The sequence below is a fragment of the Kitasatospora sp. NPDC096140 genome, assembly GCF_040303045.1.
GTDB lineage: Bacteria > Actinomycetota > Actinomycetes > Streptomycetales > Streptomycetaceae > Kitasatospora.
In genome coordinates, this window is sequence record NZ_JBEOUW010000005.1 from 251,703 (window position 1) to 299,872 (window position 48,170).

Below are 48,170 nucleotides of genomic sequence, written 5' to 3' on the forward strand. Positions count from 1 at the left end.
CTGCTGGCCGACTACCCCGACGTGTTCGCCGGCGGGGCGGTCGACTCCGGTCTGCCCGCCCACTGCGCCACCACCCAGGGCGCCGCCTCGGGCTGCCAGAACAGCGACCAGGGGCTCACGCCGACGCAGTGGGGCGACAAGGTCCGGGCCGCGTACCCGGGTTACACCGGACCGTGGCCCCGGGTGGCGATCTGGCAGGGCAGCGCCGACACCGTCGTCCGGCCGGTGAACGCGACCGAGCTGCGGGACCAGTGGACCGACGTCCAGGGCGTCGACCCCCGGCCCGCCGGCACCCGGAGCCTCCCGGGCGGCACCAGCCAGGAGCTCTACGCCGACGCGGCCGGACGCCCCGTCGTGGCACTGTTCACGGTCAGCGGGATGGGCCACGGACTGGCCGTCCACCCGGGCTCCGGCGACGACCGGTGCGGGGCGACCGGCGCCTACTTCCTCGACACCATCTGCTCCAGCTACTACACCGCCCAGTTCTGGGGCCTGGACGGCGGCACCGGACCGACCTCCCCCGGCCTGCCCGCCCCGATCGGGCTGACCGCGAGCCCGGCCGGGGCGAACTCCATCACCCTCGGCTGGCAGGCCGTCAGCGGTGCGGCCTCGTACCGGGTCTACCGCGACGGCAGCCAGGTCGCCGGCACCGACGGACCGTCGTTCACCGACACCGGTCTCGCCGCCGGCACGACCTACGGCTACGCCGTGGCGGCGGTCGACGCGACCGGCACGGTGGGCGCCCGATCGACGGCGGTCACCGCGACCACCTCCGGGAACGCTCCCCGGTGTTTCACCGCGAGCAACTACGACCAGGTGCTGGCCGGCCGCGCCACCCAGAGCAGCGGCCTGACCTACGCGCTCGGCTCGGGCCAGAGCATGGGCCTCTGGAACACCTTCGTCACCCACACCCTCAAGCAGACCGGCCCCAGCTACTACGTCCTCGCCGACGGCCAGTGCTGAACTGACGGCCAGTGCTGAGCTGACGGCAAGCGACGCGGCACCCACGAACGCCGCGGCGCTCTCCGGCCCCGGCTCCGGCTCCGGCTCCGGGCTCAGCCCACCCCCTCTCCCGTCCGCAGCCCGGCGAACAGGTCGCTCTCGACCCCGCCCGCCCCGAGGGCCCCGCCTGCCTCGTCGGCTGCGGGCACCAGGCTGCGGGCCAGGTGGTAGTCCTCGGTCGGCCAGACCTCGCGCTCGATGTCCCGGGGGTGGGCCATGAACGCGACTCCCGGGGCGACCTGGGTGGCGTGCGCCAGCAGCGCCGCGTCCCGTACGGCGAACTGTTCGGCGCACGCGATCCGGGTGGTGGTCGCCAGGGCGGGCGGGGTGTCGGGCCACTCGGCGAGCAACTCGCCCATGGCCGACGGGACGCCGCGCTGCGTCATGCCGTCGTGCAGCGCCTGGAACCAGGCCCGGGACAGCGCCAGGTGGTAGTAGAGCTTGGAGGCCCGCCAGGGCTCGCCCGCCCCGGGGTAGCGCGCGGGATCGGCGGCGGCCTCGAACGCCGCCACGGTGACCCGGTGGGTCATCACGTGGTCCGGGTGCGGGTACCCGCCGGTCTCGTCGTAGGTGATCACCACGTGCGGGCGGAACTCGCGGATCAGCGCGACCAGCGGCGCGGCGGCGACGTCGAGCGGTTGGGCGGCGAAGCAGCCCTCGGGCAGCGGCTCGTCCGGCCCCGGCATCCCGGAGTCGATGAAACCGAGGAACTGCTGGCGCACCCCGAGGATCTCCCGGGCGGCCGCCATCTCCTCACGCCGGATCCGGGCGAGGTCGGCCCGGACCTCGGGGCGGTCCATCGCCGGGTTGAGCACCGAGCCGCGCTCACCGCCGGTGCAGGTGGCGACCAGGACCTCCACCCCCTCGGCGGCGTAACGGGCGAGGGTGGCCGCGCCCTTGCTCGACTCGTCGTCGGGGTGCGCGTGCACGGTGAGCAGGCGCAGATCGCCGGGGTGCTTGGTGAACACGGGGACCTCCATGGGATCGAGGGGTCGATCAGTCGACCGAAGGACTGTCGGTCCAGGGCGGCCACTCAAGGGCCGCGGACTGGGAAGGACTTGCTGGCGACTGGTCAGACATCGTTGTTCTTACGGGTGTTCGGGTAGAGCCAGGCCGGTGCGATCGCCAGCGCGGACAGGGCCAGCACCCACCAGAAGGTCTCCCCGAAGGCCGCGCCCGGCCGCTCCGGATGACCGTGCTGTGCCTGCTGGAGGACCAGCGTCAGCACGGCCGTGCCGAGCGCCCCGCCGACCCGGTTCAGCACGTTGACCGCGCCGGCCGCCGCCGGGACCTGGGCCTTCTCGACGCTCCCGTACACCGCCGCCAGGCCGGGGATCGCAATGATCCCCATGCCCGCGCCGCGCAGCGCCAGCGAGCCGGCGATCAGCCAGTGAGCGGGATCGGAGCCACTTCCCAGCCGGGTGAAGGCGAGCGTGCCGACCAGCGAGCAGGCGATACCGATCATGATCAGCGGACGGGGCGCGAAGCGGTCGGTTATTCGGGCGGCCAGCATCGCGGTGACCGCCGTGCCGAGGGCCTGCGGCGCGAGCAGCAGTCCGGCCTCCACCGCCCCGGCGTGCTGCACCTGCTGGTAGTAGAGCGGCACCAGGAACATCGAGCTGTAGAGCGCGGCGCCCTGCAGGAAGCTGTTCGCCGTGGCCACGGAGAAGCCGCGCCGGGCGAACAACCGCAGGTCGATCAGCGGCGTCCGGACACCGCCACGCCCCAGCCGCAGCGCGTACCCGCCGTAGACCGCCACCAGCACGGCCCCCGTGGCGAGGACGGCCCAGCCGACCGACCCGCCGTCACCGATCGTCGAGAACCCGTAGAGCAGTCCGGTCAGGCCGGGCGAGAGCAACAGCAGGCCGGTCACGTCCAGCCGGGGCTTCGGCGCCTCGGACGCCTCGTCGGCCGGCAGCCAGCGGGCGGCCAGCAGCAGCGTCAGCAACCCGACCGGGATGTTCAGCAGGAACATCCACCGCCAGTCGAGGTGCTCCAGCACCAGCCCGCCGAGGATCGGCCCCAGGACGGGCGCCAGGCTGATCGGGAGCATCAGGGTGCCCATCACGCGCCCGACCCTGGACGGCCCGGCCGCCTGTACGATGATCGCCTGGCCGAGCGGCTGGATCATCCCGCCGCCGATCCCCTGCAGCACCCGGAAGGCGATCAGACTGCCCGTCGACCAGGCCAGGCCGCACAGCGCCGATCCGAGGACGAACAGGACGACCGAGGCCAGCCACGCCCGCCGGGCCCCGAACCGGCCGGCGGCCCAGCCCGAGAGCGGCATGGTCAACGAGATCGCCAGCAGGTACCCGGTGGCCACCCACTGCACCGCCGCGATCGAGCTGTGCAGATCGCGGCCGACGGAGTCGATGCCGACGTTCACGATCGTGGCGTCCAGCAGCGCCAGGATCGGGCCCAGCGCGAGTACCGAGGCCATCTTCCACAGGCCCGGCGGAATCGCCTCCGGCTCCGGTGCGCGGACTCCCCCGCGGCCCTTCGCAGTGACGGATGTGGTCATGCGCCCTCCCCTTGGCAGCCCTTGAGCGAACCGCCCTCCGACCCTCCGGATGTCACTCCGGCGGGCGGTCGCCCCGGCGGTCACCCCGACCGCCCGAGAAGAACTTAGGATGGACACAGTGATTGGGTCAAGCCTAATTCCTGTACCCGACCCAGCGACCTGCGCTAGGCTCCCCGCCATGACCGAGACCGGGACCACGCCGAACCTCCGCGAGCTCAACAAGCGCCGCACCCGCGAGGCGATCTCGCACGCCGCGACCAGGCTCTTCATCGAGCAGGGCTTCGACCGGACGACCATCGCCGAGGTCGCGGCCGCCGCGGGCGTCGCCAAGATGACCGTCACCAACCACTTCCCGCGCAAGGAGGACCTCTTCTTCGACCTGCACGAGGAGCTCGTCGGCCGGCTCGCCCGGGCCGTCGCCGAGCGCGCGCCCGGCGAGTCCGCGCTCGCCGCGCTGCGCCGCGACTGCCTGGCCGGGATCGACCGCCACGACGCCCGGCTCGGCTTCTCCGGCCCGGCGTTCGTCCGCACGGTCTTCGACAGCCCCGCCCTGGCCGCCCGGCTGCGCGAGGTGCACGAGCAGAGCGAGACGGCCCTCGCCGAGGCGCTCGCCGAGGCCGCGCACGAGAGACCCGTCGGCTTCGAGAGCCGGGTCGCCGCCGCGCTGCTCGCCGCCGTCGACCGGGCGGTGTTCACCGAGGTGCTCCGTCGCGTCCTGGCCGACGAGGCGCCCGCCGCGATCGCCGCCGCGGTGCGCCCCTCGGCCGTGCAGGCCTACGACCGCCTGGAGGGCGCGCTGGGCGGCTTCGCCGTACGGGAACCCGGCGGTCCGGCCGGAACGGAGAACCCTTGACGAAAGGTTGACCTGCTCACGGCAGAAGATTGACGATCACCGCCTCTATCGTCGGCCCATGCCCTCACAGCCCATCAGGCCCACCACGCTGCCGGTCCTGCCGTACCGCAAGCCCACCCGGGGCCGCGACTACTGGGTCCTGAACGACGTCCTGCCCGATCCGGACGCCGTCCGTGAGCGCTGCCTGGCCCGCGGCGAGTGGACCGAGGGATACCCGCACCGTCCCGAGACCTGGCCCGGCCTGCGCACCATGCCGGGCCTGGAGCCCGACGAACTGGCCCGGGTCGAGGCCCTGGTCCGCAAGGCCACCGGCGCCTCCCGGCTCTGGGTGCAGAGCACCCCGGGCGGCGGCACGCTCAACCACAACTGCGTCCAGGTGGTCGGCGCCGGGGAGTCGGAGTCCCGCCCGCACACCGACTCCCGTGCGCTCTGCCGCTACGCCGCCGTGCTCTACCTCAGCCCGGGCGCCCCCAAGGACGCCGGCACCAGCTTCTACCGCCAGCAGTTCCCCGGCGGCCGCCTCGGCGGCAACGTGGTCGACGCCCCGCACAACAACCTCGTCGAGGCTCTCGGCACCCGCCGCGTGCCCGCCGACCACTTCGTCGAGGACGTCCGCGTCCCCAACCGCTACAACCAACTGCTGCTCTACAACGCCAACCTGATCCACAGCGCCACCGGCTACTACGGCAACGAGCTGGCGGAGCGCCGGATGACGGCGGTGTTCTTCTGGATGGCCTGACGGTGTGACGGCCCGACGGCGCAACGGCCCTGCGGGCTCGATGGCTCGCCGGCCCTACGCCGCGGCGCACGCCGCCGGGCGGCTCAGGAAGCCCCGACGTGCGCCAGGCTCGCCCGCGTCAGCGCCGCCGCCCACCGGGCCAGGTCCTTCGCCCCCACGAGCGCCGCCAACCCCGCGGGGCTCGTCGGCAGCCCCAGCGTCCGGGCCTCCGTCAGCACCCGCTCGTCGAAGTACGGCCGCAGTGACGGCCAGACCGCCTGCGCCTCGCGCCGGAAGATCCCGGCCCCGACCGGCCCGATGCGGGGAAACTCCTGCAGCAGCTCCCCGATCCGCCCCGACTCGCCGCCGGCCTCCTCCCGCAGCCGCCGCAGGTCACCGTGCCAGCGGTCGAGCAGCAGCTCGGCGCCCTCCCCGAGCGCGGTGGCGGTGCTCTCGTCGTACCGCACGTAGTGGGCCCGGCCGAGCGCGGCGATGAGCGTGCCGCGCCGGGCACCGACCATCGCGCGCGGCGTCCGCAGCCCGACCGCCGACAGCTCGCGCGCCGCTGACGTCGCGGTGCCGGCGCTGATCCGCACGGAGCACAGCACGGTCAGGACGAGCAGCCGGTAGAGCGGCGAGGGCTTGTCGCGCAGCGTGATCCCGGCCTCCTCCGCGTAGGTGCGGCCGAACCGGTCCAGCAGCTCGGAAACGGTCGTCTCCACGGCCATCACCTCCTCCCTCCCACGCTTGCCCGGATTCGGACCCTTCGCACCAGGGGACGCTCGCCGCATGGACAAGCACGCAACCGACCGGCCCTCGACCGGCCTCGGCCCGACCGACCACGATGACCAGGACCGGCCCGCCGTGCCGCCGACCGAGACGATCCGCCCCGAGTGGGCCTCGATCGACGAACTGCCCACCGCCGAACTGCTCCGCCTGATGAACGCCGAGGACCGCACGGTCGCCGCCGTCGTCGGGGGGCAGCTGGAGCGGATCGCCACCGTGGTCGACGCGGTGGCCGCCCGGATGGCGCACGGCGGACGGCTGGTCTACGCCGGGGCGGGAACGGCCGGCCGGCTCGGCGTGCTGGACGCCGCCGAGTGCCCGCCGACCTTCGGCACCGACCCGGCGCTCGTCGTCGGCCTGATCGCGGGCGGCCGTACGGCCGTGACCCAGGCCGCCGAGGGCGCCGAGGACCGCCCCGACCTCGCCGAGGCCGACGTGGCCGCGATCGCCCTCACCCCCGCCGACGCCCTGGTCGGGATCTCCGCCTCCGGGCGCACGCCGTACGCGGTGGCGGCCGTCCGGGCGGCGCGGGCCGTCGGCGCCCTGACCGTCGGACTGGCCTGCAACCGCGGCTCGGCACTGGCTGCCGCCGCCGAGCTGGCCGTCGAGGTGGAGGTGGGCCCCGAGGTGCTGGCCGGCTCGACCCGGCTCAAGGCGGGCACCGCACAGAAACTGGTGCTCAACATGGTGTCGACGGCCGTCATGGTCCGCCTCGGCCGGACGTACGGAAATCTGATGGTCGACCTCCGCGCCACCAACACCAAGCTGCGCGAGCGCGCCCGCCGGATCGTCGCCGAGGCCACCGGAGCCGACGACCGGAGCATCAGTCACGCCCTCAGCGCGACCGACGGGCGGGCCAAGGACGCCATCCTGCTCCTGCTCGCCGACGTGGACGCCCCCACCGCCGCCCGGCTCCTCACCACCACGAACGGCCACCTGCGCGAGGCCCTGAGGGCAGCCCGCGACAGCCGGCCCGTACCGACGCCGTTCCCTTCGGGTGGCCCGGCCTGAACGGAACGGCGAACCCGTACGGCCCTGCGGACCCGTCAGGCCTCCGTGGGCGGCTCACCGATCACCGCGGGATCCTCGGCCAGCGGCGCCTCGACCTCGGGGGGTCACACGCAGACCCGCGAACCGACCCACGGCTGAGCCGACCGGCCCCTCGGCGGGCCGGCCGCGACGGTGGCTGCTGGGGCGGCGACTGCGCGAACCGACCGGGTCAGTCCTGGTCCAGCGCGGCCAGCGCGTCGCCGACCAGCCGGGTGGCGAAGTCGTTGCCGTTGCCGGAGATCCGGTTGATGTACTCGGCGAGCAGGACCGCGGTGGCCTCCAGGGGGTTCATCTCGGCCTCCGTCCAGGGACCGTACTGGGCGCGCCACAGCGTCGGACTCAGGCCGCTCCCCGCCGCGATGAGCAGCGCGGCCATCGTGGGGACCACCTCCGGACGGAAGGTCCTCGGCATCATCCGCATCGTGGCCACCAGGCTGGGCACCACGTGGTCGACCGCGTCCTCGTCGTGCTCCTCGAACGCCGATCGCAGCCATTTCATGTACATGTAGATGAGCGTGCAGACGCCTTCCAGCAGCTCCTCGGCCTCCGTGGGGCCGAAGGACGCGACGATCTCGTCGACCATCCGCTGCCGTTCCGGGTCGGTCCCGCTCTTCCCGTCGTAGACGGCTCTGAGCCGGGAGTCGATCACCAGCAGTGCTGCACTCACATCGCCTACGGGAGCGTGTGCGGGGTCGCAGGGCGGCACGGGACTCCTTCTGAAGCATCCGGGTGGTGGTTCCGGCGCGTCCCAGCGTAGGCCGCCGGCCGGACCGCGTCCGGCGCATCGCGCCGGACCACCCCTGCGGGTGACGCGCCCGGAACGCCGCCCCGGTGTCCGCAGCAGTGGCGCGCGGTGGCGGGCAGAATCCGACGGGTCGTCACGAGGAGGTCCGATGAAGATCCCCGGTCCCGAACCCCGGCCGGACGGCGGGGTGGGCGCCATCGCGCGGGCTGGCGGGCTGCACGCCTACCAGCTGTGGCTGCACGCCGAGTTCGGACCGGTCGCGCGCTTCCAGCTGCCCGGTGCCGGGACGGCCGTGTCGATCGCCGACCCGGTACTGCTGGAGGCCACGGCACACCTCGACGAGCGGCCGGAGCGGCTCTTCTCCTTCCTGGACCCGTTGTTCGAGGCGGGAAACCTCCAGGTGCTCCCGGCCGAGGAGCACACCCCGTGGCGCCGGCTGCTGCTCACGGTCCTGGCCGGACGGCCCTCGCACGAACGGCACTTCGCCCGTTTCGCGGCCCTGGCGACCGGACTCGCCGACCGCTGGGCCGCCCTGCCCTCCGGCGGGCCCGTCGAACTCCAACGGGAACTCACCGGGCTCTCCCTCCGGATGATCTGCGGATACGCCCTGGGCGGTGAGGTCGAGGACCCGGACGCCGTGGTCGAGGCCTTCGAAGTGGTGCTCACCGACTACCTGGAGCGCCTCTACCTGCTCCCGCCGGAGCAGACCGCGGACCGCCGCGCCGACCGGACCGCACAGGCGCTCGCCCGACTGCGGGCGACGGTCGACCGGGTGATCGCGGCGCGCCGTCCGGGCCGCCCCGACGACCGCAGCGACCTGATCGGCGCCCTCGTCGAGGCCGGCGAACACCCCGCGCGGATCCGCGACACCGTCCTCGCGATGATGTTGGCGGCCCACCACACCACGGGCGTGGCCGTCTCCTGGACCCTGCACCTGCTCGGCGCGCACCCGGTGGAGACCGGGCGCGTCACCGAGGAGCTCGATCGCGTGCTCGGTGACCGCGCGGCGCCGGACCACGCCGACCTGCGGCACCTGCCGTACCTCGGCATGGTCCTCCGGGAATCGCTCCGCCGCTACCCGCCCGGCCCGTACGGCGCCCGGCGGACCGCCGAACCCCTGACCGTCGGCGGGTACCTGATCCCCGCCGGGGCGGTCGTCTTCTACCCGTTCTGGGCCGTCCACCTGAACCCCGCGTACTGGCCCGAGCCGGAACGGTTCCGGCCGGAGCGCTTCACCCCGGAGGAGTCGGCCGGCCGCCCCCGGCTGGCGTGGATCCCGTTCGGCCTGGGCCCGCGCGGCTGCGAGGGGGCCGGACTGGCCACCGTCGAGGCGCTGTTGCTGCTGGCCGTCCTGCTCAAGCGCTTCCGCTTCCGGCCCGTGCCCGGCCACCCGGTGGTCCCGATCGAGCGGTTCGTCCTGCGGGCCGCCGACGACATCCGCATGCTGGTGAGCCCGCGGGCGGCGTAGTCTCCGGCCCCTGTACCACGGCGCCTAGCCCACTCCGCGGCTGGCCCACTCCCCGGCCACCCCGCACCGCGACTACGGCGCACCGCGGCTACGGCGCGTCGTCGCGCAGGGTGAGCACGTAGGTGGCGGTGAGCGCCACGGCGCGGTCGTCGTCCCGGGCCAGCCCCGCGAGGGCGCGTGACGCCGTGCTGCCCGGAATGTCCGCGAGCGCCTGGGTCAGCCGTCGGCGGGCCGGCGTGCCGGTGGTGCCGAGGGCGAGGCGGTCGACGAGCCCGGTGGCGATCCGGTCCGCCGACACGGGGTCAGTCGCCAAGGTGCTCAGCGCGTCGGCCGCGTCGGCGTCGTTCCTCGCCCCGACGATCATGTCGATCAGCGTCGGGACCGCGTCGGCCACTCCGCGTTCGCCGAGCGCCAGGGCCGCGTACCCGCGGACCACGACGTCGGGGTGCGCGAGGGCGTCCCGCAGCACCGCGGTCGCCCCGTCGGTCGGGAGCTCGGCGACGGACCGGACGGCACGTTCGCGCACTGCCGCCTCGGGCGAGCCCAGCCCCTTCGCCAACGGCGCGACCGCATCCTCGCCCGACTGCGCCAGGGCCCAGCGGAGGGCTCCCGCGACGTTCGGGTCCGACTCGCCCAGCACCGCCTCGGCCAGGGCCTCCACCGGTACGGACGTCTCCTCGACGGCGGAGACCGCGGACAGCGCCGCGCGCTGCCGCGCCCCCGCGTTGTTCGACTCCAGCCCCTGGAGGAGCGAGACGATCCTGAGGACGCCCTCCCAACCGCCCGGCTCCGCGGCACCGATCCGCCGCAGCCGGGTGAGCAGCTCCGTCTCCGCCGCGATGCGGTCCAGCGTCCGGCGGATCAGGTCGTCGACGAGCTCGGCGGGCGCGAAGCCGGGATCGTCGAGGGCGCGTCCGACGTCGCTCAGCGACAGCCCCAGTGAGCGCAGGCTCTCGATGTGGAAGATCCGCCGGATGTTCTCCTCGGAGTACTCCCGGTAGCCGGAGTCGGTCCGACCCGACGGCCGCACCAGGCCGAGCGATTCGTAGTGCCTGAGCATGCGGGCACTGACCCCGGACCGCTGCGCGACGTCACCGATCAACACTGCCTACCGGCCCTCCTTGTCGGCCCCGCCGAGTGCGACGACGCGCTTCGCCTCCTCGATCGCGAACTCGAATCCCGCGTCCGGGTCCCGCCACAACCCTTCCGTGGCGATCGCGTGCGCGCGCACGAGGGGATCGGGATCCGTCCCGGCGACGCCGAGGACCGGCAGCATCACCTCCCCGAGCGCGATCAGCGCCCGACTGAGGCTCAGCTGCGTCGCGCGGTCGCCGCGCCCGAGCTGCGTGGCCAACCCTACGGCCAGCCCGTGCTCCGCACCTTCGGGCACCAGGACGACCGCGGCCCGCCAGGCGCTGCGGGCCACCTCCTCGTCGGCGTCGGACAGCAGCGCCGGCGTGATCGCCGGCCACGCCCGCCGGTCCCCGATCTTGGAGAGCGTGTGCAGGGCCTGGCTCCGTGCCTGCGCACGCTCCGAGCGGACCTCGTCGAGCAGCGCCGGGACGGTCGTTCCCGCCGCGTGGCGGGTGAGTGCCCAGGTGAGCATCTCGCGCACGGAGAAGTCGGGTTCGACCGCGCACCGCTCGATCAGCCTGCCCACGGACCCCGGGTCGGGCGTCGTGCCGATCGCCAGCGCCGCCTGCAACCGGACCGACGGAGCGTCGTGCTCCAGCGCCCGGAGGGCTGGGGTCATGGCCGTGGCCGTGGCGGTGCTCGTCGCCGTGGCCGTGCTCGTGGCCGTGGCCGTGGTCGTGTTCTCCGTCGACATGGTCATCCGGACCACCTCCTCGGCCACAGTGAAGGCCTTGTCACCGTGTCAAGGTCAAGCGGAGCCGGACCGCAGTCGCGGAGCAGCGGTCGCGGGGAAGCAGTCGCGGAGCAGCGGTCGCGGGGAAGCGGCCTTCCGCAACGAGCGGCGCCGCCGGGCTTCAGCCCAGCCGGAGGTCCCCCGTCGTCACGACTGCGCCGAGGCGCGGGAAGTCCAGTTCCACCGACGCCCGGTGCTCCTCCGCCGTGAGCGCGGCCATCGCGTCCTCGACGAACACCAGCTCGTAGCCGTGGTCGGCGGCCGCGCGGGCGCTCGACTCCACCCCGAGGTTGGTGGCGATCCCGGCGAACACCAGGGTCTCCACGCCCCGCTCCCGGAACAGCTCGTGCAGGCCGGTGCCCTGGAAGGCGCCGATGGTGCGCTTGACCACCACCTCGTCGGCCACCGCCTCGACCTCCGCGAGCAGTTCGCTCCCGGGCGGCTGTTCCGCGACGTTCGGCCGCTCGACCCGGACGGCGACGACCGGGGCACCGGCGGCGCGGAAGGACCGGGCGAGCTCCAACGAGGCCGCCACCACGTCCGAACCGGGGCGCGGTGCCAGCGGGTTGGCGACGATCCGGTCCATCAGGTCGATCAGGACCAGGGCCGTGCTGCGGGGATCAAGGGTGGTCATGACGCCAACCTAGCCCACTCCCCGGCGCACCCGAATCGGGCACCTCGGGTGCCTCGGGTGCCTCGGGTGCCTCGGGTGCCTCGGGCGCCGACGGCGACGCCGAAGCCGACGCCGACGCCGACGAGGCCGAGGCCGACTCCCGGGCGATCTCGGCCCGGAACCCCTCGATCATCACGCGCAACCCGTACTCGAAGTCGGCGTCGTGGTCGGTCATCCGCAGCACGTCGACCGCCTCGCGCAGCAGCGGCAGCTCACGCAGCGCGTCGTCCGGGAACGGCGGCCGCTCGCGGTCCGCGGCGTCCTGCCGCCACGCCTGCTCCTCGGTGACCCAGCCCATGATGTACCGGTCGACGGTCAGCAGCAGCCGCAGCGCCGTGCGCGGGCGCAGCCCGGCCCGACAGAGGGCGTTCAACTGGGCCTCGACGGCCGGGAGTTCCTCCTCGGTGGGCAGGGTGCCGGCGTGCACCCGGGCGCCGTCGCGGTAGGCGAGCAGGGCGTTGCGCTTGGCGCGGGCGTCGGCGGCGATCCACTCCGGCCAGTGCTCCGGATCCGGTTCGCGGTCGGGCGGGAGCGCCTCGGCGAGCATCGCCTCGGCCATCAGGTCGAGCAGTTCCCGCTTGCTCTTGAAGTGCCAGTACAGCGCCGGTGACTGGACGCCGAGTTCGCGGGCGAGCCGACGGGTGGTCAGCCCTTCGATGCCCTCCTCGTTGAGCAGGCGCAGCGCGGTGCGCACCACCTCGTCGCGTTGCAGCGCCATCCGTTCGCCCTCCCGGGTTAATCGCTTGCCAGGCCCACCTTATCGCCGATAAGTTCCCGAGCTGGAACTTATCAGTGATAAGGACGGCCGTCGCGGCGACGGCCACGAAGGGACCGACCCCCGTATGAGCTCCGCCCCCGACGCTCCCGACGCCCCCGATGCGCGCGGCGCCCCCGACACGCCCGGCACACCCGACGCCCACGGCTCGCCCGACCCGCCCGACCGCCTCCGGTCCCGGCTGCTCCCGAACACCGCCCCCTGGCGGTCCTCCCGGGACTTCCGCCTGGCCTGGACCTCCGGCACGATCACCCTGTTCGGCTCGATCTTCACCATGACGGCGATCCCCCTGCAGATCGCCGACCTCACCGGCTCACCGTGGGCCGTGGGTGCGGTCGGCGCGGTGGAACTCGTGCCCACCGTCCTGTTCGGCCTCTACGGCGGCGTCCTCGCCGACCGGGCGGACCGCCGCACGGTCGCCCTGGTCTCCGAGGTGGCTCTGGCCGTGCTCAGCGCCCTGCTGCTGGCCAACGCCCTGCTCGGCACCCCCGCCGTCTGGCCGCTCTACGTCGCCGCCGGGCTGGCGGCGGCGCTGCAGGGCATCCAGCAGCCCTCGGTCGAGGCGATGATCCCGCGGCTGGTGCCGCACGATCAGCTGGTGGCGGCGGGGGCACTGCTCTCACTGCGGTGGAGCGTCGGCGGGGTGCTGGGCCCCGCCGCCGCCGGTCTGCTGATCGCGACGGCCGGGGTCCCGGCCGCCTTCCTGGTCGACCTCGGCACCTTCCTGCTCTCGATCGCCCTGCTCGCCCGGATCCGTCCCGTCCCCTCGGAGCGGGACGCCGAGAAGCCCCGGCTGGGCGAGTTCGTCGAGGGCGCCCGGTACGCCGCCCGGCGGCCCGACCTGATCGGCACCTACCTGGCCGACCTCGCGGCCACCGTCTTCGCGCTGCCCACAGCGCTGTTCCCGTTCCTGGCCGAGGACCTGGACGCCACCTGGGCGCTCGGCCTGCTCTACTCGGCCGGTGCGGTGGGCGGCCTGATCGCCGCGGCGACCGGCGGCTGGACGGAGCGGGTGCACCGGCACGGCCGACTGGTCGTGCTCTCCGCCGCCCTGGTCGGCGCGGCGACGGCTGCCGCCGCCTTCGCCCCGGGCCTGTGGGTCGTCCTGCTCTGCCTGGTCGTCGCGGGCGGCGCGAACTGGATCGGCGACACCTTCCGCAGCGCGATCTGGAACCAGTCCATCCCGGACGAACTCCGGGGCCGTGCCGCCGGGTTGGAGATGCTGATCGGTTCCGCCGGGCCGGCCCTGGGGGACCTCCGGGCCGGCGGCCTCGCCGCCCGGCAGGGCATCCGGGCCGCGCTGCGGACCGGCGGCCTGCTCTGCTTCGGCAGTGCCGCGCTCCTGCCCGCCGCGCTCCCCGCGCTCTGGCGTTACGACCAGCGCGCACACCCCGCGCCACCGTCAGCCGAACCGGCCACCCAGCCGACCGCCGAACAGGCCGCCCTACCTGCCCTCGAACCGGCCGTGGAACCGGCCGTCGAACCTGCCGCGGAGCCCAGCGCATGAAGCAGACCCCTCGCCCTCCGACCGCCGGGGACCCACCTCCCGACACCGACGCCCCGGGCCCGCGGGGCCCAGCGGCGCGCTCACGCCGTGAGTGGCCGGGTCGACGCCGCGATCGGCGCCGGGAGTTCGGTCCGCCCGCGCAGGTAGCGGTCCACCGCCGCAGCGGCCGCCCGCCCCTCGGCGATGGCCCAGACGATCAGCGACTGTCCGCGCCCGGCGTCCCCGGCGACGAACACGCCCTCCGCCGTGGTGCCGAAGCCGTGGTCCCTGGTCAGGGTGCCCTCCGGCCCGGTGGCGAGGCCGAGTTGGGCGAACAGCCCCTGGTCCGGCTCGGGCCCGGTGAAGCCGAGGGCGAGCAGGGCCAGCTGCACCGGCAGGATCCGCTCGGTGCCGGCCCGTGGGCTGCGGTCGGCGGGCTCGGCCTCGGCCAGGCGGACGGCGGCCAGTCGGCCGTCCGGGCCCGCTTCGAAGCGGACGGTGACCGCCGCGAAGACCCGGGGCCCGGCCGCGGCGGCGCCGGACTCCTCGTGCGAGGTGGTCTCCCGGTACACCTTGGGATGGACCGGCCAGGGCTGCCCGGGCGCCCGGTGCTCCGGCGGGCGCGGGTTGATGTCCAACTGGATGACCGAGGCGGCGCCCTGGCGCAGCGCCGTGCCCAGGCAGTCGGCCGCGGTGTCCCCGCCGCCGACGATCACCACGTGGCGGCCCTCGGCGGAGAGCGGCGAGGCCGCGCAGTCGCCCTCGTCCACCCGGTTCGCCCAGGTCAGGTAGTCCATGGCCTGGTGCACCCCGGACAGTTCGCGCCCCGGCACCGGAAGCTCCCGGCGGGCCGTCGCACCCACCGCGACGACCAGCGCGTCGTACTCGGCCCGCAGTTCCTCGCCCGGCACGTCCCGGCCGACCCACACCCCGGTGCGGAACGTGGTGCCCTCGGCCCGCAGCTGGTCGAGCCGCCGCTCCAGCCGGTGCTTCTCCAGCCGGAACGGCGGGATGCCGTACCGCAGCAGCCCGCCCGGCCGGTCGGCCCGCTCGTACACCGTGGTGGCGTGCCCGGCACGGGTCAGCTGCTGGGCGGCGGCCAGCCCGGCCGGGCCCGATCCGATCACCGCGACCCGCCGCCCGCCGCCCCGTCCGCCGACCCGCTCGGGCGGGTGCGGCCCGTCCCAGCCCTCGTCCAGGGCCCGGTCGGCGATCGCCAGCTCGACGTTCTTGATGGTCACCGCGGCCCCGTCGATCGCCAGTACGCAGGCGCTCTCGCAGGGAGCCGGGCAGAGCCGCCCGGTGAACTCCGGGAAGTTGTTGGTCGCCAGCAGCCGGGCCGCGGCCGCCCGCCAGTCCTCCGCCGCCACCAGCTGGTTCCACTCCGGCACCAGGTTCCCCAGCGGGCAGGCGTTGTGGCAGAACGGCAGCCCGCAGTCCATGCACCGCTCCGCCTGCCCGCCGACCACCGGCAGCAGCGCACCCGGCCGGTACACCTCCCGCCAGTCCCCCAGCCGCTCCCGCGCGTCCCGCCGCGCCCGCTCCGCGCGTGGGGTGGTGAAGAAGGCCATCCGGTCTGCCATCGCGGCCTCCGGCAGGGCGTGCCGACACTGACCAGGCGGCCCACCCGGCGGCACGCCACCGTGTGGCCACCGTACGCCCACGAATGAGCACGCGGAAGAGGCGGCCGGTCGCACCCGCCCGACCGCCCCTCCGACCCGCGCGAATCCGCCGTGAGCACGCCAGGGACAATCTCCGTCATGACCCACACCGTGCTGATCGCCGAGGACGACCGGGCCATCCGCGACTCGCTCGTCCGCGCGCTGATGCTGGAGGGCTACCGGGTGCGGATCGCCGCGAACGGCACCCAGACCCTGGCCGTCCTCGCCGAACAGCGCCCGGACGTCCTGGTGCTCGACGTGATGATGCCCGAGCCGAACGGCCTGGAGGTCTGCCGCCGGCTGCGCGCCGCCGGCGACCGCACCCCGGTGCTGATGCTCACCGCCCGGGTGGAGGTTCCGGACCGCATCGCCGGGCTGGACGCCGGGGCCGACGACTACCTGGTCAAGCCCTTCGACGTGAACGAGCTGTTCGCCCGCCTGCGGGCCCTGCTGCGCCGCGACCGGAACGCCCCGACCGCCGAGGTCCTGAGCGTCGCCGACCTGCGGGTCGAGCCGCCCGCCCGGCGGGCCTGGCGGGCCGGCGAGGAGCTGGAGCTGTCCCGCACCGAGTTCGACCTGCTGGAGCTGCTGGCCCGGCACTCCGGCGCCGTCCTCGACCAGGCCACCCTGTACGAGCGGATCTGGGGCTACGACTTCGGCCCCGGTTCGAAGAACCTCGCCGTCTTCATCGGCTACCTGCGCCGCAAGCTCGACCGCCCCGGCCTGGCACCGCTCATCCACACCGTCCGCGGCGTCGGCTACACGCTGCGCGAGCCGTGAGCGGCCCGGCGCCGCGCCGCCCGCGCCTACCGCGCCCGGGCCTGCGCACCACCCTCTCGCTCGCCTTCGCCGCGATCGCCGCCCTGGTGGCGGTCCTGATCGGCGCGCTCGGCTACCACGCCGCCGCCCGGCTGATCACGGACGACGAGACGGCCGACTTCGGCGCGGCCGTCGACTCCGTCGCCCGGCAGGCCTCGCAGGAGACCCTCTTCCCGGGCGACTTCGCGGGCCCCAGCGGCCTGAGCGACGACCTGCTGCGCCCGATCCGGGTGACCTCGCAGGCGCTCGCCCCCGACGCCCGGCTGCTCCCCGGCACCGCCCGGCTCGACCTGCCGTCGACGCCGACGGATCTCGAACTCGCCAGGACCGACGAGCCCGGCCGCACCGTGACCGGGCTGCGCCGGCTGCACGGGGACACCCTCCGGGTGGGCGTGGTGTCGCTCGGCGGCCACCGCGGCGCCGTCCAGATCATCCAGCAGGTCGGCCCCACCGAGCAGCTGCTGGCCGCCCTGCGGGTCCGCACCTCCGCCCTGGTGGCGGTCGTCGCGGTGATCGCGGGCGGAGCCGGCTGGCTGCTTTCCGGACGGATCACCAGCCGGCTGGTGCGGCTCACCGAGGCGGCCGAGCTGGTCGCCGCGAGCGGGCGGCTGGACGTCCCGGTGCCGGCCGCCGGATCGGACGAGGTGGGCCGGCTCGGCCGGGCCTTCGACCGGATGCTGGTCCGGCTCGCCACCGCCAAGGAGAACCAGCGCCGCCTCGTCCAGGACGCCGGACACGAGCTGCGCACCCCGCTGACCAGCCTGCGCACCAACCTCGCCGTGCTGCCCGCCCTGGACCGGCTGCCGCCCGCCGAGCAGGCTGCGCTGATGGCCGATCTGACCGATGAGGCACGGGAGTTGACCCAGCTGGTGGAGGAGCTGGTGGCGCTCGCCGCGGAGCGCAGGTCGGACGGGCCGCCGACCGAGGTGGTGCTGGCCGAGGTGGTCCGCGGGGCCGCCGCCCAGGCCCGCCGGCGCAGCGACCGGGAGATCCTGGTGGACGCGGACGACACCGTCGTCACCGCCCACCCGGACGCGCTGGCCCGCGCGGTGGGCAATCTGCTGGACAACGCGGCCAAGTTCGACCCGGCCGGCGCGGGCCCGATCGAGGTGGTGGTGCGCGGCCCGCGGGTGGAGGTGCGCGACCGCGGCCCGGGCATCGACGAGGCCGACCTCGACCGGGTCTTCGACCGCTTCTACCGGGCCACCGCCGCCCGCAGCCTGCCCGGTTCGGGGCTGGGCCTGGCGATCGTGCACGAGGTGGCCCGCTCGCACGGCGGCACCGCCTTCGCCGCCAACCGCGAGGGCGGCGGCGCGGTGATCGGCTTCACGCTCGGCGGCTGACGGGCCCGGAGGCCGGGCCCCGATCGACGCCGGGGCCGGGCCCGGTGCGCGCCCCCGAGCCCGGCCCCCGGACCCAGGAACCGGCCGGACGTCAGACCCAGACGGACGTCAGCAGTCCCCGCCCGAGCCAGTCGGCCTCGTCCTTCACCCCGGGCAGGACGAAGAAGTACCCCCCGCCGGTCGGTGAGATGTAGTCCACCAGCGGCTCCCCGATGAGCCGGGTCTGGGTGGCCTCGAACTGCCGCACCACGTCCTGCTGGTAGCAGCAGAACACCAGGCCCATGTCCAGGTTGCCCGCCTTGTCGATGCCCCGGTCGTAGTTGAAGCCGCGGCGCAGGATGCGCGAGTCGTCGGTGTCGGCGGTGCGCGGATTGGCGAGGCGGATGTGCGCGTCGAGCGGGATCGCCTTGCCGTCCGGGTCCTTGGCGTAGTCCGGTGCGTCGGTCTCCCGGTGGCCGTCGAGCGGAGCGCCGGTGTCGCGGCGGCGACCGAACATCTTCTCCTGCTCGGTGAGGGTGACGCGGTCCCAGAACTCGATCAGCATCCGGATGATCCGGATCACCTGGTAGCTGCCGCCGGCGGCCCAGGCGGGTTCGCCCGTCGCGCCGTTCACCCAGATCAGCCGGTCCGTCTCCCGGGCCGAGCCGGTGTCGGGGTTGACGATGCCGTCCTTGAAGCCGAGCAGGTTGCGCTGGGCGCCGTCCGGCCGGGACTGGTTCTGGAAGCCGTCGATCCGCCAGAGGATCTGCAGCGCGCCCCGGGTGTGCCGGGTGATGTCGCGCAGCGCGTGCAGCACGGTGTCCTGGCGGTCGGCGCAGATCTGCAGCGAGAGGTCGCCGTGCAGTTCGGCGGCCTGCAGGTTGTCGTTGGGGAAGGTCTTCATCGGCGTCAGCTTGAGCGGCTTGGCCTTGGCGAGCCCGTAGCGGTCGTCGAAGAGGGAGGCCCCGACGCCGACCGTGACGGTCAGGTTGTCGGTGGGGAGGGTCGGGCCGAGGATGCCGCTGTCCGAGGGCGGCGCGCCGACGCCGAGGTCGGCCGGGGTGCCCCCGGCGGTGAGGAAGCGGATCCGCTCGGTCAGGGTCCGGAGGAGGTCTTCGAGGCCCTTGCGGTCCTGGGCGATCACCTGGCACGAGACGAAGGCCGCGTGCGCGGGGGCCGGGGTGGTGATCCCGGCCTGGTGGGCGCCGTGGAACGGGACGGCCCCGCTCGCCGACTGCCGGGTGTCCCCGGCGGAGGCCGGGCCGGCCCCGAGCGTGAGGGCGCCGCCGGCGAGCGCGGCCGCTCCGGCCCCCGCGCCCAGCGCGGCCCGGACGACGCTGCGCCGGGCCGGACGGGCCGGGCAACCGCTCTCCGACACGGCCCCGGCGGAGGCCTGGGCCCCGACCTGGGCACCGGCCCGGGCACCGGCCTGGGCACCGGCCCGAGCAGTGGCCTGAGCAGTGGCCTGAGCGGCGCCCTCGGCGGCGTCCCGGACGGTCGTGTGCGGGTACGGGCAGGAGCCGGCGGCTGCGGTGTCGTCGGTCATCAGGCGGCCTTCCGGATTTCGAGCAGGGCGGGGATCGGAGCGAGGTCTTCGAGCAGCTGGCCGGTGGCGCCGTCGAGTTGACGGCGGGTGTCGGCGGGCAGCAGGTCGACCGGGGTCCAGCCCTCGGGCGTGCGGGCGGCGGCGACGAGGTCGCCGACCCGCTTCATCCCGGCGTTCACCCGGACCAGCAGCTGCGGGTCCCGATCGTCGAGCAGCGGCTGCAGCAGGGTCAGCAGCTCCTGGGTGCCCGCCAGGTTGGCCTGGGCGGTGGCCAGGTTGGTGCCGCTGCCCATGTCGGTGTCGCCGGTCAGCTCGAACTGGAGGGTGTTCTCCAGGATCTCGTGGGCGCGCAGTGGCAGGTCGGCCGGGTCGAAGTCCTGCGCCGGAAAGTCGTGCACCAGCTTGGCGACGTTCTGCGCCAGCTCGTCGGCGACGGGCGTCAGCTCGGCGGCGGACTGGCCGTGCCAGAGGCCGTACTCAAGGCGCAGGAAGCCGGTGAAGCCCGGGTCCCGGTACTTGTCGGGGAGGCCGTCGGGGCGCCCGTCGATCTTGCCGTCGAGGTCGGCGAAGGTGCCGTAGGCCGCGCCGAGCGAGGCGTACTGCAGGTGCGCGGTGAGCCAGTCGGCCCTGGCGGCGGCGAGGTCGCCGGAGTGCACGTCGGTCTGGAGCTTCTGGGTCTGCGTCATGAGGGTCGCGAGGCCCTGGTCGACGTAGCCCCGGTAGCTGTCGAGCGGGCCCTGGAGGTCGTCCTCGGCGACCGGCTTGACGGCCTTGACCTCGCTGCCGCCGCTGATGTGCACGGCGGCGGAGGTGACGGCGTTCCCGCCGGTGGGCACGCAGCGCCAGGCATAGTCGCCCGCGCCGATGGTGGCGGTCAGGGCCCTGGTGGTGCCGGGGGCCAGGCCCTCGACCTCGCCGTAGACGGCGCCGGTGCCCGGGTTCACCAGGTACACCTCGGAGACCTTGTCGCCGGCGTTGTGCATCTGGAACACCTGCTGGCCGGGCCGGGGGATGCCGAAGCCCTTGCCGCAGTCCCGCTCGGAGACGGTGACGGTGGCGGAGCCGGCCGGCTTGCCGTCGCTGACCGCGATCACGGCGCCGGCCACCACGACCGGCACGGCGACCAGCGCGGTCGGCAGCACCCAGCGCGGACGGCCGGCGCGGGCCGGCTCCGCCTTCCCCTCGACGGGAGCCGCGTCCTCGACGGGCGCGGCGTCCTTGACGGACACGGCGTCCTCGGCGGGCGCGGCCGCCGCGGAACCGGCAGCGGAACCCGTGGCCGGCGTCGCTGCCGGTGCCGCGGCCGGCGTGGCCGCACCGCCCCGGACGCCCTCGATGAACATCGTCATCACGATGCCCAGGTACGCGACGTAGCCGACGACCTGCAGGACCGTCATGGTGACGGTCAGGTTGAGCGTTCCCTGGACGAGCGTGGCGTACCAGGACGCGGCGTCCAGGTGCCCGCTCAGGTCGAAGGCGTACGTGCCGCGCCCGCCGACCAGGCCGGACTCCTGGAGGTCGCGCAGGCCGTAGCCGAGCACGCCCGCCGCGACGACGATCAGACCGGCTCCGGTGACGGTGAAGAACCGGGTGAGGTTCATCGTCAGCGCCCGCCGGTACAGGCCCCAGCACAGCCCGGTGGAGAGCAGCAGGCCGACGGCCGCGCCGATCAGCGGGCCGGTGGACTCCCCGGCGGTGCGCACGTTGGTCCACAGGAAGAGCGAGGTCTCCAGGCCCTCGCGGGCGACCGCGAGGAAGCTGGTGAGGACCAGCGCGCCGGCGCCCATCGCCAGCGAGGCCCTGACCTTCTCCTTCAGCTCGGTGGAGAGAGTGCGGGCCGAGCGGCGCATCCAGAACACCATGGCAGTGACGAAGCCGACCGCGACGAGGCTGAGCACCCCGCCGAACGCCTCCTGGGCGCGGCCGGAGAGGTTGGCGGCGGTGAAGGTGAGCACGGCGCCGAAGCTCAGACTGAGCGCCAGGGCCGCCGCGACGCCCGTCCACACCTGGGGCAGACGGCCCTTCTGACCGGCCCGGACCAGCGTGGCGACCAGGATCGACACGATCAGTCCGGCTTCCAGTCCCTCGCGCAGCCCGATCAGGAAGCTGGGAAACGCCTCATCCCACATGCAGCGGGCTCCTCCCCCGGGCCGTGCCGGGCCGTCACCTGTCCTCGCCCCGCCGCGGTGGCGGTGGGGCGGCACGGCCGAACGCCCCGGACACGGCGGTCCGGGGCGTTGCGGCTTAGCTTAGGCAAACCTTAGAGGCGCGCAGGTCAACTGCACCCCCGCTTCAGGTAAGGGTTCGGTATGGGAACCTCCATGCGCTTCCCGACGCGGCAGGTCGGCGGGCCGACTCGGTCAGTACCGGCGGCACGGTCAACGCCCTCAGTGCCGTCAGCGCGTTCACCGCCCGGCCGTCACCCCCACCACTGCTCGGGCACCGGCTCCGGCTCGGCCGGGACCGTCACCGGTTCGGCGCAGCGCACCAGCAGGTCGCCCGCCTCCGTCTCGGCGACCAGGTAGCCGCGCTCGCGCAGCACGAGCGCGGCCGCGCCGCTCACCGCCGCGCGCGCCTCCCGGGTGGGCGGTCCGTCCGGCTCCGCGCCCGGCGTCCAGCCGACCACCACGCCCTCGGGGTGGTGGTCGATCCACAGCGGTGAGGCGCCCGGCGCGGTGTCGAACCCGGCCCGGGCCAGGGCCTCGGTGACGTCCTCGAAGAGTTCACGGTGATCCACCATTGGCGCAGCGTAGGCCGCGGACCGCGCGACCCCCGGACACGGCGCGCGCCGAACGGCTCCAGTGGCACCCGACCGCAGCATCGGCACCCGTTGGACCGACCGGCGGCCAGCCGATCGGGCGTCAGGAACCCCCGTCCGGACCGACACGCACGGCCGGACGGGCCGATGGACGTGCACAGTCGGCCCCCTGCCGACAGCATGACAGAGTAAGCGCTCCATCACCCTGAGCAACGGGTCCAGCGGGCCGCGCAGGTCCGCGCGCCGGTCCGACCGGCGGGCCCGTATCGAGAGGTCCCATGATCACAACACTTCGCCGGCCGCCGTTCCCGCCGACGGGGCTCCGGTCCGGCACGTCGAGGACGCCGGGGAGCACGTCGTGAGAGCCGACCAGCAGTCGCAGCCGGGACCGGTGACCAGCACCCGCGCCAAGCCCGCGAACGCGGCCGAGTCCCTGGCCGACTGGACCGACGGCCGGCTCGGCATCTACTCCCTGGCCAAGGCCAACCTGCGCAAGATCTTCCCGGACCACTGGTCCTTCATGCTGGGCGAGATCGCGCTCTACACCTTCGTCATCATCATCCTCACCGGCGTCTGGCTGACCATGTTCTTCCAGCCGAGCATGGGCGAGGTCATCTACGACGGGACGTACGTCCCGCTCAGGGGCATCGAGATGTCCCAGGCCTACGCCTCGACGATCGACATCAGCTTCGACATCCGCGGCGGCCTGCTGATGCGCCAGATCCACCACTGGTCGGCGATCGTCTTCGTCGCCGCGATGCTGACGCACATGATGCGCGTCTTCTTCACCGGCGCGTTCCGCAAGCCGCGCGAGATCAACTGGATCTTCGGCGCGATGCTGCTGTTCCTCGGCATGTTCGACGGCTTCATGGGCTACTCGCTGCCGGACGACCTGCTCTCCGGCACCGGCATCCGGTTCATGGAGGGCGCGATCCTGGCCGTGCCCATCGTCGGCACCTATCTTCAGTTCTTCATCTTCGGCGGCCAGTTCCCGGGCTTCGTCATCATCCCGCGGCTGTTCACCGTCCACGTCCTGCTGATCCCGGGGATCATGGTGGGCCTGCTCGCGGCGCACCTGATCCTGGTCTTCTACCACAAGCACACCCAGTTCTCCGGGCCCGGCCGGACCAACGACAACGTGGTCGGCATGCCGCTGCTGCCGGTCTACACGGCCAAGGCGGGCGGCTTCTTCTTCCTGGTCTTCGGCGTGGTCTCGTTCATGTCGGCGATCGCCACGGTGAACCCGATCTGGGCGTACGGCCCGTACCGGCCCGACCAGGTGTCCACGGACGCCCAGCCGGACTGGTACATGGGCTTCTCCGAGGGCCTGATCCGGGTGATGCCCGGCTGGGAGGTCAGCGTCTGGGGCGGCCACACCCTCAACCTCGGGGTGTTCATCCCGCTGATGGTCTTCCCGCTCGTCCTGGTGGCCATCTGGGCCTACCCGTTCGTGGAGGCCTGGGCCGCCGGGGACCGCGGCGAGCACCACATCGCCGACCGGCCGCGCAACGCCCCGGTCCGCACGGCCTTCGGCGCGGCCTGGATGGGCCTCTACCTGGTCCTGCTGGCCGGCGGCGGCAACGACCTGCTGGCCACCCACTTCCGGCTGTCGATCAACGCGATCACCTACGCGGTGCGTATCGGCGTCTTCGTCGTGCCGATCGTCGTCTTCGTGATCGTCAAGCGCTGGTGCCTGGGCCTGCAGCGGCGGGACAAGGAGAAGGTGCTGCACGGCCGGGAGACCGGCGTCATCAAGCGCCTCCAGCACGGCGAGTACGTCGAGATCCACGACCCGCTGTCGCCGGGCCGGCTCTACACCCTTACGTCGCACGAGCAGCCGCAGCCCGGGGTCCTGCCGCCGGAGGTGGACGAGAACGGGGTGGTCCGCAAGACCGGTCTGTGGACCCGCGCCCGGGTGAAGCTGTCCCGCGGTTTCTACGGCCGGGGCAGCCAGATCCCGAAGCCCACCGCCGAGGAGCACGAGGAGGTCACCAGCGGCCACGGCCACCACTGATCCGCTCCCGGGCAGGACGAGGGCCCGCCGCGCCGGAAACGGCACGGCGGGCCCTCGTCCTGCGTGTCGGTCGTGCGGACCGGACGGGCTCAGCCCCGCAGGGCCGCCGGGACGACGGCGAACAGCGCCGCCGCGATGGTGACGGAGAGGCAGAGCGCCGCCCAGCGAGTGCAGATCCGGCGGCATTCGCTGCGGTAGCGGGCGGCCAGCCGGCGGCAGCGTTCGACCGCGCGGTCCACGACCTCCTCGGCGTAGCGCAGCCGGTCGGCGGTGTAGGCCTGTTCGAGGCTCTCCCGTTCCGCGGCCGGGAGCCAGGGGAACTGTCCGGCGAAGGCGCGGGCGTCCCGCTCGGCCGCCGCGACCTCCGCCTCCCAGGCCAGGAAGCCCTCGATGCGGGCGAGCCCCACCCGGGAGTCCGCCCGGCGGCCCGCCCCGGCGGGCCTGCCCTGGCGCGGGTTCCGTGCTCTCTGCGGACGCTGCCTGCCACCCATGACCGCTCCTCGTGTCGAGTCGTCCCGCCTGGTCGGCCGCGCGGGAGTGGGCTGTGCGTGGCGGATCGCTCCGCAACCAGGCAACTACTATCAGTGACCAGATGGGGGCAGTGGGCGACGCGCCGAGACTCCCGCGGGCCGCCCCTCCTCCGACGCGGGCCAAAAGTTGCGCGCCGCGCACTCTTGCGCGTCACGCATCTTTTGCACCACAGTGAGGGCCATGACGACGGATCAGCCCGGCTTGCGGGAACGGAAGAAGGCCGCCACGCGGGAGGCACTGAGCTGGGCGGCGCTGCGCCTGGCCGTGGAGCAGGGGCTGGAGAACGTCCGGGTGGAGGACATCGCGGCCGCGGCCGGCGTGTCCCCGCGCACGTACAACAACTACTTCTCCAGCAAGGCCGAGGCGATCGTCTCCCGCCACCAGGAGCGCGTCCGGAAGGCCGCCGCGGCGCTGCGGGAACGACCCGCCGCCGAGCCGCTGTGGGAGGCGCTGACCCACGCCCTGCTCGAACCGTTCGGGCCCGTGGTCGAGCAACCGGATCCGCAGTGGACCGCCGCGGTGCGGCTGCTGCTGCGCGAACCGGTTCTCCAGGCCGAACTGTGGCGCGGCGGGGCGGAGGCGGAGGCCGGGCTCGCCGCCGCGGTGGCCGCCAGGACCGGGACGGACGCGGCCCGGGACCTCTACCCGAAGCTGGTCGCCGCGACCGCCATGGCCGCGGTCAAGGCCGCCAACGACCAGTACCTGAACGCCGATCCGCCGGTGCCGTTCCAGCCGCTGTTCACAACGGCGCTGCAGCTGCTGGCGGCCGGGCTGCCCGATCCGTCGGCCCGATGAAACCGTCCTGTCCGAGGGGGACTTGAGATGATCCACGACGTCGCCGTCGTCGGCGCCGGCCCGAACGGGCTGATGCTGGCCTGCGAACTGGCACTGGCCGGGATCCGGCCGGTGGTGCTGGAGCGGCTGCCCGAACGCTCCCCGGTCCAGAAGGCCAACGGCCTGGTCGGCCAGGTGATCCGCCTGCTCGACCACCGGGGCCTGTACGAGCCGCTCGGCGGCCCCGGCGCACCGCAGCCCGTGCCCCGTTTCGTGTTCGGCGCCTTCCCGCTGGAGCTGCACCGGCTCGACGACAACCCGCTGCACGCCCTGCCGGTGCCGCAGCACCGGATCGAGGAGGTCCTGGAGGAGCGCGCCCGCTCACTCGGCATCACCGCGCGCCACGGCTGCGAGGTCACCGGGCTCGCCCAGGACGGCACCGGCGTGACCGTCGACTACCGGGGTCCGGACGGCTCCGGGCAGCTGCGGGCCCGCTACCTGGTCGGCGCCGACGGCGGGCGCAGCACCGTCCGCAAGCTGGCCGGGATCGGCTTCCCCGGGGTCACCTCGCCCGACCCGGTCTCTCGCATCGCCCACGTCCTGCTCCCCGGGGACGTGCGCACCACCGGCACCGGCGAGTTCCTGCTGCCCGGCTTCGCCACCCCGGTCCGCCCGTTCACCCACACCCGCACCGAGCACGGCGTCCTCGTCCTCGCCCCCTTCGGCCCGGACGCCACCATGGTCGCCACCCTGGAGTGGGGCGGCCCGCCGGCGGACGAGTCGAGCCCGCTCACCCTGGACGAGCTGCGCGCCAGCGTCCGCCGCGTCACCGGCGCCGACCTCGCGCTCGCCCCGGCCGGTACGCCCGGCCCGTTCACCCCGCGCCGCCAGGTCGGCCACAACACCCGGCTCGCCGAGCGCTACCGGCAGGGCCGCGTCCTGCTGGTCGGCGACGCCGCGCACGTGCACGCCGCGACCGGCGGCCCGGGCCTCAACCTCGGCCTGCAGGACGCCGCCAACCTGGGCTGGAAGCTCGCCGCCGACCTGCGGGGCTGGGCCCCGCCCGGCCTGCTGGACAGCTACCACCGCGAGCGGCACCCGGTCGGCGAACGGGTCTTCATGCACTCCCAGGTCCAGATGGCGCTGATGTCCCCCGGCCCGGGGACCACGGCGGTGCGCGCCCTGTTCGGCGAGCTGCTGGCGCACGAGGACAACCTCGGGCGGATCGCCGCGCTGATGGCCGGCAGCGACATCCGCTACGACACGGACTGCCCGCACCCGCTCGCCGGACGCTTCGTCCCCGACCTCGCCCTCAGCACCGCCGCCGGGCCGTTCCGGATCGCCGAACTCACCCGCAGCGGACGCCCGTTGCTCCTCGACCTCACCGGCGGGGAACTCGCCGGGCAGGCGGCGGGCTGGAAGGACCGGGTCGACGGCATCGCCGCCGACTGCGCGGAGCCCCCGGCCGGCGCCCTGCTGCTGCGCCCGGACGGCTACGTGGCCTGGGCCTGCGAGGTCGGCGGGGCGGACCCGGACGGCCTCACCCTGGCGCTGCGCACCTGGTTCGGCGAGCCCCGCACCTGAGTACGCGCGCCCAGGCGCACCGAGTACTCCGGCGCTGCCCGACGGCCCGGACCGGACGGCAGCATGGGCCGCATGAGCGAACTCCCCCGCACCTCCGGCCGCGCGACCGGCTCCGCCCGCGGGCAGTGGTGGAACGCCGTGACGAACTCCACCGCGGTGTACCTGATGCTGCTGCCCCCGGCGGGGGTCCTCCGCGGTCTCGCCGAGATGATGACCGACTCCTGCGACGGCCCGGCGTCCTGCCCGTCGACCCGCGCCCATCTGGCCGTGGCGGACTACGGGTTGTTCGCGCTGCTCGCCCTGATCGTGCTCCAGTGGCCGGTCGGGTACCTGGTCCCCCGGGGCCGGGTGCTGGTCACGCTGCTCCCGGGGGTGGCGCTGCTGGTCGCCGTGGTCGCGATGTTCGGCATCGAGGGGAACACCTGACCGGTGTTCCGGACGCTCCGCCGGTACTGACCCCCGGTCAACTATGGTCGTCGCCGGCACGTTCGGCAGGAACGCGCCGCCATCCGACGAGACGGGGAAACAGTGCGCATCGGAATCATCGGCAGCGGCATGGTCGGGCAGACCCTGGGGAGCAAGCTGGTGTCGCTCGGCCACGAGGTGACGCTGGGCTCCCGCAGCAAGGACAACGAGAAGGGGCTGGCCTGGGCCGCGCAGGCCGGCCCCGGCGGCGGGTGCGGGACCTTCGCCGAGGCGGCCGCCTTCGGCGAGGTGGTGCTGAACGCCACCGGCGGGACGGTCTCCCTCGCGGCGCTGCGGGCCGCCGGGGCGGAGCACCTCGCGGGCAAGCTGCTGATCGACGTCTCCAACCCGCTGGTGTTCGGCCCGGAGGGCCATGTGACGCTCGACCCGGTGAGCACCGACAGCGTCGGCGAGCAGATCCAGCGCGAGTTCCCCGAGGCCCGGGTGGTGAAGGCGCTCAACACCGTCAACTGCGAGCTGATGGTGGAGCCGGGCCGGCTGAGCGGCGAGCACAACCTCTTCATCGCCGGCAACGACGCGGCGGCCAAGGCCGAGACCGTCGCGCTGCTCGGCGGCTTCGGCTGGCCGGCCGAGTGGATCATCGACCTCGGGGACATCTCGGCCGCCCGGGCGACGGAGATGATGATGCCGCTCTGGCTCCGGATGATGGGGCACTTCGGCAGCGCCGAGTTCAACTACGCGTTCCGGCGCCCCGCGTAACGCGGAAGGCCGCCCCCGGTCCGTCGGAGGCGGCCTTCCGCGCTCCGGGGCCCGGGACTCCGCCGGGCCCCGGGCTGCGGGGGTCGCGTCGCGGTGGGGGAGAATGGACCGCATGTCCCGACGTCGCTCCGCGCCCCGCTCCGCCGCTCCGCGGCTGCTGCCCTCCTCTCCCTGCCCGTGCGGCCTGCCCGCCGCCTACGGCGACTGCTGCGGCCGACTGCACCGCGGCCAGGCGGCGGCGACCACCGCGGAGTCGCTGATGCGCTCCCGGTTCAGCGCCTTCGCCGCGCAGGACGAGGCGTACCTGCTGCGGACCTGGCACCCGGACACCCGGCCCGCCGAGGTCGACTTCGACCCGGCGCTGCGCTGGACCCGGCTGGAGGTGCTCTCCACCACCGAGGGCGGGGCGTTCCACGCGGCGGGCACGGTCGCCTTCCGGGCGCACTGGACCGAGGGCGACGAGGAGGGCGTGCTCGCCGAGAACAGCCGCTTCGTGCGGCACGAGGGCGCCTGGGTGTACCTCGACGCCCTCTCGCTCGGCTGAGCCGACCCTCCGGGGGCGCGCCTACAGGTAGTCGTCCAGCCGGCCCAGCGTGAAGCCGGCCGCGGTGACGTCGTTGACGACCTTGCGCAGCAGGTCCGGCATGGTCGCCTTCCAGATGTCGGTGCCCCGGAAGTGGGTGAGGATGATGTCGCCCGGGTGCAGCTGCCGGTCGTCGTAGCGCCACTCCATGTGGTCCGGGAAGGCCTCCTCGTTCCACATCGGCACCGCCTGCACCCCGCAGGAGGCCGCCGCGCGCAGCGTGTCGTCGTTGTACTCGCCGTACGGCGGCCGGAACAGCCGGGGGCGGACGCCGATCTGCTGCTCCAGCTGGTCCTGCTGGTTGCAGATCTCCTGGCGCTGGGTCTCGTAGTCCAGGACCTTCAGGTTGCGGTGGTTGATCGTGTGGTTGTTGATCTCCACGCCCTGGGCGTGCAGGTCCCGGAAGTAGCCGTAGTCCTCGCGGGCGAGGTAGTCGGACACGAAGGCACTGATCGGCACCCCCAGCTCCGCGGCCATCCGGGAGAACGCGGGGTCCTTCTCCGCGCCGTCGTCGACGGTCAGGAAGACCACCTTGTCGTCGGTCGGCACCCGGTAGACCACCGGCGGGCGGTCCTCCGCGAGCTTGACGCCTTGGGCGGGGGTGAGCCGGGCCCTGGTCGCCGGACGCGGCAGGGCCTTCAGCGGCGGGCGCTCCAGGCCCCAGCGCTGCGCGGTCTCCAGCGCGGTCCGGGCGGCCGCCTCCTGGCGGGCCACCGCCGCGCTGCCGGCCTCCTCCTCCTGGCGGGCCAGGCCGGGCAGCACCGGGGGCGCCGCCGGGCGGGCGGCGCCGTGGCCGACGGCCTCGACGGCGGGCACCGGCTCCCCCTTGGCGGCGTCCGCCCCAGCCGGGGCGGCCTTCGGCCCGGCGGTCCGCGCGGTCCCGGCCGGACCGGAACAGCCGGCGATGACGGCGCCGAGGCAGACGGTGACCAGCAAGCCGGTCCGCACCGCGCTCCGGCGTCGCTGACTCCCCCTCAAACCCCCATTATTCAGACAATCTGATGGTCTATCCATAGCTGCACTGCTCCCCCGCCACGCACCCCCGCCAATCCCTCCATCACCCGTGCGGGGCAACGGCGCGCCGGACGCCTTGCCGTTCCTTTGCCGTCCACCGCCGTGGCAGGCCGCTCCAGGGGCCGTCGGGCCCGCCGGGGACCCGGAAAACCCCTTGCGACGGCGACGGCACGGAACGGATCATGCGCGCATGACCGACACCGCGCCCCTCCGCCCCGACCTCTGGTCCGTCACCACCGCCGACGTGACCACCCCCGAGGCCCTGGAGCTGCTGCGCGAGTACTACTACGACGTGGCCAACCGCTACTACCGCCTGCACCTCGGGCGGGAGGGCACCCCGGAACAGTTGGAGTCCGGCCTGGCCGGCTCCCCGAGCGACGACCTCGTCGCGCCCGACGGCCTGTTCCTGATCGGCCGCCACGACGGCGTCGCCCACTCCTGCGCCGGCCTGCGCCGGCTCGACGCCACCACCGTCGAGCTGACCCGCGTCTACGTCCGCCCCGGCCTGCGCGGCACCGGCGGCGGCGCCCGCCTGCTCGCCGCCGTCGACGAGGCCGCGCGCTCGCTCGGCGCCGACCGGATCGTGCTCGACACCCGCCGCGACCTGGTCGAGGCCTGCGCGCTCTACCTCCGGCACGGGTACCACGAGATCCCGGCCTACAGCAGCGGGCCGTACGCCGAGGTCTGGTACGCCAAGGAGCTCACCGTCCGCGCGTAGCAGGGGTGTCGGGCGGGGGTGTCGCTCAGCGGTGGGGCCGCCGCGAGGGACCGGCTGCACCGGGCTCGGTCGCCGGGGCGGCCGGGGCTACACCGCGTCGACCTCCGCCGCCGGGCCCGCCGCGAGGGCGGCCGCCAGCTCGGCCGCCGAGGGCGGGTTGGCGCCCGGCCGGGAGACGGTCAGGGCCGCGGCCGTCACCGCGTGGGTCAGGCAGGCCCGGAGGTCGGCGCCGCCGGCCCGGGTGTGCAGGAAGGCGGCCATGAAGGAGTCCCCGGCGCCGACGGTGTCCGCGACCGGCACCGGGACGGCCGCCGCCTCGGCCCGGACGCCCTCGGCGGTGCGGGCGAACGCGCCGTCGGCGCCCAGCGTCACCGCCACCACGGCGGGGCCGAGGGCCAGCCAGCGCTCCGCGACCGCCTCGGGCCGCTCGCCCGGGTAGAGCCAGGCCAGGTCCTCGTCGCTCGCCTTGACCAGGTCACTCAGCGCCACGCAGCGCTCGACCCGCCGGACGGCCTCCGCCCGCTCGCCCATCAACGCGGGGCGCACATTGGGGTCGTAGCTGATCTGCGTGCGCCCGCGCCACCGCTCCACCAGGGCCAGCACGGTGGCCGCGCCCGGCTCGGTGACGGCGCCGATCGAACCCAGGTGGATCGCGGCGGGCGACTGCGCGAGGTCGGTCCGCACCGGCTCGGCCGTCGGCAGCGTCCAGCCGATGTCGAAGGTGTACCGGGCACGGCCCTGCCCGTCCAGCCGCACTACGGCCGAGGGCGTCCGGGCCACCTCGGCGGCCCGCACCCGCACGCCCGCCGACTCCAGGTGCGCCCGGATCAGCCGGCCGTTGGCGTCCGGCCCCAGTTCGGTCAGCAGCGTGGCCGGGCGGCCGAGCCGCGCCAGGCCGTACGCGACGTTGGCGGGACTCCCGCCGGGGTGCACCCGGTCCGGGACGCCGTCGGCACGGACGACGTCCGCGACGCACTCACCGATCACCAGGACACGGGAGGCTGGACTGGTCACGGCGGCTCCTGGCATCCGGTACGGGGGCGTCGTCTCGCCCGCCAGCCTACGGGGTGCGCCAGGGCATGGAAGTACGGCCGCCGGACCTGGCCAGGAGTTCCGACGGCCGTGGCCCCGTCCGTCAGGGGACGAAGCACTCCCGACGTTAGACGGCCCCCGGGGGCCGCGCCAGCACGGTGGGCCGTCCGGGCGACGACGGTGTGTCGTCGGATCCCGCGGATCGGCCCCCCGCCGGCCCGGCCGTCCACTAGCATCCGTGCGCGGTACTCCTGTCCCGGCGGCCCCCGCACCCGCTCCACGCGCGAAGTGCGGTGACCCCCTTGTCCAAACCCCGCGCCGGCCTCGCCCTGTCGCTGGTGCTCAGCGCGGCGCTGCTGTCCGCGAGCGTCCCGTCGGCCGGTGCCGCCGGGCTGGGCGATCCGGTCTTCCCCTCGCTCGGGAACACCGGGTACCGGGCGCTCGCGTACGACCTGGCCTTCGACTACCGGGCCGACACCCGCACCGTGGACGGCACCGCCGTGATCACCGTCCGGCCCGACCGCACCCTCGCCCACCTGGAGCTGGACGCGCTCGGCCTGACCGTGCACGCCGTCCGGGTCGGCGACCGCCCCGCGGACTTCGCGACCCACGACGAGAAGCTGACCGTCACCCCGGCCGGGCCGTTCCAAGCCGGCGCCACCACCGAGTTGACGGTCGAGTACACCGCGGACCCGCGGGCCGCGCTGCCCCACACGGGCTGGGTGCCCACGCCGGACGGCTTCGCGGTGGCCGGCCAGCCCCGAAGCGCCCACACCGTGTTCCCCTGCGACGACCACCCCGGCGACAAGGCCCGGTTCACCATCGCGGTGACCGCACCGGACGCCCTCCTGGGCGTCGCCAACGGCGAGTTGACGCAGACCGAGCCGCACCCCGACGGCCGGACCACCCGCCGGTACGTCTCCCGCGAGCCGATGGCCACCGAACTCGTCCAGGTCGCGGTCGGCGACTACACCGTCCGCGAACGCACCGGCCCGCACGGCCTGCCGCTGCGCGACGTCGTCCCGACCGCGCGGGCCGCCGAACTGGAGCCGGCGCTGGCCCTGACCGCCGGCCAACTGGTCTGGGCCGAGGCCCACCTGGGCCCCTTCCCGTTCGAGGCCTACGGCATCCTGCCGGTCGACACCGACGCACCGGACGCGTTCGCCTTCACCGGCCTGGAGACCCAGACCCTGACCCTCTACAAGCCGGACTTCCTGCGCCGGCCGGAGGCGGAGATCGGCCCGCACATGATGCACGAGCTGGTGCACTCCTGGTTCGGCGACAGCGTCTCCCCCGCCAGGTGGTCCGACCTCTGGCTGAACGAGGGCCACGCCGACTTCTACGGCCTGCTGTACCGCTTCGACCGCGGCTGGCCGGACGACCGGGGCCGCACCACGCTGACCGACCGGATGCGCGACGTCTACCGCCTCGGCGACCGGTCGCGGCACGACTCCGGGCCGGTCGCCTCCCCGACCGCCGCGAACCTCTTCGACGGCCAACGCTACGCGGGCGGCGTGCTGGTCCTGTTCGCCCTGCGCGAGAAGGTCGGCCAGGACGCCTTCGACCGGATCGAGCGCACCTTCCTGCGCGAGCACCGGTACGGGAACGCGACCACCGAGGACTACGTGCGCACGGCCTCCGAGGTGTCCGGGGAGGACCTGGGCGGCTTCCTCCACGACTGGCTGTACGGGATGCGCACCCCGCCGATGCCGGGACACCCGGACTGGACCGTGGACCCGGCGGGGGACGCTCCGGGCGCGGCCGCGGGGCCCGTGGCCGCGGGTACCGCCGTCCGGGAGGGCGGGACCGGGGTGGCGGACGGGGCGGGGGTGGCCCGGGGCCCGGGAACGCCCTGACGGCGCCGCTGGGGCGGCTGTTGCACGCCCCGGCGCGCCGGTGTGCGTCCGGCCGCCGCGTGCGCGCCGCTGACCGGCGGGGACGGCCGGGGCCATGGTGGTTCCCACGGCCCGCCCGCCGCCCGGCCTGAGTCCCGGTCGGCGCGCGGGCCGTCCAGCTTGCGCGCGTCCTCGCCGCGCTCCGCCCGCCCGGGCCCGTCCCCTCCCCCCGCTCCGGCCGGTTGTCAGTGCCCGGTGCTAGCGTTCCCTGCACGATCGAGCAACGGTCGGGAAGCGAACGGGGGGATTTCTCATGGGTGTTGAGCTGCGGGAGTTCGGCGTCGAGGTCTACGACCGCTGGACGGCGCTGTGGAACGGCGAGCTGGCGCTGGCCGAGAAGATCATGGCGCCCGACTTCACCCTGCGGTACACGCAGGCGGGCTCGGAGATCTTCGACGAGGTGCGGACGCCGGCGGGGCTGGCCGAGGTGATCCGGCAGTGGCACGCCAAGCGGTCGGAGCTGCGGTTCGCGGCCGAGGGCGTCGCGGTGGTGGATCTGGAGTCGGTCGACGGGGCGGTGTCGGGGCTGGTGGCCCGGCCGTACCTGGCGAGCTTCTCGGACGGCGAGGGCGGCGTGGTGGCGCGCAGCGGGACGGACATCCTGCGGCTCGACGGCGGGCTGATAACCGAGGTGTGGTCGGTCTCCTCCGGTTCCTCCGGGCGGACCTTCTACCGGGCCTGACACTCCGTCGGCACGCCGGGCCGGAGGGTGTGCGGGGGCGGCCCTGGTGGGCCGCCCCCGTAACCCTTCCGGCGCAGCGTCGTTGGACCGGCCATGAAGAAGCGCAGCATGCTCGCCGTCGCCTCGCTCGCCGTGGGTGTCGTGGCCTCCCTCACCGCGCCCAGTGCGCACGCCAGCGCCGTGGGCGGTCAGGAGGGTCTGCCCGGGCCGCTGAGCAGCGCGCCCGAGGTGCTGCCCGGCCAGGTCGGCGACGCGGGCGGTGCCGTCGGGCACGCCACCGGCTTCGTGACCGGGTCGGCGGACGGACTGGTCGGGGTCACCCCCGCCTAGTCACCCTGGCCTGGTCACGCCCGCCCCGCCGTCTCGACCCGTACCGAGGCCGCCCCGTCCGGTCAGGACATCGGGGCTCCGAGGTCCTGGGTCCAGTAGGTGGTGCCGGTCGGGCTGGTGGCCAGGCCGACGCCGACGTCCTTGAAGCCGCAGTCGAGCATGTTCGACTGGTGGATGCCGCCGTCCATCCAGTGTGCGACGACCGTGGCCGGGGCGGTGGGGCCCCGGTCGAGGTTCTCGCCCCACTGGGACCAGCGGTAGCCGGCGGCGGTGATCCGGGCGTCGGTGCGGACACCGTCCGGGTTGACGTGGTCGAAGAAGCCGCGGGCGGCCATGTCGTCCGAGTGCTTCTGCGCGGCGGAGTGCAGCCGGGGGTCGATCCGCAGTGGAGCACAGCCCACCTTGGCACGTTCGGCGTTGACCAGGTCGACCAGCTGGCGTTCCGGGTTGGCGACCGGCGCGGGGGCGACCGTACGGGTCGGCGTGGGCGTCGGCGTCGGGGTGGCCGTCGCGGTGGGGGTCTCCGTGGGCGTCGGTGTCGGCACCGGCGTCGGGGCGACCGCCACGGGCGCGGGGGCGACGCTCGGGATGTCCAGGGCGGTGTCCTGGGCGGCCGCAGGAGCGGTCGGCTCCGGTGCGGCCGCCGCCGGGGGCTCGCTGTGCTGCGGCCACACCAGCGCGAGAGTGGTCACGGCCACCGCCGCCGCCGCGCCGCTCACCAGGACGGCCTTCCGGGCGGCGGTGCCGGCCCAGCCGCCGTGCCCGCCGGCACCGGCGTGCGCACCCGCTCCCGTACCGGATCCGGCGCCCGAGCCCGCGCCTGCGCCTGCGCCTGAAGCGGCGCCCGAGCCGGCGGCGCTCTGGGCGGCGACGGCAGCCGCGGTGTGCTGGAAGTGGAGCAGGAGCGGCGAGCCGTGCGGGATCGGCACCAGGGCGAGGCCGGCCAGCAGCCCCTCCGCGGGGAAGAGGTCGCGGCCGAGGCCGTCGCAGCCGGCGCAGCCGCGGATGTGACGGGCTATGCGCTTGCGCCAGACCGAGTTCGGGGTGCCGTCGAATCCGGCGGTCATCTCGGTCAGTTCGGGGCAGCGGGGGTAGGCGCTGAGGGCGCGGACGACGACCCGGCCGGCCTCCAGCTGCTTCTTCATCCGCTGGACGCGGACGGCGGTGTGCGCCGGGCTCAGGTCGAGCGCTTCGGCGAGCTCGGCGCGGGTGAGGTCGCCCGCGGCCTCCAGCCACCACAGGGAGAGCAGTTCGCGGTCGTCGGGGTCGAGCCAGCGGGTCGCTTCGGCGACCTCGCGGCGCTGGCCGGAGAGGCCGAGCCGCAGGATGGTCAGGTCGGTGAAGTCGGCCCTGGGGTCGGCGACCTCCCAGGTCTCGTCCAGCCCGCCGACGGCCTGTTGCAGACCGGCGGCATGACGGCGGCGGACCTGGTTCATGGTGATGGCGACCAGCCAGGAGCGGAACGAGTCCGGGTCGCGGAGCCCGTCCAGACCGTCCAGGGCTCGGATCATGGTCTCCTGCGCGACGTCGTCGACGTCGGCGTGGCCGCCGAGGGCACGTCCGGCCACGTTGTAGACGAGCGGCAGCCAGGCGGCGACCAGCGCCTCCTGGGCCTGCCGGTCGCCGGCCTGCGCCGCGAGCACCAGGGTGCTCCCGGTCCTGTTCTGCACATCAGCGTTCATGGTCCGCACTCCGTCTTGCCGTGTTTCCGTCCGCCGCTGCCTCCTCGGAGACCTGTGGGGAGTGATCAGATAACAACAATGTGCGCGGAATCGGAAAATCGGCCCGGCCCGGAAGCGGATCGGGCCGGAACGGAGTGTCGTCGGATCGGTTCGGTGGTGTCCGATCGGTTCGTGGTCGGTTTCGTGCTCGGGGCCGGGTTTCGTCGTGGGGGCGGGGTTTCGGGGTCCGGGTCAGGTTCGGGGGTCGGGGGTCGGGGGTCGCGTTACGTAACCGAGGCCGAGGGCCGGGGTCAGCGTCGGGGGCCGGTCAGGCCGGTGCGGCGAACACCTGGGTCCACCACGGACCGCCGGAACCGGTCCGCACGCCCACGCCGAGCTGCTTGAACGCGCAGTTCAGGATGTTGGCGCGGTGGCCCGGGCTGTTCATCCAGGCGTCCATCACCGCGGCCGGGTCCTTCTGGCCGCGGGCGATGTTCTCGCCCCAGGTGCTCCAGCGGTAGCCGGTGGCCTCGATCCGGTGGTCGGCGTGGTAGCCCTCGGGGCTCGCGTGGTCGAAGTAGTTGCGGTTCGCCATGTCGTCGCTGTGCGACTGGGCCGCGGTGGCCAGCTTGGGGTCGGCGGTGACCGGCCCGCAACCGGCCTTGGCGCGCTCGACGTTGACCAGGTCCACGACCGCCTGGGCGTCCGAGGGGGCGGCGCCGCCGCCGACCGGGGTGGCCGGTCCGGTCGCGCTGCGCTGGGCGGGGGCCGCACCGGCGGGGGTCGCGGTCCGGGTCGCGCTCGCGGTCGCCTTGGCGGCGGTCGCGGAGGGGGTCGGGGTGGCGGTGGCGGTCGCCGTCGGGGTGGCGGTGGCCGTCTCGGTCGGCGTCGCCGGGGCGCTCGGGGTGGCCGCCGGACCGGTCGTGGCCGCGCCGGACGGCGGCACCGGGGCGGTGGCGTTCGCTCCCCCGGCACCGGGGACCTGGATGCCGTCGTGCGTGCCGATCTCGGCCGCGATCAGCACGTCGGCGGCCATCGCCTGGCCCATGACGTCCCGATCGGTCTGCTTGCCGCCGTACGCGGCGTAGCCGGCGCCGGCGAGCGCGGCGATCAGCCCCGTCCCGGCGACGGCCGCGACCACCGCGGTGACCGGCACGAACCCGCCGCGGCGACCCCGCCGGCCGCGGCCGGCGTGCCGCTGGGCGGCCCGCCTCGCGGCCCGGCCACCGGACCGGCCCCGGCCGCCCTCACCGCCGTCGCCCACGCCTCGGTCACCACCGGTCGCCGGGAGGATGGTCGTCCTGTCGTCGCTGTTCACGTGGTCACGCTTCCTGTTCCGGGTCGGCTGGTCGAGTGTCGACACCTGGGAGACCTCCCGGCGGCGGGCGGATAACAGAAAGTCCGAACGAATGTCCGGCGACCCGGTCACCATCTCAGCGCATCGGGGCGTCCGGGGCCATGTCGTAGGTGAGGAACTGGGTCCGAACGGCGACCTGGTCGTACTTGCCACGGGCTCGGTAGTTGGTCTCGGAGGTGATCCACCGGACGGTGTTCCAGCCGCGCTCGGCGGCGATCTCCCGCAGCCGGGCCAGCAGCTGGTCCACCGCCCCGCCGCCCCGGACGTCCGGCGCGACGAAGAGGTCGTCCAGGAAGCAGCCGACGGCCCCGTGCAGCGGACGGGCGAACGGCCGGTAGTGGGCGAGCCCGACCGGCGTCCCGTCGCCGTCCCGCACCAGCAGCCCGTCCAGCTCGTGGTCCTTGTCGGTGAGCCAGGACCACACCAGCTCGGCCTTCTCCTCGGGGCACGGCAACCGGTAGAACTCGCAGTACCCGCGGAAGAGTTCACGCCAGGCGGCGAACTCGTCGGCCTCGGGCGCGCCCACGCTCCAGCGGACGGTGGGGGTGTCGCTCATCTCGGTCTCCTCGGGGTCGGGGCGGCTTGCGGGCCCAGCATGACGCCCCGTCGGCCCGCATCCGATCTCCACCCCGGCCAAGACCACCGGCCCGGCACTCCACTCCGGCACTTGGGAAGGCGGGCCGCACCGGGTCGTCCCCGTGGGCCCGTGGGCCGGTCCCACGGGCGGGCCGCCACCCGTCGGGTGCGGCGACGGAGGGTCCTCACCGGATGCGCAGGGTGCGCACCGGACGGAGGGCGCTCACCGGACGAGCCGGGTGCCGCGCCGAGCGGCGGTGCGGCCGGCGGCCGGTGGCCGCGGCAAGGGGGTACCCCGCCCGCAGGGCTGCTGAGGCGCGGGCCGCCGGGGGCGCGGATGCTGGGTGGAGGAGGTGGTGTGGTGGCGGGGCTGGAGAGGTTGGCGGCGGCGTCGCGGGCGGTGGCCGCGGAGCCGGGGCGGCGGGCGAAGACGGGGTTGCTGGCCGGGTGTCTGCGGGAGTTGGGGCCGGTGGAGGCGCCGGCGGCGGTGGCCCTGCTGTCCGGGGAGTCGCAGCGGCTGCGGACCGGGGTCGGGCCGGCGGCGCTGCGCGGGTTGCCGGAGCCGGCCGGCGAGGCGTCGCTCGGGGTGCGGGAGGTGGAGCACGAGCTGGAGCGGATCGCGGGGGTGCACGGCGCCGGGGCGCAGGCCGAGCGGCGGCGGCTGTTGCACGGCCTGTTCGGGCGGGCGACCGGGGAGGAACAGAGGTTCCTGCGGGCGGTGCTGGTCGGGGACCTGCGACAGGGGGCGCTGGACGCGGTGGTCGGGGAGGCCGTGGCGCAGGCGGCGGGGGTGCCCTCGGCGGCGGTGCGGCGGGCGCTGATGTTCCGGGGTTCGGCCCGGGCGGTGGCGGAGGCGACGCTGACCGGCGGGGAGGCCGCGCTGACGGCGTTCCGGCTGGAGGTGGGACGGGCCGTGCGGCCGATGCTGGCCGCCTCCGCGCCGGACGTCGCCTCGGCGCTGGAGCGCACCGGTCCGGCCGCGCTGGAGTGGAAGCTGGACGGGATCCGGGTGCAGGTTCACCGGGACGGCGACGAGGTCGCGGTGTTCACCCGCAGCCTGGACGACATCACCGCGCGCGTCCCCGAGGTGGCGCAGGCCGCGCTCGCGCTGCCGCTGCGCTCGGCGGTGCTGGACGGCGAGGCGATCGCGCTCGGCGCGGACGGGCGGCCGCGCCCGTTCCAGGAGACCGCCGCGCGCACCGCGGCCCGGCGCGACCCGGAGCGACTGCGCGCCGAAGTCCCGCTCAGCGTCTTCTTCTTCGACCTGCTGCACCGGGACGGCGAGGACCTGGTGGACCGCCCCGGCCGGGAGCGCTGGGCGGCGCTGGCCGAGGCGGCACCGGCGGACCTGCGGGTAACGCGCACCGAGACCGGGGACCGCGACCTGGCCCTGGCCTTCTTCCGGGACACGCTGGCCCTCGGCCACGAGGGCGTGCTGGTGAAGGACCCGTCGGCGCCGTACGCGGCCGGGCGCCGCGGCATCGGCTGGATCAAGGTGAAGCCCCGGCACACCCTCGACCTGGTCGTGCTGGCCGCCGAATGGGGCAGCGGGCGGCGGCGCGGGTTCCTCAGCAACCTGCACCTGGGCGCCCGGGCGGCGGGCGAGCCGGGGCTCGGCCCCTGGGTGATGCTCGGCAAGACCTTCAAGGGCCTCACCGACGAGACGCTCGCCCGGCAGACCGTCGAGCTGCTCGCCCGGCAGACCGAGCGGGACGCCTGGACGGTACGGGTCCGTCCGGAGCTGGTGGTCGAGATCGCCTTCGACGGTCTGCAGCGCAGCCCCCGCTACCCCGCCGGCCTCGCCCTGCGGTTCGCCCGGGTGGTGCGCTACCGGCCGGACAAGGACGCCGCCGAGGCCGACACCATCGCGACCGTGCGGGAGATCGCCGCCGCCGAGGGGCTGTCGTCGTGAACCCGCCCCGGGGGCGGCGGAACCACTGCTTGTCGGAGTTGCGTCAATTCAAACCCGCTGCGCCGCACGGGCGTTCCGATGTGGGCCGAATCGGCCATTCTCAAGGATCCCGCCATCGCCCCCTCCGTGGACGGAGCAGCGGCGGTTAGGTTGGCAATGACAACGAGAGGCGGCCGCCGGGCAGCCGGCGGCGCACTGGCGAAAGGTGCCCGACCATGCGGGTGAACGTCGACCGGGACCGCTGCTGCAGCTCCGGGATGTGCGTCGTGAACGTTCCCGAGGTCTTCGACCAGGACGAGCAGGACAGTCTGGTGAGACTCCGTCAGACCACCTTCCGGCCCGACCAGTTCGCCGACCTGCGACTCGCCGCCCAGCTCTGCCCGGGCGGCGCGATCACCGTGACCGAGGACGAACCCGCCGCGACCGGCGACTGACCACCCCCGCGCCCCACGCCCCCACCACGACGTGCCCCCGCCACACCCCAGGCCCACCGCGCCCCGACCCCACCGCAACGAGCGGGCCCGCCGGACCACGGCGGTCGAGCTGCACCGGAGAACACCCACGCAAGGAGCCGCACCTTGACGAGCACACCCACCACCCCCACCACACCCACCACCCCTGCCCCCACGACCACCGGCACCACCGGCACCACCGGCACCACCGGCACCACCGCCGTCCGGATCCCGGCGCCGCACTCGGCCGGCTGCCCGTTCGGCCCGCCCCCCGCGTACACCGACGCCGCCGCCACCGCCGCCGTCACCCGCGCCGACCTGCCGGGGGGCGAGTCCTGCTGGCTGGCCACCGGCTACGCCGAGGTCCGCACCGTCCTGTCCGACCGCCGGTTCAGCGCGGACGCGCGCCACCCCACCTTCCCGCTGCTGGTCCCCGGCAGCCGGGAGATCATCGCCGCGAACCCGAGCTTCCTGCGGCTGGACGACCCCGAGCACGCCCGGCTGCGCCGGATGGTCACCGGGGACTTCCTGGTCAAGCGGGTCGAGGCGATGCGACCGGCCGTCCAGCGGATCGTGGACGAGGCGCTGGACGGGATGACGCTCGGCCGCACCGAGGCCGACCTGGTCGCCGACTTCGCCCTGCCCGTCCCCTCGCTGGTGATCTGCCTGCTGCTCGGAGTCCCCTACGAGGACCGCGAGTTCTTCCAGGCCGTCAGCCGGACCCTGCTCAGCAGCGACAACACCCTGGAGAAGCTCTTCGAGGCGCAGCAGGAGCTGCTGGACTACCTGAGCGCGCTGGCGGCCCGCAAGCGGGAGCAGCCGGAGGACGACATCCTGAGCCGGCTCGCCGTCCGCGACGACCTGACCGCGCACGACGTCGCGAGCACCGGCCTGCTGCTGCTGATCGCCGGGCACGAGACCACCGCGAACATGATCTCGCTGTCCACCGCGCTGCTGCTGGACCGGCCCGACCAGGTCGCCAGGCTGGCGGACCCGGCCGCGCTGCCCGGCGCCGTGGAGGAACTGCTGCGCCACCTCACCATCGTGCACACCGGGCTGCCCCGGGTGGCCCTGGAGGACGTGCAGCTCGGCGCCACGACGATCAGGGCCGGCGAGGGTGTGATCGCGATGATCTCCACCGCCAACCGGGACGAAGCGGTGTTCGGCGACGCCGACCGGCGACCCGCCGACGAGCTGGACCTCGACCGGGACGCCCGGCGGCACATGGCCTTCGGCTTCGGCGTGCACCAGTGCCTCGGCCAGCCGCTGGCCCGCGCCGAGCTGCAGATCGCCCTGGCCACCCTGTTCCGGCGGCTGCCCGGCCTGCGGCTCGCGGTGCCGCGCGCCGAGCTGGCGTTCCGCACCGAGTCGTTCATCCACGGGATGCGGTCGCTGCCCGTGACCTGGTGACCCCGCCCGGTCGGGATCCGGACCCGAGGCGCCCGCGGCCCCCGTTCCCCGGTCATCCGGCTGGCCCCGGCGCCGGGGCGGGGGCAGGCTGGAAGGGCGCAAGAGAACCCGGCCCGGCCGCGCCCGCGGCTCGGCGCACCCGGACCGGCCGAGGAAACGGAGCCCACGATGACCGACATGAGCGACCGGTCCGAGGTGAGCACCGACCGCGACGAGGACGTCCGTGCTGCGGACCCCGAGGAGGGCGTCACCTCGATGCAGAACCTGCACGCGCAGGACACCTCGCAGGCGGAAGGCGACGCCATGCTGGACGAACCCGGCCGGCTCGACTGACCGTCCGCCGCCGTACCGACTCGACCGCCCGGTGGGACCGGGCGGTCGCCGCGACCGCAGGTGTCGCTGCCCGGGTGGCGACTCACCGGCGGGGGAGGATAGGCGCATGACCGAACACGACCAAGGCAATCGGCAGGCACGGCCGCCCGCGGACCCGCGCGCGTCGTGGGCGACCTGGACCACCCAGTCGATCATCAGCGGCCCCGGAGGGGTCACCACCTCCGAGGTCGGCCCAATCTCCGGCGACCTCACCGTGCACACCACCTGGGTGGACGGCGAGGCGCGGCTGACCGTCCAGTACACCGGCGCGCTGGACTGGTACACGGTGTCCGGCAGCCCCGTGCCGGCCGCCGACGAGACCACCGCCCGGGCGATACACCAGGCGATGGTGAACGGCGTCAAGACGGGCCGGGGCGCGGGGGCCCCACCACCGCCGGCGTCCTGACCACGTCGGACGTCCCGACCACGGGGGCGGAGGCGCCGGGGGTTCCGGAACCCTACGGCGCCTCCTCGCCCTCCGGCGGCGTGGTGCCCTCCGTCGCGGCGCCCTCCGCCGTGGTGCCCTCCGTCGGCGTGCTGCCCCCGGCGGTCGTCCCCTTCACCCTCCCGCCCTTCACCGTCTCGCCCTTCACCGTCGTGCCCTTCGGCGTCGGCGCGGCCGCGGTCCAGTAGGCGCGGTCGGCCGGCCGGCGGGCGCGCAGGTCCACCCGGACCTCGCCGGCCAGCCGACGGGTCTCGCGCCGGTTCATGGTGGCGCCGATGCCCGCCCCGACCAGCAGCGGGGTCATCGCGGGCAGGTGGCGCAGGGAACTGCGGGTGAGCCGACGGCCCAGCTGCTTGCGGACCTCCGCGCCGATCGCCAGCGCGGCGAAGCCGGCCGGCCGGACCAGCAGGTTCGCGTCGATCCCGCGGCGGTTGGCCCAGGCCCCGACGTACGCCCCGGCCCGCTGGGAGACGGTGCCCTGCGCCGGGACGCCGTAGACCTCGTGCAGTTCGGCGATCAGTTTGATCTCCACCGCCGCCACCGCGATCGTCTCGGCCGCGATCTCCACCGGCATCGCGGGCGGCACCGGCATCATCGCGGCCGCGCCGACGCCCGCCCCGAGCGCGCCGGAGGCCCGGACGGCTCCGGCGACCAGCCGGTCGGCCAGCTCCTCGGGGAAGGCCGCGCCGGGGTGCTGCGCCCGCAGGGTGGCGAGGTCGCGCACCGGGATCCGCGGGGCGGCCTGCAGCAGCTGCTCGGTGAGGGCCCTGCTGCCGTACGCCGCCCTCCGGGCCGCTCCCCGGGCGGCCCGCCCGCCGGTGCCGAGCAGCCGGGCGGTGTGCGCCACGACGGCCCGGCCCCGGCCGCGCTGCCGCGCCTCGTACGCGGCGGCCGGCTGCTCGCCGACGGGCCGCTCGGCCTCCTCGACCAGTTCGGCGAGCTGCTCGCCCAGGTCCGGCTCGGGGGTCGGCCGGGAACGGCCCGGCCTGCGGAAGACTGCCATGGGGATCAGGTACCCGCGGGGCGAGGACGCTAGTCGGCGCTCGCCGGCGAGTCGGTGACCTCGACCCCGCGCCAGAACGCGACCCGGCCGCGCACGTGCTCGGCCGCGGGCTCCGGGTCGGTGTAGAACCACGCGGCATCGGGGTTGGTCCGCCCGTCCACGTCGAGGGTGTAGTAGCCGGCGGTGCCCTTCCAGCCGCACACCGTGGTCGTCCCGGAGGGCCGCAGGTACTCCGTGCGGACCGACTCGGCCGGGAAGTAGTGGTTTCCCTCGACGACGACGGTGTCCTCGCTCTCGGCGATGACGATGCCCTGCCAACTCGCTGTGGTCATGAGGTGATTGTGCCCGACGGGCGATCACCGCGGGCGCCGTTCCGGGCAGCCCGCTCGGCCCGGAAACGAACGGCCCGGAGACGAACGGCCCGGGACCGAGCGATCCGGGACCGAACCATCCGAGGTCGGCCGGTCAGGGGTCGGCCGGTCAGGGGAGCGGGTGGGCGTGGACGGGCAGGTGCGGGCTCTGGTGGCCGCCGCTGGCGAGCATCCGGACCTCCCCGGTGTCGCTGATCTCGGCCCGGACGATGCCGCTCTCGTCCTCGTACACCGGATGCCCGCCCGGGCCCGTCGCGCTGGTCCTGCTGACCACCACGACGTCCTGCGGGGCCTGGGTGCCGGGTGTGCCGGGGAAGGTGAGGGCGTAACGCATGGCGGGGTTCATCACCGGATCCTGCTCCCTGTCGGCGTGCGTCCGCGAACGCACGCTCCGATCCACGGACGCCGGTTGCGATCCACGGTACGGTCCACGGCGCGGTCCACGGCGGTCCGCTCCGTCCGCTCCGGCCGCCGCGGCCCGGTCACCCGGCGGCGACCTCGGCGGCCCGGGGGTGCGAGCCGCGGACCTCCAGCTCGGCGAGCAGCCGGGCGGTGGCCTCCGCGACCGCGTCCACGGCCCGGTCGAAGGCCTCCCGGTTGTGCGCGGCCGGGGCGCGGAAGCCGGAGACCTTCCGGACGTACTGCAGGGCGGCGGCGCGGAAGTCGTCCTCGCCGGCGTCGGGGGTCACGGGCGGTCGCAGCGTCTTGATGTTGCGGCACATGCACCCAGTCTCGCGCGCGCGGGCCCCACCGGCGACTTCCTCCCGTCACGCGCACCTCACGGGGGCGTCATCCGACCGGATTAGGATGCCGGACGAACGAATTCGTCCGCCGCGCGCTCCCCAGGTCGTCGGCATCACCCCGGAGTCACCCCCTTGCCTCTCGCGCTGCTCGCGCTGGCCGTCACCGCGTTCGCCATCGGCACCACCGAATTCGCCGCCATGGGCCTGCTCCCCCAGGTCGCCGACAGCCTCCACGTCTCGATCCCGCAGGCGGGCTGGCTGATCTCGGCGTACGCGCTCGGGGTGGTGGTCGGCGCGCCGCTGCTCACCGCGCTGGCGGCCGGCCGGCCGCGCAAGGCGGTGCTGGTGGCGCTGGCCGGGCTGTTCGCCACCGGCAACCTGCTGTGCGCGCTCGCGCCCGACTTCTGGACCCTGGCCGCCGCACGGCTGGTCACCGGGCTGCCGCACGGGGCGTTCTTCGGCGCCGGCGCGGTGGCCGCGGCCGAGCTGGTGGCGCCCGACCGGCGGGCCCGCGCGGTGGCGGTGATGTTCTCGGGACTGACCGTGGCCAACATCGTCGGCGTCCCGGCCGCCACCCTGCTCGGGCAGCACCTGGGCTGGCGGGCGACCATGCTGGTGGTCGTGCTGATCGCCGCCGCCGGGACGCTCGCCATCGCCCGGCTGGTGCCCGCGCTGCCCTCCCCCGGCCAGTCCGGGCTCCGGCACGAGCTGCGGGCCTTCCGCAGCGGGCAGCTGTGGCTGGCGCTGGCCACCGTCGTGTTCGGCTGCGGCGGCTTCTTCGCCTGCTACAGCTACATCGCGCCGCTGCTCACCGAGGTCTCCGGCTACGCCACCGGGTCCGTGACCCTGGTGCTGGCGCTGTTCGGGGTCGGGATGACGATCGGCAACGTGCTCGGCGGGTTCGCCGCGGACCGGGCGCTGCGGCCGACGGTCTGTGCGGCGTTCGTGCTGCTCTCCGCCACCCTGGCGCTGTTCGCGGTGACCGCGCACGCCCGGTGGTCGGCGGCCGTGACCGTGGTGCTGATCGGACTGTTCGGCTTCGCGATCGTGCCGGCGGTGCAGACCCTGGTGCTGCAGAAGGCGCGCAGCGCGCCGACGCTGGCCTCGGCGACCGTCCAGGGCGCCTTCAACCTGGCCAACGCCCAGGGCGCCTACTTCGGCGGGCTGGCCCTGGACGCCGGGCTCGGCTGGACCGCGCCGACGCTGGTGGGCGCGGGCCTGGCCGCCTCGGGCGCGCTGGTCGCGGTGCTGGCCTGGGCGGCCGACCGGCGGCGGCCCGCCCCCGCCGTCGCGGAACCGGCCGCCGCCCCTGCCGCGGTGGTGACGGGTTAGCGGATCTCGATCTCCCGGTGGGCGTCGGCGAGCAGACGGTAGCCCTCGCCGTTGGCCTTGATGCCCGTCCGCTCCTCCTCGCTCAGCTCCCGGCGGACCTTCGCCGGGACGCCCGCGACCAGCGAGCCGGGCGGGACGACCATGCCCTGCGGCACGACCGCGCCGGCCGCGACCAGCGAACCGGTGCCGATCCGGGCGCCGTTCAGCACGGTGGCGTTCATGCCCACCAGGACGTCGTCCTCGACGGTGCAGCCGTGCAGCACCGCGTTGTGGCCGACCGAGATCCGCTCGCCGACCACCAGCGGGAAGCCGGGGTCGGCGTGCAGGGTGCAGTTGTCCTGGATGTTGCTGCCCGCGCCGACGCTGATGGACTCGGCGTCGCCGCGCAGCACCGCGCCGTACCAGATGCTCGCGCCCGCGCCGACGGTCACGTCCCCGACCACGACGGCGTTCGGCGCGACGAAGGCGCCCGGGTCGACGGCGGGCTCCCGGCCCCCGACTGCGGCGATCAGCGGCTCTGCCATGTCTCGTCCTCCTGGTGACGGTCGGCCGTGGTGTCGCCGGTCAGCGTAGGGGGTCGGTCACGGTGCCGGGAGGGCGAGGTCGGGTGCGAGGTCGGGTGCGGGTGCAGGTGCGGGCGCGGGTGCGGCCGTTCCGGTCTGCGGGCCGCACAGCGCGGTCGTGACCACCTTCTGCCAGGCGGCGTCGGCGGTGTCCTGGTCCCGGATGTCGTAGACGGTGGTGTTCCCGGCGAACTGGCGCCTGCCGTCCGCCGAACCCAGCACCATCGTGACGTAGCCGGGGACGCCTCCGACGTGGCCCCAGAAGGTGCCGCAGGGGGTGTCCACCCGCTGCAGGCCGAGACCGTAGGACCGGCCCCCGCCGTGGGCGGTGGTCTGCTGCATGGCGGCGAGTTCGGCCGGGCGCAGCAGGCGGCCGCCGAGCAGGGCCCCGAGGAAGGTGGTCAGGTCGGCGGTGGTGGAGATGCCGGCGCCGGCGGAGCCCGCCATCGTGGGGTCGAGCAGGGTGACGTCGACCGGTCCGGTGTCCGTCCTGTCGTAGCCGTGGGCGTGCGGGCCGGGGATGACGGGCGAGCCGCCGGGCATCCAGGTGTCCCTGAGGCCGAGCGGGCGGATGATCCTGCGGGTCACCTCCTCGGTCCAGGGGCGGCCGGTGAGCTTCTCGACGATCATGCCGATCAGGACGTAGTTGGTGTTGGAGTACTGCCAGTCCGTTCCGGGCGGGAAGGCGGGCGGGTAGCGGCGGGAGACGTCGACCAGGTCCCGGAGGGTGTAGTGCGTGAAGCGGCCGCCGTCGAGCCACTCCGGCCGCCGGTGGTCGAAGGCCGGGTCCTGGGTGTAGTCGGCGACGCCGCTGGTGTGGTCGAGCAGCTGCCGGACGGTGATCTCCGTGCTGTTCGGGACGATGCCGGGCAGCAGGCACTCCAGCCGGTCGTCGAGGTCCAGGCGGTGCTCGCCGACGAGCTGGAGCAGCGTGGTGGCGACGAAGGTCTTGGTGGCGCTGCCGATCCGGAAGGCCCCGCGCGGGTCGGCGGGTTCGCCGGTGGTGAGGTCGGCGACGCCGGTGGCGTTGCGCCAGACCAGCCGGCCGTCCTGGCGCACGGCGGCGAGGGCCGAGGTGGCGTAGCCGGGATCGGTCATCCCGGCGAGGGCCGCGTCGGCGGCCTGCCAGCCGGTACGGCGTTCCGGGGTGTCGGCGGTCGCGGGGCGGACGGCGATCCGGCCGTGGGCGTCACCGCAGCCGGCGGCGGCCGGGAGGCCGAGGGGCCCGGCGACGGCTGCCGGGGCGAGTGCGGCGAGCAGGCCCGCGCCGACGGCGACGACGACGGCGGTGCGCAGGACCGGGCGGTGGCGCCCGCTCGTCGGAGCGGTCCTGACGGCTGTCGGGGCGGCGGTCATTCCGGTCTCCCTGGTCTGGGTCGCGGGAGGGTCGACCGGGTTGTGGGCCCGGGTTCCTGACACCATGCCAGAGTTCGGGCCGGCCGCCCCCGTGCCACGGGCGGAGGGCGACCCGGAACGGACCCGGGGGGGGGGGGGCGGGCCGGGGCGGGGGGGTGGGGGGGGGGGGGCGGGCCCGGGCGGGAGGGGGGCGGCTGGAGACTCTGTAGACTACAGTCAAATAAA

At 74.7% G+C, this 48,170-nt stretch carries 48 protein-coding genes (1 of these 48 only partly in view); 24 read left to right on the forward strand and 24 right to left on the reverse strand.

The window, feature by feature from the left end:
* Window positions 1-963 carry the 3' portion of an extracellular catalytic domain type 1 short-chain-length polyhydroxyalkanoate depolymerase gene (locus tag ABT048_RS07205; RefSeq protein WP_350520296.1) on the forward strand. The gene continues 549 nt to the left of window position 1, outside the view, so only the last 963 of its 1,512 coding nucleotides appear in the window; its start codon lies beyond the left edge, outside the window; it ends in the stop codon at window positions 961-963.
* A 92-nt stretch (window positions 964-1,055) separates the two neighbouring features.
* On the opposite strand, the gene mca is transcribed toward ABT048_RS07205, so the two are convergent.
* The gene (gene mca, locus ABT048_RS07210; RefSeq protein WP_350520297.1) at window positions 1,056-1,970 is read right to left on the reverse strand and encodes a mycothiol conjugate amidase Mca; all 915 of its coding nucleotides are present in this window, start codon (window positions 1,968-1,970) and stop codon (window positions 1,056-1,058) included.
* A 104-nt stretch (window positions 1,971-2,074) separates the two neighbouring features.
* Window positions 2,075-3,523, reverse strand: a complete 1,449-nt coding sequence (locus ABT048_RS07215) for an MDR family MFS transporter (protein WP_350520298.1) — start codon at window positions 3,521-3,523, stop codon at window positions 2,075-2,077.
* Between the two features lie 178 nt (window positions 3,524-3,701).
* Between ABT048_RS07215 and ABT048_RS07220 the strand changes: the two genes are divergently transcribed.
* Complete coding sequence (locus tag ABT048_RS07220) at window positions 3,702-4,376, forward strand: TetR/AcrR family transcriptional regulator (RefSeq protein ID WP_350520299.1); 675 nt, start codon at window positions 3,702-3,704, stop codon at window positions 4,374-4,376.
* A 58-nt stretch (window positions 4,377-4,434) separates the two neighbouring features.
* A complete protein-coding gene (locus tag ABT048_RS07225) occupies window positions 4,435-5,115 on the forward strand; it encodes a DUF6445 family protein (RefSeq protein ID WP_350520300.1) in 681 nt (226 codons plus the stop codon).
* An 83-nt stretch (window positions 5,116-5,198) separates the two neighbouring features.
* Here the strand turns inward: ABT048_RS07225 and ABT048_RS07230 are convergent, their stop codons facing one another.
* On the reverse strand, window positions 5,199-5,822 hold the full coding sequence (locus ABT048_RS07230) for an endonuclease (RefSeq protein WP_350520301.1): 624 nt from the start codon (window positions 5,820-5,822) through the stop codon (window positions 5,199-5,201).
* Between the two features lie 61 nt (window positions 5,823-5,883).
* On the opposite strand from ABT048_RS07230, the gene murQ reads away from it, so the two are divergent.
* Window positions 5,884-6,891: an N-acetylmuramic acid 6-phosphate etherase gene (gene murQ / locus ABT048_RS07235; RefSeq protein WP_350520302.1), complete on the forward strand. Its 1,008-nt coding sequence runs from the start codon at window positions 5,884-5,886 to the stop codon at window positions 6,889-6,891.
* Between the two features lie 208 nt (window positions 6,892-7,099).
* On the opposite strand, the gene ABT048_RS07240 is transcribed toward murQ, so the two are convergent.
* The gene (locus ABT048_RS07240; protein ID WP_350520303.1) at window positions 7,100-7,597 is read right to left on the reverse strand and encodes a hypothetical protein; all 498 of its coding nucleotides are present in this window, start codon (window positions 7,595-7,597) and stop codon (window positions 7,100-7,102) included.
* A gap of 226 nt (window positions 7,598-7,823) precedes the next feature.
* Here ABT048_RS07240 and ABT048_RS07245 point away from each other — a divergent pair, with 226 nt between their 5' ends.
* Window positions 7,824-9,143 (forward strand): cytochrome P450, encoded by a 1,320-nt coding sequence (locus ABT048_RS07245; protein WP_350520304.1) that lies wholly within the window; start codon window positions 7,824-7,826, stop codon window positions 9,141-9,143.
* Between the two features lie 88 nt (window positions 9,144-9,231).
* On the opposite strand, the gene ABT048_RS07250 is transcribed toward ABT048_RS07245, so the two are convergent.
* The 4 genes from ABT048_RS07250 to ABT048_RS07265 form a co-directional block, all read right to left on the reverse strand.
* A complete protein-coding gene (locus ABT048_RS07250; RefSeq protein WP_350520305.1) occupies window positions 9,232-10,248 on the reverse strand; it encodes a MerR family transcriptional regulator in 1,017 nt (338 codons plus the stop codon).
* A 3-nt stretch (window positions 10,249-10,251) separates the two neighbouring features.
* On the reverse strand, window positions 10,252-10,896 hold the full coding sequence (locus tag ABT048_RS07255) for a HEAT repeat domain-containing protein (protein WP_350520350.1): 645 nt from the start codon (window positions 10,894-10,896) through the stop codon (window positions 10,252-10,254).
* Between the two features lie 235 nt (window positions 10,897-11,131).
* On the reverse strand, window positions 11,132-11,644 hold the full coding sequence (locus ABT048_RS07260; protein WP_350520306.1) for an isochorismatase family protein: 513 nt from the start codon (window positions 11,642-11,644) through the stop codon (window positions 11,132-11,134).
* On the reverse strand, window positions 11,631-12,401 hold the full coding sequence (locus tag ABT048_RS07265) for a TetR/AcrR family transcriptional regulator C-terminal domain-containing protein (protein WP_350520307.1): 771 nt from the start codon (window positions 12,399-12,401) through the stop codon (window positions 11,631-11,633). The genes ABT048_RS07260 and ABT048_RS07265 overlap by 14 nt, the downstream gene beginning before the upstream one ends.
* A gap of 124 nt (window positions 12,402-12,525) precedes the next feature.
* On the opposite strand from ABT048_RS07265, the gene ABT048_RS07270 reads away from it, so the two are divergent.
* Window positions 12,526-13,965: an MFS transporter gene (locus ABT048_RS07270; RefSeq protein ID WP_350520308.1), complete on the forward strand. Its 1,440-nt coding sequence runs from the start codon at window positions 12,526-12,528 to the stop codon at window positions 13,963-13,965.
* Between the two features lie 80 nt (window positions 13,966-14,045).
* On the opposite strand, the gene ABT048_RS07275 is transcribed toward ABT048_RS07270, so the two are convergent.
* Window positions 14,046-15,527: a glutamate synthase subunit beta gene (locus tag ABT048_RS07275; RefSeq protein ID WP_350520309.1), complete on the reverse strand. Its 1,482-nt coding sequence runs from the start codon at window positions 15,525-15,527 to the stop codon at window positions 14,046-14,048.
* Window positions 15,528-15,704: 177 nt separating this feature from the next.
* Here ABT048_RS07275 and ABT048_RS07280 point away from each other — a divergent pair, with 177 nt between their 5' ends.
* Both ABT048_RS07280 and ABT048_RS07285 read left to right on the forward strand, forming a co-directional pair.
* Window positions 15,705-16,385 (forward strand): response regulator transcription factor, encoded by a 681-nt coding sequence (locus tag ABT048_RS07280; protein WP_350520310.1) that lies wholly within the window; start codon window positions 15,705-15,707, stop codon window positions 16,383-16,385.
* A complete protein-coding gene (locus ABT048_RS07285) occupies window positions 16,382-17,767 on the forward strand; it encodes a HAMP domain-containing sensor histidine kinase (RefSeq protein ID WP_350520311.1) in 1,386 nt (461 codons plus the stop codon). Before ABT048_RS07280 ends, ABT048_RS07285 begins: the two co-directional genes overlap by 4 nt.
* A 91-nt stretch (window positions 17,768-17,858) precedes the next feature.
* Here ABT048_RS07285 and efeB read toward each other — a convergent pair whose 3' ends face one another.
* The 3 genes from efeB to ABT048_RS07300 all read right to left on the reverse strand — a co-directional run bounded on the left by efeB (window position 17,859) and on the right by ABT048_RS07300 (window position 22,032).
* A complete protein-coding gene (efeB, locus tag ABT048_RS07290) occupies window positions 17,859-19,292 on the reverse strand; it encodes an iron uptake transporter deferrochelatase/peroxidase subunit (RefSeq protein ID WP_350520312.1) in 1,434 nt (477 codons plus the stop codon).
* Complete coding sequence (gene efeU, locus ABT048_RS07295) at window positions 19,292-21,421, reverse strand: iron uptake transporter permease EfeU (RefSeq protein WP_350520313.1); 2,130 nt, start codon at window positions 21,419-21,421, stop codon at window positions 19,292-19,294. The genes efeB and efeU overlap by 1 nt, the downstream gene beginning before the upstream one ends.
* Before the next feature lie 290 nt (window positions 21,422-21,711).
* A complete protein-coding gene (locus ABT048_RS07300; protein ID WP_350520314.1) occupies window positions 21,712-22,032 on the reverse strand; it encodes a hypothetical protein in 321 nt (106 codons plus the stop codon).
* 376 nt (window positions 22,033-22,408) lie between these two features.
* Between ABT048_RS07300 and qcrB the strand changes: the two genes are divergently transcribed.
* Window positions 22,409-24,064 carry a cytochrome bc1 complex cytochrome b subunit gene (gene qcrB, locus ABT048_RS07305; RefSeq protein ID WP_502893975.1) on the forward strand — a complete coding sequence of 552 codons (1,656 nt, stop codon included), beginning with the start codon at window positions 22,409-22,411 and terminating at the stop codon, window positions 24,062-24,064.
* A gap of 89 nt (window positions 24,065-24,153) precedes the next feature.
* On the opposite strand, the gene ABT048_RS07310 is transcribed toward qcrB, so the two are convergent.
* A complete protein-coding gene (locus ABT048_RS07310) occupies window positions 24,154-24,555 on the reverse strand; it encodes a cytochrome C oxidase subunit I (protein WP_350520315.1) in 402 nt (133 codons plus the stop codon).
* A gap of 220 nt (window positions 24,556-24,775) precedes the next feature.
* Between ABT048_RS07310 and ABT048_RS07315 the strand changes: the two genes are divergently transcribed.
* The 5 genes from ABT048_RS07315 (at window position 24,776) to ABT048_RS07335 (ending at window position 28,682) form a co-directional block, all read left to right on the forward strand.
* Entirely contained in the window at window positions 24,776-25,390 is a 615-nt protein-coding gene (locus ABT048_RS07315; RefSeq protein ID WP_350520316.1) for a TetR/AcrR family transcriptional regulator, read from the forward strand.
* A gap of 27 nt (window positions 25,391-25,417) precedes the next feature.
* Complete coding sequence (locus ABT048_RS07320; RefSeq protein ID WP_350520317.1) at window positions 25,418-26,953, forward strand: FAD-dependent monooxygenase; 1,536 nt, start codon at window positions 25,418-25,420, stop codon at window positions 26,951-26,953.
* Between the two features lie 72 nt (window positions 26,954-27,025).
* Complete coding sequence (locus ABT048_RS07325) at window positions 27,026-27,379, forward strand: hypothetical protein (protein ID WP_350520318.1); 354 nt, start codon at window positions 27,026-27,028, stop codon at window positions 27,377-27,379.
* Window positions 27,380-27,481: 102 nt separating this feature from the next.
* Window positions 27,482-28,138, forward strand: coding sequence for an NADPH-dependent F420 reductase (locus tag ABT048_RS07330; RefSeq protein WP_350520319.1), 657 nt, complete (start codon window positions 27,482-27,484; stop codon window positions 28,136-28,138).
* Window positions 28,139-28,250: 112 nt separating this feature from the next.
* Entirely contained in the window at window positions 28,251-28,682 is a 432-nt protein-coding gene (locus ABT048_RS07335; protein WP_350520320.1) for a YchJ family protein, read from the forward strand.
* Between the two features lie 21 nt (window positions 28,683-28,703).
* On the opposite strand, the gene ABT048_RS07340 is transcribed toward ABT048_RS07335, so the two are convergent.
* Window positions 28,704-29,669 (reverse strand): polysaccharide deacetylase family protein, encoded by a 966-nt coding sequence (locus tag ABT048_RS07340; protein ID WP_350520321.1) that lies wholly within the window; start codon window positions 29,667-29,669, stop codon window positions 28,704-28,706.
* A 256-nt stretch (window positions 29,670-29,925) separates the two neighbouring features.
* Between ABT048_RS07340 and ABT048_RS07345 the strand changes: the two genes are divergently transcribed.
* Complete coding sequence (locus ABT048_RS07345) at window positions 29,926-30,453, forward strand: GNAT family N-acetyltransferase (protein WP_350520322.1); 528 nt, start codon at window positions 29,926-29,928, stop codon at window positions 30,451-30,453.
* 87 nt (window positions 30,454-30,540) lie between these two features.
* On the opposite strand, the gene ABT048_RS07350 is transcribed toward ABT048_RS07345, so the two are convergent.
* A complete protein-coding gene (locus ABT048_RS07350) occupies window positions 30,541-31,467 on the reverse strand; it encodes a carbohydrate kinase family protein (protein ID WP_350520323.1) in 927 nt (308 codons plus the stop codon).
* Window positions 31,468-31,787: 320 nt separating this feature from the next.
* On the opposite strand from ABT048_RS07350, the gene ABT048_RS07355 reads away from it, so the two are divergent.
* The 3 genes from ABT048_RS07355 to ABT048_RS07365 all read left to right on the forward strand — a co-directional run bounded on the left by ABT048_RS07355 (window position 31,788) and on the right by ABT048_RS07365 (window position 34,392).
* Complete coding sequence (locus ABT048_RS07355) at window positions 31,788-33,341, forward strand: M1 family metallopeptidase (RefSeq protein ID WP_502893976.1); 1,554 nt, start codon at window positions 31,788-31,790, stop codon at window positions 33,339-33,341.
* A gap of 292 nt (window positions 33,342-33,633) precedes the next feature.
* The gene (locus ABT048_RS07360; RefSeq protein ID WP_350520324.1) at window positions 33,634-34,062 is read left to right on the forward strand and encodes a nuclear transport factor 2 family protein; all 429 of its coding nucleotides are present in this window, start codon (window positions 33,634-33,636) and stop codon (window positions 34,060-34,062) included.
* Window positions 34,063-34,155: 93 nt separating this feature from the next.
* Complete coding sequence (locus tag ABT048_RS07365) at window positions 34,156-34,392, forward strand: hypothetical protein (RefSeq protein WP_350520325.1); 237 nt, start codon at window positions 34,156-34,158, stop codon at window positions 34,390-34,392.
* A gap of 62 nt (window positions 34,393-34,454) precedes the next feature.
* On the opposite strand, the gene ABT048_RS07370 is transcribed toward ABT048_RS07365, so the two are convergent.
* The 3 genes from ABT048_RS07370 to ABT048_RS07380 all read right to left on the reverse strand — a co-directional run bounded on the left by ABT048_RS07370 (window position 34,455) and on the right by ABT048_RS07380 (window position 37,966).
* Complete coding sequence (locus ABT048_RS07370; protein WP_350520326.1) at window positions 34,455-36,074, reverse strand: sigma-70 family RNA polymerase sigma factor; 1,620 nt, start codon at window positions 36,072-36,074, stop codon at window positions 34,455-34,457.
* 307 nt (window positions 36,075-36,381) lie between these two features.
* The gene (locus ABT048_RS07375) at window positions 36,382-37,371 is read right to left on the reverse strand and encodes a CAP domain-containing protein (protein ID WP_350520327.1); all 990 of its coding nucleotides are present in this window, start codon (window positions 37,369-37,371) and stop codon (window positions 36,382-36,384) included.
* Between the two features lie 115 nt (window positions 37,372-37,486).
* Window positions 37,487-37,966 carry a GNAT family N-acetyltransferase gene (locus tag ABT048_RS07380; protein ID WP_350520328.1) on the reverse strand — a complete coding sequence of 160 codons (480 nt, stop codon included), beginning with the start codon at window positions 37,964-37,966 and terminating at the stop codon, window positions 37,487-37,489.
* A 381-nt stretch (window positions 37,967-38,347) separates the two neighbouring features.
* Between ABT048_RS07380 and ABT048_RS07385 the strand changes: the two genes are divergently transcribed.
* The 5 genes from ABT048_RS07385 to ABT048_RS07405 all read left to right on the forward strand — a co-directional run bounded on the left by ABT048_RS07385 (window position 38,348) and on the right by ABT048_RS07405 (window position 42,538).
* A complete protein-coding gene (locus ABT048_RS07385; protein WP_350520329.1) occupies window positions 38,348-39,898 on the forward strand; it encodes an ATP-dependent DNA ligase in 1,551 nt (516 codons plus the stop codon).
* A gap of 215 nt (window positions 39,899-40,113) precedes the next feature.
* Complete coding sequence (locus ABT048_RS07390) at window positions 40,114-40,332, forward strand: ferredoxin (RefSeq protein WP_350520330.1); 219 nt, start codon at window positions 40,114-40,116, stop codon at window positions 40,330-40,332.
* A gap of 246 nt (window positions 40,333-40,578) precedes the next feature.
* Window positions 40,579-41,760 carry a cytochrome P450 gene (locus ABT048_RS07395; RefSeq protein ID WP_350520353.1) on the forward strand — a complete coding sequence of 394 codons (1,182 nt, stop codon included), beginning with the start codon at window positions 40,579-40,581 and terminating at the stop codon, window positions 41,758-41,760.
* 168 nt (window positions 41,761-41,928) lie between these two features.
* A complete protein-coding gene (locus ABT048_RS07400; protein ID WP_350520331.1) occupies window positions 41,929-42,093 on the forward strand; it encodes a hypothetical protein in 165 nt (54 codons plus the stop codon).
* Window positions 42,094-42,199: 106 nt separating this feature from the next.
* Window positions 42,200-42,538: a hypothetical protein gene (locus ABT048_RS07405; protein WP_350520332.1), complete on the forward strand. Its 339-nt coding sequence runs from the start codon at window positions 42,200-42,202 to the stop codon at window positions 42,536-42,538.
* Between the two features lie 52 nt (window positions 42,539-42,590).
* On the opposite strand, the gene ABT048_RS07410 is transcribed toward ABT048_RS07405, so the two are convergent.
* From ABT048_RS07410 to ABT048_RS07425, 4 genes are all read right to left on the reverse strand, one after another.
* Window positions 42,591-43,580, reverse strand: a complete 990-nt coding sequence (locus tag ABT048_RS07410) for a hypothetical protein (RefSeq protein ID WP_350520333.1) — start codon at window positions 43,578-43,580, stop codon at window positions 42,591-42,593.
* A gap of 29 nt (window positions 43,581-43,609) precedes the next feature.
* Window positions 43,610-43,912 carry a DUF427 domain-containing protein gene (locus ABT048_RS07415; protein WP_350520334.1) on the reverse strand — a complete coding sequence of 101 codons (303 nt, stop codon included), beginning with the start codon at window positions 43,910-43,912 and terminating at the stop codon, window positions 43,610-43,612.
* Between the two features lie 148 nt (window positions 43,913-44,060).
* On the reverse strand, window positions 44,061-44,297 hold the full coding sequence (locus ABT048_RS07420; protein WP_396546691.1) for a DUF6296 family protein: 237 nt from the start codon (window positions 44,295-44,297) through the stop codon (window positions 44,061-44,063).
* A 136-nt stretch (window positions 44,298-44,433) separates the two neighbouring features.
* Complete coding sequence (locus ABT048_RS07425) at window positions 44,434-44,673, reverse strand: DUF2277 domain-containing protein (protein ID WP_350520335.1); 240 nt, start codon at window positions 44,671-44,673, stop codon at window positions 44,434-44,436.
* A 153-nt stretch (window positions 44,674-44,826) separates the two neighbouring features.
* On the opposite strand from ABT048_RS07425, the gene ABT048_RS07430 reads away from it, so the two are divergent.
* On the forward strand, window positions 44,827-46,026 hold the full coding sequence (locus ABT048_RS07430) for an MFS transporter (protein WP_350520336.1): 1,200 nt from the start codon (window positions 44,827-44,829) through the stop codon (window positions 46,024-46,026).
* Here ABT048_RS07430 and ABT048_RS07435 read toward each other — a convergent pair.
* Entirely contained in the window at window positions 46,023-46,550 is a 528-nt protein-coding gene (locus ABT048_RS07435) for a gamma carbonic anhydrase family protein (protein WP_350520337.1), read from the reverse strand. The two genes, ABT048_RS07430 and ABT048_RS07435, sit on opposite strands and share 4 nt — an antisense overlap.
* Before the next feature lie 57 nt (window positions 46,551-46,607).
* Complete coding sequence (locus tag ABT048_RS07440; protein WP_350520338.1) at window positions 46,608-47,945, reverse strand: serine hydrolase domain-containing protein; 1,338 nt, start codon at window positions 47,943-47,945, stop codon at window positions 46,608-46,610.
* Between the last annotated feature and the right edge of the window lie 225 nt (window positions 47,946-48,170).

Bases quoted from the DNA above. Each gene is read 5' to 3' on its own strand.
- ABT048_RS07215 (WP_350520298.1), bottom strand. From the start codon at position 3,523: ATGACCACATCCGTCACTGCGAAGGGCCGCGGGGGAGTCCGCGCACCG.
- ABT048_RS07220 (WP_350520299.1), top strand. From the start codon at position 3,702: ATGACCGAGACCGGGACCACGCCGAACCTCCGCGAGCTCAACAAGCGC.
- ABT048_RS07225 (WP_350520300.1), top strand. From the start codon at position 4,435: ATGCCCTCACAGCCCATCAGGCCCACCACGCTGCCGGTCCTGCCGTAC.
- ABT048_RS07230 (WP_350520301.1), bottom strand. From the start codon at position 5,822: ATGGCCGTGGAGACGACCGTTTCCGAGCTGCTGGACCGGTTCGGCCGC.
- murQ (WP_350520302.1), top strand. From the start codon at position 5,884: ATGGACAAGCACGCAACCGACCGGCCCTCGACCGGCCTCGGCCCGACC.
- ABT048_RS07245 (WP_350520304.1), top strand. From the start codon at position 7,824: ATGAAGATCCCCGGTCCCGAACCCCGGCCGGACGGCGGGGTGGGCGCC.
- ABT048_RS07255 (WP_350520350.1), bottom strand. From the start codon at position 10,896: ATGACCCCAGCCCTCCGGGCGCTGGAGCACGACGCTCCGTCGGTCCGG.
- ABT048_RS07260 (WP_350520306.1), bottom strand. From the start codon at position 11,644: ATGACCACCCTTGATCCCCGCAGCACGGCCCTGGTCCTGATCGACCTG.
- ABT048_RS07265 (WP_350520307.1), bottom strand. From the start codon at position 12,401: ATGGCGCTGCAACGCGACGAGGTGGTGCGCACCGCGCTGCGCCTGCTC.
- ABT048_RS07270 (WP_350520308.1), top strand. From the start codon at position 12,526: ATGAGCTCCGCCCCCGACGCTCCCGACGCCCCCGATGCGCGCGGCGCC.
- ABT048_RS07275 (WP_350520309.1), bottom strand. From the start codon at position 15,527: ATGGCAGACCGGATGGCCTTCTTCACCACCCCACGCGCGGAGCGGGCG.
- ABT048_RS07280 (WP_350520310.1), top strand. From the start codon at position 15,705: ATGACCCACACCGTGCTGATCGCCGAGGACGACCGGGCCATCCGCGAC.
- efeB (WP_350520312.1), bottom strand. From the start codon at position 19,292: ATGACCGACGACACCGCAGCCGCCGGCTCCTGCCCGTACCCGCACACG.
- efeU (WP_350520313.1), bottom strand. From the start codon at position 21,421: ATGTGGGATGAGGCGTTTCCCAGCTTCCTGATCGGGCTGCGCGAGGGA.
- ABT048_RS07300 (WP_350520314.1), bottom strand. From the start codon at position 22,032: ATGGTGGATCACCGTGAACTCTTCGAGGACGTCACCGAGGCCCTGGCC.
- ABT048_RS07310 (WP_350520315.1), bottom strand. From the start codon at position 24,555: ATGGGTGGCAGGCAGCGTCCGCAGAGAGCACGGAACCCGCGCCAGGGC.
- ABT048_RS07315 (WP_350520316.1), top strand. From the start codon at position 24,776: ATGACGACGGATCAGCCCGGCTTGCGGGAACGGAAGAAGGCCGCCACG.
- ABT048_RS07320 (WP_350520317.1), top strand. From the start codon at position 25,418: ATGATCCACGACGTCGCCGTCGTCGGCGCCGGCCCGAACGGGCTGATG.
- ABT048_RS07325 (WP_350520318.1), top strand. From the start codon at position 27,026: ATGAGCGAACTCCCCCGCACCTCCGGCCGCGCGACCGGCTCCGCCCGC.
- ABT048_RS07335 (WP_350520320.1), top strand. From the start codon at position 28,251: ATGTCCCGACGTCGCTCCGCGCCCCGCTCCGCCGCTCCGCGGCTGCTG.
- ABT048_RS07345 (WP_350520322.1), top strand. From the start codon at position 29,926: ATGACCGACACCGCGCCCCTCCGCCCCGACCTCTGGTCCGTCACCACC.
- ABT048_RS07360 (WP_350520324.1), top strand. From the start codon at position 33,634: ATGGGTGTTGAGCTGCGGGAGTTCGGCGTCGAGGTCTACGACCGCTGG.
- ABT048_RS07365 (WP_350520325.1), top strand. From the start codon at position 34,156: ATGAAGAAGCGCAGCATGCTCGCCGTCGCCTCGCTCGCCGTGGGTGTC.
- ABT048_RS07370 (WP_350520326.1), bottom strand. From the start codon at position 36,074: ATGAACGCTGATGTGCAGAACAGGACCGGGAGCACCCTGGTGCTCGCG.
- ABT048_RS07380 (WP_350520328.1), bottom strand. From the start codon at position 37,966: ATGAGCGACACCCCCACCGTCCGCTGGAGCGTGGGCGCGCCCGAGGCC.
- ABT048_RS07390 (WP_350520330.1), top strand. From the start codon at position 40,114: ATGCGGGTGAACGTCGACCGGGACCGCTGCTGCAGCTCCGGGATGTGC.
- ABT048_RS07400 (WP_350520331.1), top strand. From the start codon at position 41,929: ATGACCGACATGAGCGACCGGTCCGAGGTGAGCACCGACCGCGACGAG.
- ABT048_RS07405 (WP_350520332.1), top strand. From the start codon at position 42,200: ATGACCGAACACGACCAAGGCAATCGGCAGGCACGGCCGCCCGCGGAC.
- ABT048_RS07410 (WP_350520333.1), bottom strand. From the start codon at position 43,580: ATGGCAGTCTTCCGCAGGCCGGGCCGTTCCCGGCCGACCCCCGAGCCG.
- ABT048_RS07415 (WP_350520334.1), bottom strand. From the start codon at position 43,912: ATGACCACAGCGAGTTGGCAGGGCATCGTCATCGCCGAGAGCGAGGAC.
- ABT048_RS07420 (WP_396546691.1), bottom strand. From the start codon at position 44,297: ATGAACCCCGCCATGCGTTACGCCCTCACCTTCCCCGGCACACCCGGC.
- ABT048_RS07425 (WP_350520335.1), bottom strand. From the start codon at position 44,673: ATGTGCCGCAACATCAAGACGCTGCGACCGCCCGTGACCCCCGACGCC.
- ABT048_RS07435 (WP_350520337.1), bottom strand. From the start codon at position 46,550: ATGGCAGAGCCGCTGATCGCCGCAGTCGGGGGCCGGGAGCCCGCCGTC.
- ABT048_RS07440 (WP_350520338.1), bottom strand. From the start codon at position 47,945: ATGACCGCCGCCCCGACAGCCGTCAGGACCGCTCCGACGAGCGGGCGC.